Annotated in this window: 46 protein-coding genes; 24 read left to right on the top strand and 22 right to left on the bottom strand. The window is 48.5% G+C overall.

Features of this window, described 5'->3' with window-relative positions:
• Window positions 1-73: 73 nt before the first annotated feature.
• Window positions 74-718: a DsbA family protein gene (locus tag DYD62_RS15245; protein ID WP_115228154.1), complete on the bottom strand. Its 645-nt coding sequence runs from the start codon at window positions 716-718 to the stop codon at window positions 74-76.
• Window positions 715-1,116 carry a disulfide bond formation protein B gene (locus tag DYD62_RS15240; protein WP_115228153.1) on the bottom strand — a complete coding sequence of 134 codons (402 nt, stop codon included), beginning with the start codon at window positions 1,114-1,116 and terminating at the stop codon, window positions 715-717. The genes DYD62_RS15245 and DYD62_RS15240 overlap by 4 nt, the downstream gene beginning before the upstream one ends.
• Before the next feature lie 311 nt (window positions 1,117-1,427).
• Between DYD62_RS15240 and DYD62_RS15235 the strand changes: the two genes are divergently transcribed.
• From DYD62_RS15235 to DYD62_RS15220, 4 genes are all read left to right on the top strand, one after another.
• A complete protein-coding gene (locus DYD62_RS15235; protein WP_115228152.1) occupies window positions 1,428-2,234 on the top strand; it encodes an arylamine N-acetyltransferase family protein in 807 nt (268 codons plus the stop codon).
• Between the two features lie 72 nt (window positions 2,235-2,306).
• The gene (locus DYD62_RS15230; RefSeq protein WP_115228151.1) at window positions 2,307-2,648 is read left to right on the top strand and encodes a YciI family protein; all 342 of its coding nucleotides are present in this window, start codon (window positions 2,307-2,309) and stop codon (window positions 2,646-2,648) included.
• A 248-nt stretch (window positions 2,649-2,896) separates the two neighbouring features.
• The gene (locus tag DYD62_RS15225; RefSeq protein WP_207916799.1) at window positions 2,897-3,259 is read left to right on the top strand and encodes a GFA family protein; all 363 of its coding nucleotides are present in this window, start codon (window positions 2,897-2,899) and stop codon (window positions 3,257-3,259) included.
• A 385-nt stretch (window positions 3,260-3,644) separates the two neighbouring features.
• Window positions 3,645-4,205, top strand: a complete 561-nt coding sequence (locus tag DYD62_RS15220) for a hypothetical protein (protein ID WP_115228150.1) — start codon at window positions 3,645-3,647, stop codon at window positions 4,203-4,205.
• Between the two features lie 153 nt (window positions 4,206-4,358).
• On the opposite strand, the gene DYD62_RS23670 is transcribed toward DYD62_RS15220, so the two are convergent.
• Complete coding sequence (locus DYD62_RS23670; RefSeq protein ID WP_165928790.1) at window positions 4,359-4,520, bottom strand: hypothetical protein; 162 nt, start codon at window positions 4,518-4,520, stop codon at window positions 4,359-4,361.
• A gap of 453 nt (window positions 4,521-4,973) precedes the next feature.
• On the bottom strand, window positions 4,974-5,861 hold the full coding sequence (locus DYD62_RS15210; protein ID WP_115228148.1) for a LysR family transcriptional regulator: 888 nt from the start codon (window positions 5,859-5,861) through the stop codon (window positions 4,974-4,976).
• A 104-nt stretch (window positions 5,862-5,965) separates the two neighbouring features.
• Here DYD62_RS15210 and DYD62_RS15205 point away from each other — a divergent pair, with 104 nt between their 5' ends.
• Window positions 5,966-6,970, top strand: coding sequence for an NAD(P)H-binding protein (locus DYD62_RS15205; RefSeq protein ID WP_115228147.1), 1,005 nt, complete (start codon window positions 5,966-5,968; stop codon window positions 6,968-6,970).
• 86 nt (window positions 6,971-7,056) lie between these two features.
• Here DYD62_RS15205 and DYD62_RS15200 read toward each other — a convergent pair whose 3' ends face one another.
• From DYD62_RS15200 to DYD62_RS15185, 4 genes are all read right to left on the bottom strand, one after another.
• Window positions 7,057-7,509 carry an SRPBCC domain-containing protein gene (locus tag DYD62_RS15200; protein WP_115228146.1) on the bottom strand — a complete coding sequence of 151 codons (453 nt, stop codon included), beginning with the start codon at window positions 7,507-7,509 and terminating at the stop codon, window positions 7,057-7,059.
• 172 nt (window positions 7,510-7,681) lie between these two features.
• The gene (locus DYD62_RS15195) at window positions 7,682-7,933 is read right to left on the bottom strand and encodes a hypothetical protein (protein WP_115228145.1); all 252 of its coding nucleotides are present in this window, start codon (window positions 7,931-7,933) and stop codon (window positions 7,682-7,684) included.
• A gap of 237 nt (window positions 7,934-8,170) precedes the next feature.
• Window positions 8,171-8,725: a hypothetical protein gene (locus DYD62_RS15190; protein WP_115228144.1), complete on the bottom strand. Its 555-nt coding sequence runs from the start codon at window positions 8,723-8,725 to the stop codon at window positions 8,171-8,173.
• Between the two features lie 90 nt (window positions 8,726-8,815).
• Window positions 8,816-9,046, bottom strand: coding sequence for a hypothetical protein (locus DYD62_RS15185; protein WP_115228143.1), 231 nt, complete (start codon window positions 9,044-9,046; stop codon window positions 8,816-8,818).
• 652 nt (window positions 9,047-9,698) lie between these two features.
• Here DYD62_RS15185 and DYD62_RS15180 point away from each other — a divergent pair.
• On the top strand, window positions 9,699-11,402 hold the full coding sequence (locus tag DYD62_RS15180) for a TnsD family Tn7-like transposition protein (protein ID WP_115228142.1): 1,704 nt from the start codon (window positions 9,699-9,701) through the stop codon (window positions 11,400-11,402).
• A gap of 43 nt (window positions 11,403-11,445) precedes the next feature.
• Here the strand turns inward: DYD62_RS15180 and DYD62_RS15175 are convergent, their stop codons facing one another.
• Genes DYD62_RS15175 through DYD62_RS15160 form a run of 4 tightly spaced genes read right to left on the bottom strand, consistent with a single transcriptional unit; the run spans window position 11,446 to window position 17,842 of the window.
• Window positions 11,446-13,320, bottom strand: coding sequence for a TnsD family Tn7-like transposition protein (locus DYD62_RS15175; protein ID WP_115228141.1), 1,875 nt, complete (start codon window positions 13,318-13,320; stop codon window positions 11,446-11,448).
• Window positions 13,298-14,770 (bottom strand): ATP-binding protein, encoded by a 1,473-nt coding sequence (locus tag DYD62_RS15170; protein ID WP_115228140.1) that lies wholly within the window; start codon window positions 14,768-14,770, stop codon window positions 13,298-13,300. The genes DYD62_RS15175 and DYD62_RS15170 overlap by 23 nt, the downstream gene beginning before the upstream one ends.
• Window positions 14,771-14,781: 11 nt before the next feature.
• Window positions 14,782-16,959, bottom strand: a complete 2,178-nt coding sequence (locus DYD62_RS15165; RefSeq protein WP_115228139.1) for a TnsB C-terminal domain-containing protein — start codon at window positions 16,957-16,959, stop codon at window positions 14,782-14,784.
• Between the two features lies 1 nt (window position 16,960).
• Window positions 16,961-17,842 (bottom strand): TnsA endonuclease N-terminal domain-containing protein, encoded by an 882-nt coding sequence (locus DYD62_RS15160; protein WP_115228138.1) that lies wholly within the window; start codon window positions 17,840-17,842, stop codon window positions 16,961-16,963.
• 218 nt (window positions 17,843-18,060) lie between these two features.
• On the opposite strand from DYD62_RS15160, the gene DYD62_RS15155 reads away from it, so the two are divergent.
• From DYD62_RS15155 to DYD62_RS15125, 7 genes are all read left to right on the top strand, one after another.
• Window positions 18,061-18,300, top strand: a complete 240-nt coding sequence (locus tag DYD62_RS15155) for a helix-turn-helix domain-containing protein (RefSeq protein ID WP_115228137.1) — start codon at window positions 18,061-18,063, stop codon at window positions 18,298-18,300.
• 265 nt (window positions 18,301-18,565) lie between these two features.
• Window positions 18,566-18,961, top strand: coding sequence for a hypothetical protein (locus tag DYD62_RS15150; protein ID WP_115228136.1), 396 nt, complete (start codon window positions 18,566-18,568; stop codon window positions 18,959-18,961).
• Window positions 18,962-19,063: 102 nt separating this feature from the next.
• On the top strand, window positions 19,064-19,579 hold the full coding sequence (locus DYD62_RS15145; protein ID WP_115228135.1) for a TolC family protein: 516 nt from the start codon (window positions 19,064-19,066) through the stop codon (window positions 19,577-19,579).
• A gap of 77 nt (window positions 19,580-19,656) precedes the next feature.
• On the top strand, window positions 19,657-20,280 hold the full coding sequence (locus DYD62_RS15140; RefSeq protein ID WP_172476503.1) for a TolC family protein: 624 nt from the start codon (window positions 19,657-19,659) through the stop codon (window positions 20,278-20,280).
• Between the two features lie 2 nt (window positions 20,281-20,282).
• On the top strand, window positions 20,283-21,779 hold the full coding sequence (locus DYD62_RS15135) for an efflux RND transporter periplasmic adaptor subunit (RefSeq protein ID WP_115228133.1): 1,497 nt from the start codon (window positions 20,283-20,285) through the stop codon (window positions 21,777-21,779).
• Window positions 21,776-24,928 (top strand): efflux RND transporter permease subunit, encoded by a 3,153-nt coding sequence (locus DYD62_RS15130; RefSeq protein WP_115228132.1) that lies wholly within the window; start codon window positions 21,776-21,778, stop codon window positions 24,926-24,928. The genes DYD62_RS15135 and DYD62_RS15130 overlap by 4 nt, the downstream gene beginning before the upstream one ends.
• 13 nt (window positions 24,929-24,941) lie before the next feature.
• A complete protein-coding gene (locus tag DYD62_RS15125; RefSeq protein WP_207916801.1) occupies window positions 24,942-25,292 on the top strand; it encodes a copper-binding protein in 351 nt (116 codons plus the stop codon).
• Between the two features lie 57 nt (window positions 25,293-25,349).
• Here the strand turns inward: DYD62_RS15125 and DYD62_RS15120 are convergent, their stop codons facing one another.
• The 3 genes from DYD62_RS15120 to DYD62_RS15110 all read right to left on the bottom strand — a co-directional run bounded on the left by DYD62_RS15120 (window position 25,350) and on the right by DYD62_RS15110 (window position 28,260).
• Complete coding sequence (locus DYD62_RS15120; RefSeq protein ID WP_115228131.1) at window positions 25,350-26,714, bottom strand: heavy metal sensor histidine kinase; 1,365 nt, start codon at window positions 26,712-26,714, stop codon at window positions 25,350-25,352.
• Between the two features lie 40 nt (window positions 26,715-26,754).
• Complete coding sequence (locus DYD62_RS15115; RefSeq protein ID WP_115228130.1) at window positions 26,755-27,435, bottom strand: heavy metal response regulator transcription factor; 681 nt, start codon at window positions 27,433-27,435, stop codon at window positions 26,755-26,757.
• Between the two features lie 303 nt (window positions 27,436-27,738).
• On the bottom strand, window positions 27,739-28,260 hold the full coding sequence (locus DYD62_RS15110) for a hypothetical protein (RefSeq protein WP_115228129.1): 522 nt from the start codon (window positions 28,258-28,260) through the stop codon (window positions 27,739-27,741).
• A 584-nt stretch (window positions 28,261-28,844) separates the two neighbouring features.
• Between DYD62_RS15110 and DYD62_RS15100 the strand changes: the two genes are divergently transcribed.
• The 8 genes from DYD62_RS15100 to DYD62_RS15065 all read left to right on the top strand — a co-directional run bounded on the left by DYD62_RS15100 (window position 28,845) and on the right by DYD62_RS15065 (window position 35,400).
• Window positions 28,845-30,278 carry a TolC family protein gene (locus DYD62_RS15100; protein WP_115228128.1) on the top strand — a complete coding sequence of 478 codons (1,434 nt, stop codon included), beginning with the start codon at window positions 28,845-28,847 and terminating at the stop codon, window positions 30,276-30,278.
• 26 nt (window positions 30,279-30,304) lie between these two features.
• Window positions 30,305-31,708 (top strand): multicopper oxidase domain-containing protein, encoded by a 1,404-nt coding sequence (locus DYD62_RS15095; RefSeq protein ID WP_115228127.1) that lies wholly within the window; start codon window positions 30,305-30,307, stop codon window positions 31,706-31,708.
• 24 nt (window positions 31,709-31,732) lie between these two features.
• The gene (locus DYD62_RS15090) at window positions 31,733-32,203 is read left to right on the top strand and encodes a cupredoxin domain-containing protein (protein ID WP_115228126.1); all 471 of its coding nucleotides are present in this window, start codon (window positions 31,733-31,735) and stop codon (window positions 32,201-32,203) included.
• Between the two features lie 25 nt (window positions 32,204-32,228).
• The gene (locus DYD62_RS15085; RefSeq protein ID WP_115228125.1) at window positions 32,229-32,522 is read left to right on the top strand and encodes a copper-binding protein; all 294 of its coding nucleotides are present in this window, start codon (window positions 32,229-32,231) and stop codon (window positions 32,520-32,522) included.
• Window positions 32,523-32,705: 183 nt separating this feature from the next.
• A complete protein-coding gene (locus DYD62_RS15080) occupies window positions 32,706-32,975 on the top strand; it encodes a metal-sensing transcriptional repressor (RefSeq protein WP_115228124.1) in 270 nt (89 codons plus the stop codon).
• Window positions 32,976-32,984: 9 nt separating this feature from the next.
• A complete protein-coding gene (locus DYD62_RS15075; RefSeq protein WP_115228123.1) occupies window positions 32,985-34,091 on the top strand; it encodes a nickel/cobalt efflux protein RcnA in 1,107 nt (368 codons plus the stop codon).
• A 50-nt stretch (window positions 34,092-34,141) separates the two neighbouring features.
• Window positions 34,142-34,645 (top strand): YchJ family protein, encoded by a 504-nt coding sequence (locus tag DYD62_RS15070; RefSeq protein ID WP_115228122.1) that lies wholly within the window; start codon window positions 34,142-34,144, stop codon window positions 34,643-34,645.
• On the top strand, window positions 34,645-35,400 hold the full coding sequence (locus DYD62_RS15065; protein WP_115228121.1) for a YkgJ family cysteine cluster protein: 756 nt from the start codon (window positions 34,645-34,647) through the stop codon (window positions 35,398-35,400). The genes DYD62_RS15070 and DYD62_RS15065 overlap by 1 nt, the downstream gene beginning before the upstream one ends.
• Before the next feature lie 236 nt (window positions 35,401-35,636).
• On the opposite strand, the gene DYD62_RS23665 is transcribed toward DYD62_RS15065, so the two are convergent.
• Entirely contained in the window at window positions 35,637-35,810 is a 174-nt protein-coding gene (locus tag DYD62_RS23665) for a hypothetical protein (protein ID WP_165928791.1), read from the bottom strand.
• Between the two features lie 601 nt (window positions 35,811-36,411).
• Between DYD62_RS23665 and DYD62_RS15060 the strand changes: the two genes are divergently transcribed.
• Entirely contained in the window at window positions 36,412-36,759 is a 348-nt protein-coding gene (locus DYD62_RS15060) for a hypothetical protein (RefSeq protein WP_115228120.1), read from the top strand.
• Window positions 36,760-36,987: 228 nt separating this feature from the next.
• On the opposite strand, the gene DYD62_RS15055 is transcribed toward DYD62_RS15060, so the two are convergent.
• On the bottom strand, window positions 36,988-37,257 hold the full coding sequence (locus DYD62_RS15055) for a hypothetical protein (protein WP_115228119.1): 270 nt from the start codon (window positions 37,255-37,257) through the stop codon (window positions 36,988-36,990).
• A gap of 558 nt (window positions 37,258-37,815) precedes the next feature.
• Here DYD62_RS15055 and DYD62_RS15045 point away from each other — a divergent pair.
• Window positions 37,816-38,148, top strand: coding sequence for a hypothetical protein (locus tag DYD62_RS15045; RefSeq protein ID WP_115228117.1), 333 nt, complete (start codon window positions 37,816-37,818; stop codon window positions 38,146-38,148).
• A gap of 471 nt (window positions 38,149-38,619) precedes the next feature.
• Here the strand turns inward: DYD62_RS15045 and DYD62_RS15040 are convergent, their stop codons facing one another.
• From DYD62_RS15040 to tnpA, 4 genes are all read right to left on the bottom strand, one after another.
• Window positions 38,620-39,138: a protein-tyrosine phosphatase family protein gene (locus DYD62_RS15040; protein ID WP_165928792.1), complete on the bottom strand. Its 519-nt coding sequence runs from the start codon at window positions 39,136-39,138 to the stop codon at window positions 38,620-38,622.
• Window positions 39,139-39,572: 434 nt separating this feature from the next.
• Window positions 39,573-41,096, bottom strand: coding sequence for an IS66 family transposase (gene tnpC / locus DYD62_RS15035; RefSeq protein WP_115228115.1), 1,524 nt, complete (start codon window positions 41,094-41,096; stop codon window positions 39,573-39,575).
• A 59-nt stretch (window positions 41,097-41,155) separates the two neighbouring features.
• Window positions 41,156-41,548 (bottom strand): IS66 family insertion sequence element accessory protein TnpB, encoded by a 393-nt coding sequence (tnpB, locus tag DYD62_RS15030; protein WP_233702921.1) that lies wholly within the window; start codon window positions 41,546-41,548, stop codon window positions 41,156-41,158.
• Window positions 41,491-41,889: an IS66-like element accessory protein TnpA gene (gene tnpA, locus DYD62_RS24435; RefSeq protein ID WP_165928812.1), complete on the bottom strand. Its 399-nt coding sequence runs from the start codon at window positions 41,887-41,889 to the stop codon at window positions 41,491-41,493. Before tnpA ends, tnpB begins: the two co-directional genes overlap by 58 nt.
• A 109-nt stretch (window positions 41,890-41,998) precedes the next feature.
• On the opposite strand from tnpA, the gene DYD62_RS15020 reads away from it, so the two are divergent.
• Window positions 41,999-42,184, top strand: coding sequence for a hypothetical protein (locus tag DYD62_RS15020; RefSeq protein ID WP_207916791.1), 186 nt, complete (start codon window positions 41,999-42,001; stop codon window positions 42,182-42,184).
• Window positions 42,185-42,828: 644 nt separating this feature from the next.
• On the opposite strand, the gene glmS is transcribed toward DYD62_RS15020, so the two are convergent.
• The gene (gene glmS, locus DYD62_RS15015; protein ID WP_115228112.1) at window positions 42,829-44,646 is read right to left on the bottom strand and encodes a glutamine--fructose-6-phosphate transaminase (isomerizing); all 1,818 of its coding nucleotides are present in this window, start codon (window positions 44,644-44,646) and stop codon (window positions 42,829-42,831) included.
• Window positions 44,647-44,693: the final 47 nt, after the last annotated feature.

Here is a 44,693-nt window from a genome sequence, read left to right as displayed (position 1 = left end):
GTTTAGCGGCTCAAAAATGCATAAAAAATAGCCCCTGTGTAAGCATAGGGGCTATTTTTTTGTTGCGGTTTGTTTACTGATTTAGCGCTTCATTCACTAAATCACTCAATTGTTGATAACCAAAGCTTTGCAATGGCTTGCCATTTACAAAATAGCTTGGCGTTTTATTTACGCCCAGCGCTTGTGCGTCGGCCTTTTCTTGCTGGATCAGCATTTGAATGCTGTCTGACTGCATATCTGTTTGTAATTGCGCCATATCCAGCCCCAGCGGGGCGAGCAGCGGCAGAACGAGATTGGCATTGGCCTGGTGGTTTTGGGTCCATTTATCTTGCGTAGCAAGCACAATTTCTAGTGCTGGCCAGTATTTCCCTTGTTTACGCGCGGCTTCTAATACGGCAATGACCTGGTCTGCGCCCTGATGCAATGGGGCGTAACGCATTACAAGGCGAATTTGCTCTGGGTTTTTGGCCATCAGCTCTTTTACAAAAGGGTAAAACGCCGCACACGCTTCGCAAGCGGGATCAATAAATTCAACAATCGTTACCTTGGCATTTTGCGCGCCAATGATGGGCGAATGCATGCGCATTAAGGCTTCCTGATTGACTTGGATGTTGGATTGAGCGGCCGACTGCTGATTGTTTTTAAAGGCCAGCGTTCCAATAATAAATAGCGCTAATAAAATCAGCGCTGCGATGATAAAAATGATTTTTTGCTTCATTTCTTACCCTGAATTAATGTAGCGAATAAAGAAATACTGATCAGCGCAAAGGCGCAGACCGACATCAGTGGAATAGTCAGAAAGCCCAGCCATTCGGCTTCGATTTCAGAGCAGGATGAGCCTTGGGCGCAAGGGCTGGCAGAGGGCGAAATCAGGCCCAGCTGTAAATGCCAGTGGAAAACTGCAAATCCAAGGCCGATCAGCGCTAAAGGCAAGGCATAGCGGGCGACTTTAGTGTCTGTTGGAAACAGCGCCAGCGGCAGGAAGATGGCCAGCGGAAACATAAAAATTCGCTGATACCAGCACAGGGTGCAGGGGGGAAGTCCCATCACTTCGCCAAAAAATAAAGCACCGAGTGTGCCGCTGGCGGCAATCAGCCATGCAATAAAAATAAGCATCCAGCAGTCCGAATCGCTGGTGGGGACGGAGCTTGTGGGGTGGTCAGGCAAAGTATTCCTCTTGCGTGCGGCGTTTGGAAAAAGAAAATAGACCAGAATATTGGCTCAGGGTTCAAGACTATTGAGTGGCAGAAGTTACACCGCACGCTTGTGGGCCGGTGGCTTTGTGATGTGGCTGATTTTATTTAAGGCGGATATTTTTATTCATTTTCAGGCCGGGAGCATTCCTTAGCGCGGGTTAATCCATTTAATTACAAAGCACTAACTCATCAGTACAATCTTGGGTGTCTGCAGCCTGAAAAGATATTGTTATGACTTGGCTTGAGCACTATTTAAAACGCCTTTCGCTGATAAGCTGGCCAACGCTTGATCGGGCAGGGCTGGCTTTTTTACAAAGGCGGCATGTTGAATCCATTGCATTTGGCAATGTTGATCTCTTGCTGGGCAATCTCCCTGAGTTGAATCATGATGCATTAGTTGAAAAACTATTAATTCAAGGCCGCCCCGGATATTGCTACGAAATTAATACGCTGTTCGCATCACTATTAAATCACCTCGGTTTGAAAACAACTCTGCATATGGCGCGGGTATTACTGAATAAAGAGCGGGTGCAAGAGCGCCCCAGATCGCACTTAATTATGACGGTGGAGCAGGAAGGGCAAACGTGGCTATTAGATGCGGGCTTTGGCGGAGGAGGGATTTGTGAGCCTGTTCCATTGCAGGCAGGCGTGGTGTTTGATCAGGGCATTGATCAATATCGTTTATTGCCCGAGCAAACACCTGCAGGCTGGTATTTGCAGCGTGAAATAAAAGGCGAATGGAATAATTTATATTGGTTTGATTTAACCAGCGCTTATCCGCCGGATTGCCATGTTGGTAATTATTTTGCGGCAACCGCAAATGAATCAATTTTTTTGCGTGATCTGATGGTTACACGTATCGATGGCATGCAACGCCTAGTGTTGCATAACCGGCAATTGAGTCTTCGCAGTAAAATAGATAGCAGCGTTAAAATAATTCAGAGCGCGGATGAAATGCAAAACATTCTTGATCATTATTTCGGCTTTAGTGTGCAGCCTGATCAGGCGGAGCTGCTTTTTCAAAATGGTTTTGAGTAGGCGTTTGCGCCTGAGCAAAAATGACTGAGCTGAAACAATCAGCGTTTTTCTCAATCACCAGCAGGAAATCACATGGCAATGTATTGCTTATCTATCCACCGCCCCAGTGGCTACAATCCATCCATTTCAGAAGATCCGGCCATGGGTCTTGCCATCGACGCACTTAATGATGAAATGGTGGCTGCGGGTGTCCGCGTTTTTGTTGGTGGTCTGCATTCGGCAGCGCACGCAAAATCCATCAGCTTGCAGGCTAATGGCCAGCTGCAGGTCAGCGAAGGGCCATACCTGAATACCACCGAGCATGTCGGCGGCTTTTGGGTGTTGCAAGTGGCCAATCTGGAAGAAGCCATAGCATGGGGCCGCAAAGCCGCCGTGGCCTGCCGTGCGCCGGTAGAAGTGCGTCAGTTTCATTGATTTTTTAATCCAGTTTGCGCTGCCCTAAAGCAAGCTGGTTTAGGTCGGGCTGGCTTACCGCGCATTCAGGCCATGTCTGCACAGGTGTGTTTTACAGCTGTGCTCTGGCTCCCTCTTTGCAAAAGGAGGGGGCTGCAAACTGATGCAAAGACTTATACATTCTGCTCTATCCGCATCACTGGCTTTCTGCAATACTCGATCCATATTCAGTCTGTTGTCATCATGTAGCCATTTACTGCGGAGAATCTATGTCGGCCCGTCCAATGCAAAAATACGCTGGCAGCTGCCATTGTGGTGCTGTTCGTTTTGAGATTGAAACCGATTTCCCCGAGCTGACCATGTGCGATTGCTCTATCTGCAGCAAGAAAAACGCGCTCATGGTAAAGGTGCATGAAAGCCAGTTCCGTTTGATTGCAGGGGAAGAGGCGCTGACCGAATATCAATTTCATACCAAAACTGCGCGCCATTTCTTTTGTAAGGTCTGTGGCATCTACCCCTTCCACCGCAAACGTGTTACCCCAGACAACTTGGGCATTAATGTTCATTGCCTTGAAGGCTTTGATCCAGCGGGGATACCGGTGCGGCAAGCGGTTGGCGCGGCGATGACGTAAGGCAGGGGTAACGCAAAAGCTAAGCGTTGCAAGGGGCTTTTGTTGAGGAAAAAAATTACGATGTACTGATGCACGCTGGCAGGCCCCGCTGTCTGCCGCTTTAAACAATATCCCCAATCATTACTGAAAGAGCCTTTCGCTGACTAGCGTTGCAAACGCTTGATCAGGCAGGCTTGTCACTTTTACAACGGTGACTTGTTGAATTAGTCGTAATTTCTTAGTAAGAATGTAAAATGCAGCATTTTTGTTGAAATGTGAGAGTCTGCTTTATATCTCCCGCGAAGTTTGAAACTTGGGCAAGCAACACTGCGCTATTAGGGACGTATTGAGGCTGGCTGCGCATCTCGTTTAATGAATGTTCGCATTTCATCCTTGGTAAATTGCCATGAGCCAAACCATTTCGATTGATTTTTCCCCTTTCAAAGCCTGGATACTTTGCGTAGTTACGCTCCTGCTTACTGTTGCTCTGAATTTCGCTGTTCAGCGGGGGTTGGGATATGACATCTTTTCCATTACGCTTTGGTTTATTGTTCCTGTGGGGGCGGTTCTCCTGGCATTTTGCGCTGTAAGTGGCTTTGCCGTTGCGTCGCTTCAATCTGGGAGAAGGGCAAACTTCCTGGACCTCATATTTCTTATGTGTGTGTGCTTTGCTCTTCAGATTCTGGTCGTGGCGGCCGACTACATTAGCCTGCGCCTGTCCGGGCTAATACCCCCGGGAGTAGACATTACGTTTTATGGTTATTTCTTTCAAAATATCACCGCTGCTGAGTATGTTTCACACTCGTCCCGGTTCGGGACATCCGCAGCATCTCCTGTTGGCGATTTTGGCTGGTTTCTTCTTGTGCCGCGTGTGGCCAGTCTGTTGGCAATTGCAAAGGTTACTCACAAGAAGTTTGCAGCCAGCAATGGGTATGAGTTAGCGCAGTCATATGAAAATTACCGCTGAGCAGCCTAATCAGCCCTGCATGTGGGATTAGCCCCTGATTCGGGCGGTAATCTAGTTTGTGCTGCGTTGCTGGCAATATCATGAATCTTGTTTATCGCCCAAATATCAAAGCCCACGAAAGTGGGCTTTGATATTTATGTTATGGCTTAGTCCTTAAGAACCAAACCAAATCACGCCTGGATAATTGGGATTAATGCCAACATTTCCAGTAAAGCCTTTAGATCTCAAGAATTCAATGACCTGCTCTGTTGTTGCGGGGGACGATACAGTGACTTCGTAATCTGCTGACGAGCTTTCTATTGCGGTATCACTCATAAAAATCTCCTTGTCACATCCTACTCGTAAGGCTTTTCGGTTACGCCCCGTTTTTTAAAGTGGTATCTGGACTCCACTCATTCATCAATACCTGATATTTACTGTAACTTGCAGCTTAGGATAGGTACGATAGTCCTGCTGATTTAATTTCTCTGTGATGAATAAAATAGTCAGTATGAGATTAAATTTGTCTTTATCGGCTAGGCGATTATTTAGCATTGCAGGATTTAAGCTTGTTTTTGCCCCTGTTGCTTCAGGGCAAGGTGCCATATGTTTTTGATAAAGTTACAGTATTTTAACTTTTGCCATGGATGGTGCTGACTTGATAATGAATGGATATTTCTATCATTGGGTTTGATCGTTACTTAGCTTCTGTGTCAGCACTTTGTTCGCCACTACCCTGCAAAGCTTTGCACTCTGATTAACACCCTTGCACCGTGCTATGAACATCGCTTAGTTCACATGGTTTGCCAGCCCTTTGACCAGTGCGTCAAAGGTCTCTTTGCAGCGCGGGCTATGGCGAAGATCTTCGTGCATGACAACCCAGGTTTCTAATTTGAGTTCAAATAGCTGAGGCAGTACCCTGATCAGCAAAGGGTTACGCTGAGCGAGTGCCTCCTGGCACACGCCAATGCCACAGCCCGAGCGGATGAGTGCCAGCTGGCCGATATCACTATCGGTGCGCAAAGAAAACGCCTGGCGCTTCCATTCGGGGTGCTGCCTGCGGGCGGCACGTATAAAGGGCGTTTCCTCATCAAAGCCAATGAGTAAGTGATCTGTTAAATCAGGAAGCGCCTGAGGGAAACCACGCTGTTCCAGATAGTTTTTGTGCGCGTACAAACCAAGCGTTACGGTGCCAACTTGCCGTGCAATCAGCGAGTCTTGTTGTGGGGCCGTCATTCGGATCGCAATATCGGCCTCACGGTGCAGCAAATCTTGCAAACGATTGGTCAGAACCAGCTCTACCTTCAGCTGGGTGTGCCGCTGCTGCAGATCCGCAATGATTGCGGGCAGCACCTCAACGCCGATCACTTCGCTGGCCGATACACGTACCGTTCCTTTTACGCCGTCACCCTGGTTTTCGGCGGCGCGTTGGAATGCTGCGGCGGCACTCTTCATTAACTCGGCATGGCTGCGGGTTGCAAGTGCCGCCTCAGTGGGGATTAAGCCCGTTTGTGAGCGCGTAAAAAGAGCAACACCCAGAGATTTCTCAAGGGTTGCAATATGTCTGCCGACCGTGGGCTGGGTGATGCCCAAGGAGCGTGCTGCCCCAGAGAGCGAACCCTCTTGCAGCACGGCCAGAAAAGAGCGGCAGAGTTCCCAAGCAATATCATTGTCCATGCATAAATGTATAGCAGCTACATTAAGTTCGGCAATTTCTTTTTTACCTCATCCGCTCCAGAATCTCTCCATCACAACTTTGTTCAAACAGATGGAGAACGATCATGGTAAACACAAATAAAGTGGCATTAGTACTCGGTGCAACAGGTGGAATTGGCGGAGAAGTCGCATGTCAGCTACGTGATGCAGGCTGGGAGGTGCGGGCACTTAAGCGCGGGATGACGGTGCAGGCGGAATTAAAGGATGGCATTCGCTGGCTTTGCGGTGATGCGCTAAATAGGGACGATGTGCTTGAGGCAGCACGTGGTTGTTCTGCCATTGTGCATGCGGTGAATCCCCCCGGCTATCGTAACTGGGGGGAGCTTGTGCTGCCCATGCTTGATAACACGATCGCTGCGGCCATCTCCGAACACGCGACCATCGTATTGCCGGGTACGATCTACAATTACGGCCTTGATGCATTCCCCTTGCTGGCTGAAGATGCGCCGCAGCATCCGCCAACGCGCAAAGGCGAAATACGTGTTGAGATGGAGCGGCGCTTGCAGGCCGCCACGCATCAGGGGGCGCGGGTCATTATTGTGCGAGCCGGCGATTTTTTTGGCCCCAAGGTGGGTAATAATTGGTTCTCACAAGGGCTGATCAAGCCGGGAAAGGCGGTGGTGGCGATCGCACAGCCAAACGATCGTGGCATCGGCCATCAATGGTCTTATCTGCCAGACGTGGCGCGTACCATGGTCGGGCTGCTGGCGTGCAGGGATAAACTCCCCCCTTTTGCTTCCTTTCATATGGCAGGGCATTGGGATGCCGATGGTACGCAAATGTCGGCAGCCATTTGCCGTGTTATCGAGGCGGATGGCGGCCTTCGGCCCAGGCTTCGTCGCTTTCCGTGGTGGCTGATACGCTTGATGTCACCATTTGTTGAAACGCTGCGTGAGCTGCTTGAGATGCGCTATCTTTGGCGTTACCCCGTGCGCATGAATAACGCATACTTAATGGCAACCTTGGGCGGGGAGCCGCATACCCCGCTCGATGAAGCAGTGAAAGCAACCTTGATTGGCCTTGGATGCTTGGGGCAGGGGGCTGCTGAGCGGCTGCAAACTCATGATTAGTCATGGCAGGCTGGGCGGTTATCGAGTGGGAGTTGTGCTTGCTATCACCGCTCAGCACGGGGCGATCAATTTAAGCCGCGCAGGGCTTAGCTTACATTACCTTGTGAGCGCAACACCGCTGCGGCCAGCCGCTGCAAATTCTGCTCATTGGCCGTAGCAATAAATTGGGCGATTGGCTTGTAATGCTCAACAGTATCAAAGGTTTGCAGCCAATGGATTTGAGTACCACCCTCAATGGGCCTGAGTTCAATTCTCAGAATGAAGTGATGGCCAGACAGGTGCTCTATCTCGACTAGCCCGTCTGGCTCGATGCGGGTGAAGCGGCTTTCGTTTGGGTAAGCCTCGCCCTGTGGCCCGTGCATAGTGAGCCGCCATGTGCCGCCCGGCTGGAAATCAAACTGCTGAATCGTATTCCTAAAGCCATCCGGCCCCCACCAAAGGGCAAGCTGGGCAGGATCGCTTATCGCGGCAAAGACCTTAGCCGGGGCGGCCGCTACAAAGAGACTTCTTGAATCAGATCGCTTGTCGATGGCTTGCATAGTGCTATTCCCTGCAGGATGGAGTAAGCCGCCCAAAGAGTAATTTTAAGGCTCCAGCCGGTGTAGGCAAATCAGGCTTTTTTTACTACTGGCCTGACCCGCTACCAATACCTTGCCGTTCGCGGATAAAATCTTTTTCATCCTGAAGCAGATGTTCCCAATAGCGATGCTGCTAAATCGTGCTGCATTGCTTGTTTGCGCGGCGCTGTGTTTGCCATCCTGCTCGAAAATATGTTGCGCCAATTGCACGCGTCACCGCAGATTTAATCAAACGCCAGCGCGTTGCAACATCGGCATCGCCAGCCGGTAAAGTCCAGACCGTGTGTAAATGATCGGGTAACAGTGCCCATGCATCAATTTGGAATGGCCTGTCCCGCCGTACCATTGATAATGGCTTTTCGTAGTGCCATGCTGACGCAATCATCAGTCAAAATTCTTTGTCGTCATTCCGTTACTACTGTAAAAAAAATACGACCCACCCGCCACATTTGATCGTCGATAAAAAGACATACGAAAACTCAGTAAAAGAACATTTATCAGCGTAGGGCGGCTTAGCCGCAGGCGTAACCCGCGTGTCAGGCATGGCAAGCTGAGTGGTAATTGAGTGGGTGGTTTGTGGTTGGTGGCATTGTTCAGCGCGGGTTGGTAAAGCTAACTTGCCCTACATGGCTATGACTGTGAAGCCAACATAGACGAGGTAACAAACGGTGACCACTCCCACAATAAACAATGCAATCGCAGTGCGGTTGAACCAGCGTGGAAACTGGCGCTGTAAAAGCACTGTGATTTGATTAGCAAAACCTTGGTCACATTTCACCCCCGCATTTACCTGACCAGCAGTTACGGGAGGAAAATACAAGTAAGAAACAGTAATTTCCTCTCCCGGAACAAGAGTGGGGATGAGGATATCTTGCGAACCATCAGGCAAGGTTTCAATGTTGTGGACTATAACTGGCCAGATGTTGAACTCAGGCAAAATAGAATGATGCAATCGAACATTCGTTGCGCTTTTGCGCCCTGCATTGCGCAAGACCACAGAATGCGTATGTACCTGAAGTGGTTGCCCACCAGATGGTGTGTGGCGAAATGCGGAAACGTGGCTGAAGTAGGAAATAAGTACTGAGCGGCTCTCGAATAGCCTATCCACCCAAACGCCGACAAACAGAGCGATCACCGGTGAGGCAATAGTTGCTACGGCATTCCAGTCAATTGCCATTACTACTCCTTGATGCCCAACGCGTAGTTGAGGCGCCTGCGCGGCTATTTGCTTAGGTCGCCTCGAACGTTGGGTTGGCCGTCTTTTCTGTCAAGATTTGGAAGACCACCCATCTCGAACGTCGGGGTTGGTAATGATGTACGCATTTAATCCATCTCCGGAATTGGCGAGGCGTTTCATTGTTGAAATATGTGCGGAACCGATTTTCGATGCTCTGTATTCATAAATACCACCATGCTTGAACTGCACTTTGATCCAATCGTCTCCATACTCATATGCCGAGACACCGGAATCGCTGTTGATGTCTTGATATGCCTTCATTTCTAGCTCTCTTCGTGGATAGGGACTGCTGACGGATTAAGACGGTTAACAAGATGTAGCCATCCTTAAACTGCAAAAAAACCACCGTCTCATGGTGCATAAAAACGCCATGTTCAGAGGCAACAACATAAGGGCGTGGCGAAAATAACGTGATGTTGCAAAACAAAACCTATTGAGCGAAGGGTTCCAATTTATTTGCGCAGCCTCAATTCGGCCAAATTATTTTCACAGTGTAGTGTCGGCATTGGGTAAGTGATACGTGAAAATTCTTACATTAAAATTCTATTTAATCGTCGATTATTGTCGTCAAACCTTGGGGTAAAGCGCTTTCCACCTAACTTTGTATCTAGATAAATGTTTTGGCAGATAAAACCTGCCCAATCTATCGTGCTACTTAATATAAAAAAGCCGCTAGCAAATTGCTTAGCGGCCTTCTTCTTTATATCTATCAAATTAATCAAATGTCGACGCATAAAAAAGTTTGACACAACTGGCCTATATAAATCAATGGCATACGTTAAAACGTGCTCATGCGTCTAGTTGCAATAGTTTGACACAAGTATGCTAAAACTAAAACTATGGTGAAATCTTGCAATAAAAAAGTTTGACACAATATTTTCCATATTAGCACCGGCATGGGCGACGTTCGATAATGCAAGACAAGCTTCTATTTTTCCCTCCTTCTCTACCTGATGAATCTTTAATATCACGCGTCTCTCGATACCATCTTATCTCGGGCAATAGGACTGAACAATCAACGTTCGGCGAGCTTTGCTCTCGGGTTAGATTAAACTTAGGGAGCGTCGTTCCTGCCTACATAGAGGTGTTAGCTGCCCGCTTGCCTGGTGACGCCGATGCTAATCTAGCTAAAATTCTACAAGATAACACTCTGCTCCCCGCATTCCGGCCATTTCTGGGGCGACCCAATGCACCGCTGCCCTCTGCCGGCGAGACTGATGTGAACGCAAAGATTACGCACTTCCCGAGGCACGTTGTTGGGATGGTGGGCAATGCAAAGTTGTGCATTAGCTGTGTTGTCGACGATGAGCAGATACATGGTGTTGGCTATTGGCACAGGTCTCATCAAATGCCAGGCGTGACCGTTTGCTGGAAGCACAAGGAGCTACTTATCAGTAGCTGCCAAAATTGCCGTTTTCCTTTTCTACGCCCCCAAAAGCTATTGTCTGTTCCTTGGGGGGCCTGTCCCGTATGTTCGATTCATTTGGAAAAAAAGAAGCAAGATGAAGTGGCCAATCCATTTGAAATCGCTTATGGGCTCTTTGCCCGGGAATTGTTAGCTGAAAATATACCTCCGTATCATCCTGAAATATTGATGAATGCCTATCGAGAGAAAATTAGGCAGCGAGGTTACTCTCGCGGCTCAATGCCTGCATTACAGGATTTTCAGGCGTCGATGATTGACGAACTCGGTTGTGAATTTATAAGCAAAGTTGATCCCGCATTTTCGATGAAGCGTGCGAGTTGGTGGTTACGTTTAAGCTATATTGAATCGGCGTTAGATATGCCGATTACTCGTCATATTATTTTGGGGATGTATTTGTTTGGGACTGCGCACAATTTCCATAATCATTTGCAAGTGTTGGCGAATGAGGATGATGCTATTGCGCGTAAAAAGGGGAAAAAATCGGATTCTTCTCAGAACTCAATACGTGACGAATTTAGAAGAAAAATTGCATCGGCGCTGAAGAAGGTGCCATCCCTATCAATGGAGCAACTATGGAAGAAGCAATTTCGTACAGTTGCTTGGCTGTATGACAATGACAAAGAGTGGCTGAACAATACGGTACTAGGCGGCGATGCAAAGACGGATGATTTCGCTGTAGGTGCCAAATCTAAATCTGATGATGTATTAGACCGTGAATATGCTTTGCTGGCTGAGGACTATTCGCGCAAATTATTTGAGGAGGAGGGAAAGCCACAGCGTATTGGAATGGCAAAAATTCTCGCAGGTGTAACAAAGAATATAAAATCTACAAAAGCAAACCGTGAGCGTTTTCCCATCTTATTTGCCACGATTGATTTGTGCAAAGAAACTGCTTGGTGTTTTAGTGCCAGACGAATATTGTGGGCACTAGGGGAGTTAAATCGTCTAGACGAGAAAATTATTATCTCAAATATTGCTTTGACATCAGTGGTTATATTTTCCGCAGTCGAGAGTATTCTTCGATTTGCTGACTGGGATGCTAAAAAAATAAGCAGTACCAAGATAAATACTCAGGCGCTGCTGGCTAAAGCAGGGATAACTCGGACGTGGCGTGGCCCATCGGAATCTAAGTTGGGAGAATTTGGTGGTAGGGGCTATGTCAGAAAAAACGTGGTCATCACCTGTATTTGAATCTATGCCGTGCGCTAATTTGAGGGAACATGATGTTAGTTTCTTAAATGACGTCCGCGTGGGCTTCATTGATAAGCTTATCCAATACCTTAGACACCTTTCCAGTCCCGACATATTTTAGTCCGGCAATGCGGAGCAACATCCATGGTAGTGGGGCTGGATGAAGCTGTTTTACTTGCAGGGCGGCCCACTGCAAACGCCGACATTGGAAGTCTTCTATTGATTCGATATTTGTAGCCAAGGCTTGAGCGGTGAGTGGTAATCTTAATAAGTATTTTTCCAATATCGATCGCTTACGCATCGACCGGCCTATCGACGCTTTAGTCACCCATACAGGTTTCTGAATGGCATAGAGTTGTCGGCTGTGCTTCATCACTGCTTCTGCAAATTCACGATCTCTCATTCCCCAGTCAATTCGAGTAGCAGAAACTGTTTTTTTCTTTGGGGTGGTCGCGATCGTTTCGCTTAACCACTGTCGGTCATGTTTGTACAGCCAGGCATAATCAGGAAGCCCACGGGCAAGCGTTTTTTGACATCCTAGAGAGAATCTTTTTCTTCTAATTTTTTGTTCCAGTGCACGGATCAATTTGTCTCTAGCAATTGCGACATCAGGGTACATTCGCAAAATCCGATACAACGACACCACAGATGTTTCATGGCGTTGTGCCAAGGTATTTAGTGGTGTTGTCGACGCGAGTACTGTGCGAAGCTCCGCAAGTTTGGGCGGATTCAATGTTTTTGGGCGTGAGGGAACTTGGAGCCCCAGTCTTGTCGCTTCTACTCGTAATGTAGTCACCGACTGACCCAGCAATTGAGCGCAGTGCCGCAGTGATTTTTTGTCCTCGACAAGCATGGATCTTAATTGCTCGCTTAGTACACAAGATGGCTTTGGTAGCGACGATGTTGATTGAATACTTGTTTGTGGCAATGGCTTTTTGTTTTTATGCGAGCTGGTCATGACAGTAGCCCAATTCCCATTGAGACAGTGCATCAGTAGGAGATGCTTTAGCGGGTGCGTCGATTTACGTGCTTTGCGCAATAGGCCGAGCGCCCATTCGGGCTTCCCAGAGTTCTCTGCTTTGGTAAATTGGAATGTGCCAGTTGTTGGTAAATCAGCGATTTTTTGTAGGATCCAGGTAGAGAATTTTGGTACACGCAATCTGCCGCTAGCATGCGTTAGCTTCAAATCTGAGGCTAAGTCACGATAAATGCCTCTCAATTGAGTTGGGGATATAGCCCCAAGCTCAGCATCTAATACTTGCTTGCTGCAGATGGATAAGCTGTGCATCCAAGTTGACAAGCTCTTTTCAATTGCAATTTGAGTTGCAAAATTGATTACGTCTGGTGTCGTTGGCAGAAACAGGCTATGTCGGTGTCGATCCACCCAACTGGCATCAATCGCGTACAACGCAGTGCCATGTTCATGGCAAATGTGGACAGCGGGGAGTTGATGGGCGCGGTGCCAGTAAGGTTGACCATAAAGATGTTTATCCTGCTCTGCACATTGTGCGCAAAAGCGATAGGGGTTACCCCCGCCAACCTGGCTTGCAACGAGGCCCATCATAGTCTTGAGACCAATGGCGGAATCGCTTTTCATGGCAGCCACGCCCAAGGAGATTTGTCGTTCAGTTAGAAACGGCCGATAGTAGGGGAAGATGGTGTGCCTGTTGATGATGTCTTGTGCATCGATAGGCATACCACTTGGAAGTATCCCGACTAAGTTATCGATTGAACTTGGAAGGTGCGAAGTGACGACAATGGTATGTTTCCCAAACAGCTCACGAAGCGTATCACGATCATCGGCGTTGCCAGACAGCTGGTGGTATCTTGCAATTAAGCTAAATACTGATTCATCAGGTAGGCTAGTAGGAAAGAAGCAAAGCTTGGTTCCTCGTTCAAGCGCTTTTACGATAGGCATCTGAAAACTCGAGCGGATCGACTTGCAGCCAGCAAGCCTTGCGTAAAATATCAATAGGATCAACTGCTTGTGCGATGGTTGTGGAGATCGCGGCACTAGGAAGCGCGACCTTAGCAACTAGTGTTTGCGGAGCTTGTGCCGTGGTATCAGGCCCCACAATGGGAACGCTGTTTTTTTTTGCTTGACGTATGACTGACAAACGATTTTCTGTAGATGAGACTCCAGCATCTTCCATCATTGCGTTGAGCTGATCATCGGTTGGCATCAGGTCTTCAAACAGGCGCATTTTTTTCGGGTCACGGCTTCTCAGTACCGCAACCAATGGTTTGAGCAGTTTCATTTTAGTATTGGCGACGTGCTTAAAAACCTCTTCTGTCAGAGTCTCAATATTGGACTGTATCGCATAGCGTTGCCCGAGAATCATGAGCTTGGCGAGGAAATCGGTTACTCCCTGAGTTAAGTCGTACAGTGTGGCTCTGATGGCAGGCGTCAAAGGGGCGATAGAGTTGACCCATTGGTATTCCCAGATGGCCTCCACCAATAGATCCCATGCCGGGTCGTGTTCATTGGGCTGTTTGAAGTCATAGGTGCCTAAGCCACACGCACGTCGGGCATTCCTTAACACATCAGCAAATAGTTCCACCATGGGATTGGTGCCAATGAAGACGACGGGAATGCCAATTGCGTTGACCAGATTGACGAAGAAATTCAGCATATTATCTTTGCCGCCGGTTTTAGCTGCGTTCAAATGCTGAAGTTCGTCGATGAAGATCGCACCTACAAAGTAGGTGGTGGCGATTTGCTCCATACGTTGAATCATTTCTGGAATGCCGCCTTTAGATTGATATCGCTTGGCGTATTTATCCACTCCTAATGCTTGATCGACGGCTCTAAAGAAATTTCGGCATAGACCTGACAAGGACCCATCGAATGGGCATTCGACTTTCAACCAGACGATTTGCGTATGGACAAACTCCTTACTCTTGTAGCTCTTGTGGAGAATAGTTTGGGGATAAAGCCGCAATATGGATTCAAGCGCCGTTGTTTTTCCGATACCGCTTAGTCCTACTAAACTGAATGTGGAGGCGGAGGAGTGGAAGCTCGTCAGCGCGCGCTGATCGGTGGATAAGGTATGCAAATGACGCCAAGTAGCAGGATCCATCGGACTACGGTTCACATACCCGCTGCGAATCAACGAAGAAATAGCACTTTCTAGCTCGAGGTGAATTGGCAATGGTTGTACGATATTTCTGAGGCGATTAATGCAATGTAGGCGAATTTCTTTAGGTAATGAATGCTCATGCTCTTCACGCGTTGGAAAATGCGCAATCAAAGTTGCTGCATCTTGCTCAGACCAAATCGGCGGTAGTGCTTCGATTAAGGCATTATTCTGATATTCAGGAACGAGCGATGAGGTGTAAGTGGCATAGATCGGTGTTGTATTGTTCATGATGTGGATCGCTATTTTTTACGCAGTCGACTCAGTAAGTCGATGACCTCACCACCGCGTTGACCGTAGGTCTCAGAAATGTTGGCGACAGGCTGTACTGTAGGCGTTGTGTTGATTGTTGGTGTAGTGACAACGGGGTTGGTGTGAGCTGCACGTTCGGCCGCGCGTTCAATGGTACGATTGGCTCGAATACCGGCAACCTGCTGTGCTGAGGAGATATCTTCCTGGCTTAGTTTCTTTTCTGCGGTAGCTTGATTGATAATGCTTTGCACTTGGTCATCTAGCTGTACCTTGCTGACTAGTTCAGTATATTGGTCGTCAGGTGATGATTGCTTGATGATCTCCAGCATATCCATGATTTCTTCTAGCCGGTGTCCTCGGTATCTGATTTCGGACGCACGCAGATGATAGGTGGTGAACGACTTGTCCTCGTTGCGTATCCATATGTGCTCAGGTTTAGTTGAGTCATACCAGACATCAATGGGTTCGCGGCCCTTGGCGCGTGCACGGGCGAACTTCATTCCATCTCCGTCGGATGCAGACGTGTAAAACATGCCTTCAAAGTAGATGCCGCCGGCTTGCACGCTAGCTTTTGCTTTCGGGAGCAGGTGCAGGTAGACCAACTCGGGAGAATGGATATTGGGTGCACCAAATCCATGTTCTATACCCCAGTTCCAGAGGCTGATTGGCGTAGAGTCAATTTCTTGGGCGATCATGTCTTTGTTCAGCCAGTCAGGTTGTCGACTATGCCGGTTGTAGTGCAACACACTGGCAACCATGATCTTGGTGAATTCGTGCAAATCAAGTGTCGCGTCGAGGCGGTAATCCCGTTCGCCACGTTCCTTGATGCGTTGTGCAACACCGCCTGGCGCCCATTGAATCTGCGTCAGTCGGTTGAGTACCCGAAACCGGCTTTCTACAATTGCTTTCCAGTCTGGGCGATATGGTGGCGCGATGGCTAGGTCGATTCCCAAGCCTGTGGCCAGATTCTCCGCCGCAATCCCTAGCATCTCACCTCGATCAGCGCAGATTTCTTGTGGTAAATGATGACATGGCCAATCACTGGGGTTGATCTGAATGTCAAACTGGCGGCAAAAGTCGACCTTATTGCTAAATGCATTCCACAATGCCTGTCGTGCGCCGTTCCAGCTTGGCCCCTCCAGTCCGATATAGATGCCGACGATCATTCGCGAAAATACGTCGACTACAACATATACCACTGGCCGACCAATGATCCAGTTGCGATTGAAGCGGCTGACTAGGTAGACGTCGGCAATCGTTGCGTCGATTTCAAATCGATGGCACGGTCCAAACAGTCCTTGATTGGCCCTGCCGATTAAGGCGCGATGGTCTTTTTCCCACTTACGCTCTCCTTTCCGGCTACGAAGGACAGTAATGGCATCGAAGGCCTTCTTGCCCCAATATTGAAATTGGGTCAGTTTGGGTAATTCGTGTGCTGGTTTTAAGTTGAAGTCATCGTCGGAGTACCCAGGGACGGAATGCTCTGCGCGGTAAAATTTATTTAAGGTTCTGTTGTAGGCATCTGTTACACATTCCACCACATTGTTTTTGTATAGGGCATAGCCAATCTTGATTGCAGCTTTGTCCTCTTCGGTGAGTATTTTTGCCTTGGTTTCCGTCACTAACCCCAAGTATTTGGGTGGGCGACCATTAATTTTTCCTTTAGCAAAGGTCTTCGCCTTACCCGCACCACCTGAGCGGACATAGTTCGGTAACAGAGCATTCTTGGTTCCACCAAACAGCCAATAGCGATACAGTAGGCGATATAAGGTTTTACGTGGCAAATTAATGGCTTTAGCATGCGCCGCGATCATGGTGCCCATTGCCTGAGGGACGAAAATTTCACCGAGGTATTTTGTTTCTAATAGCGGTTGTATTCTCTCCCAACTAGTTTCTCGAATGTGCTTGGCTTTTGTGTCGATCTCATCCTCCAGTGCAAGCATAAAGGCCGGCACTTTGATGACTGTGTGGCGTATTTTCTTTTCCTGTAACAGTGAATCCAATTCCGTTAATGATATTGACCAAGGCTGTTTGGGCGGATCTTCGATGGTGATTAAAACCGCTGAATCGTTTTCTTTATCGATCCACAGAATTCTGGCGGGATGCAGGAACTGTGGTTCTTGAGTGATAGATTCAAAGGCGCTGTTCACATTGATGAATTTGGTCATATTATGCGGCCTTTAATACCTTGGATACGGGCATATTACTTGCTGTCAACAATGGACAAAACCCGGTCAGCTTCAATTCTTGTTTAGTGATGTCAAAGCAGATATTCTTATTCAACACCAAATACTTAAAAAGGAGGATGCCGTCGGTGTAAGGGATATGGGTTGATGTTGCAGAAGCACGGATGACCGACGCCAATGTGCGCTCTTTATTGGCATAGAATTCTAACGCATGTATGAATTGTGAGTGCGTGTCCGGTTTGAGAAGGTGGCGCTCCAGAGTTTTTCCTTTGCGTAACCAGATCAGATTCTCTATAAGTGTGGCCCCCATGGTCTTTTCCGTGACGAGTTTCCAGTCATGCACACCTTGCACTTGCAACAGCGCTTTCTCTAGTTCTAATTTTTCGATTGTGCGTTTTAATTCACTGGAGGGTAATAGATCGCCCTCGGTTTTGACCGAACGCGCGGCAAGATAGCGTGTGCCGTCGGTAGCTTGTAACGTGATCAAGAAATCTGTGGTCATGACAAAATGCAGTTGTGTGCCACGGTAGAGCGGGTAGCGGATTCCGAGTTGATTGGCGATGTCAATCGCTTGCTCTGTGGGAAATAGCGGAAATTGCTCCCTGATGTCGATGACTTGTTCGGAGAACTCTAAGGTAAGAAAGCAGGCAAACTCTACATCGGAAAGTAGATGGTGAAGACGATCTACCTTTGTTCCCTGTACTTTGCGTGATCTCCCTTTTGAGGGAACATCTTGTACTCGGAGCCAAGGCAGGTATTGAGGCCCTTCTCCCTGACCGTATCCTTGGCTAATATAACGGTCTATATCCGCTTGTGTTTTAAATCGTCGACCCCGCACTATTTCAACCTTTGTAAATAAAATCAATCATAAGTATAACCGCGATAGATAGGCTCTCGCCTATCTACCTGAGTATTGAAACACTTCAATTAGATCAGTAAAACGGTGCGTCATCAAAGCTGCAGCTTGTTTTAATGACCTACGTGCGACTCTTTTTGCGATATCAAGCTTGCGATGCATGAAGGATCATGCTTCAGTATATCGAGCGCGTCGTGCTCTGATACTGCACGCTTGGATGGGGTGGCATGCGCAATCCCAATAATGCTAGCGCACGCATGAACCAATACGAACGTGGGGAGCACACACCCGACTTCGATACGCTTAAACGTATTGCGAACGTGCTTGATGTGCCAGTTGCTTATTTTTACTGTGAGAATGAATTGACGGCCTCTATTCTTCAGGCTGCTGAAGTACTAAATGAAGAACAGAAATTAGCTTTGCTTGTGTCTATTCGTGAGATGGTCATTACTGAAAAAGAAAAATAAAGGTCAAAGAAGCCAATCGCTGGGACATTGACCTGCAAAAGACTAGCCCTAAGAACTGAGTAGAAGTAATTAAAAAAATAAATATTTTATGAAAGCATAATAAACAGGGAATATTGTTTGCGACATGACTTGCTCCCAAGCCGCACCTTTAAAGGAGTTGTTGGTATGCCGCTTTAAGCGATAACAACGTCCAATCTTAAGCATTATCAAAAAGTTTGTGCCACACTACTGTAAGCTCACACTGCACCCACTAATAGCTAGGCTCATGAAACATCGCTTTTTAGCTCATCCGCTCGCAGTCCTGTTTATGATGATCTTGCTGACATTCAGCCAGTTCGTTGTAGCTGCTTATGCCTGCGCGGATGCTCTAGCAAGCTTGCCTACTACGCCTGTTATGATGCAAATGGCCGACATGAGTGATTGTGTCGAAATGAAGGCCAATCAACAGCCTTTAGTGTGTAAAGCACACTGCCAAAAAGATTCGCAATCAGAAGCACATAAAACACCTGATCTGCCTGCCCCACAGCTATTTACCCTGTTTTATCTTGCGCCTTTATTCGATAGCTATTTGCCGATGGCTAATCAGCAATTAACAGCGCCACCTACACTGCTCGCATCCTCCCCGCCCTTACGTATCCAATATCAAGTCTTTCGCAACTAGCCTATTTCTCTGATCCATTTGAACATCACTAGGACTGCGGCGTGTCTTCGCTCGCCTTCATGTCTTGGTGTTTCGTATTCAGTATGATCTGGAGAAACACTCATGTTTCCTTATGCACTTCGCAGCATTGTGCTCTTACTCTGCGTGGCCAGCGCACAGGCACTGACCTTAGATGAGGCCCTCGTTGCGGCTCAAAATTACGCCCCTGATCTCATTGTCAGTCGATCAGGCGCTGCTGCAGCTCAATCTTTAACGCTATCTGCTGGTGCTTTACCTGACCCTAAGCTCTCTTTTGCCATTGATAACCTTCCGCTAGAGGGAGAAGACCAATACCGTATTGGCAAATCAATGCGCAGCATTGGCCTGATGCAGGAGTTTCCTAATGCGGGCAAGCGGGCAGCGGAGCGCCAAATCGCCACGGCAGCGTGGCAAGCCAGTAGCGCCCAGTATCGCTTTGCACAGCTTAATGTACAACGCGCCACCACACTCGCTTGGCTAAGCCTCTATTACACGCAAGAAAAAGATCAGATTCTTGATGCGCAAGTCATCGAAAATCAAAACAGCTTAAACCTCAGTCGCGCAGCTATAGCAGGGGGGGCACAGTCGACAGTGCCTTAGCCGCACAGCTAGAAACCCAGCAATTAGCCGACGCGCGCGATGACTTAAACAGTGAGATTCAACAGGCACGCGCGCTATTGGCACGCTGGATTGGGCCAGATCGCGCCGCCGAGCCCATCAGTGGCTCACTCCCTGTATGGCAACGCGAGCCAACTTCCAACGATCAATCTGACCAATTTAGCCAGCAGCCCGATCTGCACGCGGCCAGCTCGCAAATTAGCGCCGCCCGTGCCGAATTGGCTCTGATGGAAGCAGGCAAGCGGCCCGACTGGGGCTTGGAGCTGGCGCTGCAGCGCAGCGATATGGGGCAAAACCAAGCGATGGTGAAGGTTTCTTTTGACCTGCCGTTTTTTACCGCCTCACGGCAAGACCCCAAAATCGCTGCCGCTACCGCCAACTTGCAACGAGCCGAAGCAGAAAAAACCGCTCGTAGTGCGGGCTATCGTCAGCAATATGCCGAGTTAAATGCGCAAGGTAATGCACTCAATAGCCAGTTGCAAAGGCTAAAGCAACAAACACTGCCCTTAATTCAAAAGCAAACTGAGCTGGCCTTAGCAGGCCTGCAATCTGGCAAAGCGAATAGCAATGCAGTACTTGAAGCGCGCAAAACGAAAAGAGTAGCCCAATTACGCGCACTTGATCTGACCTCCCGCCTTGCTGCCATTCAGGCACAAATCTTCTTCCTGACTGGAGGCCATTAATCATGACTCGCAACAGTACCATCGCCTTAGCCATCGCCGCCCTTTTTATTGGAACTGCCGCAGGTTGGTGGCTAAAGCCAACGCCAAACCACGCCACCGCCAGTGCTCCCGTCGAAGCCCGCAAAGCCCTTTATTGGTACGACCCGATGAAGCCAGAACAGCATTTCGATCAGCCAGGTAAATCTCCCTTTATGGACATGGAGCTGGTGCCTCGCTATGCCGATACCGCTGATTCATCTTCATCCACGGCAAATGCCAGTATTAAGATCAATCCGAGCCTCACACAAAACACCGGTCTTAAGTTGGCCACCGCTCAGCGCGGCACGATATCGCAGGGAATAGAAGTGCCCGGTAGCGTGGTGTTTAACGATCGAGACGTGGCCATTGTGCAAGCACGTAGCAATGGCATTGTGGAGCGGGTATATCCACTGGCAAGCGGCGATATCATTCAAGCCGGAACACCGATTGCCGAGGTACGCGTGCCCGAATGGCTGGCAGCACAAAATGAATATCTAGCACTACGCCATGATGCCGAGCTAGCAGGTGCTATGCTCTCTCGCCTGCAGCAGCTTGGCATGAGCACGACACAGATTACCCGCCTAAAACAAAGTGGCCAGCCGCAAGCCACCATTACTATCACCGCGCCCCGCAGCGGCATGATTGCCGAGCTATCCGTACGGCAAGGCATGGTACTGAGCCTTGGTGCGCCTCTGGCGCGGATTAATGGATTGTCCAGCGTGTGGATCGAGGCCGAAGTGCCTGAGGCCCAAGCTGCCACGCTCAAAATCGGAGCACCAATTCACGCCCTTTTTACGGCCCAGCCCAATGCGCCGATCAGCGGCAAAGTCACCGCTCTCGTGCCTGAGCTGAATAAGGAAACACGTAGCCTAAGAGTACGGGCCGAGGTTCCTAACCCCAAGGGGCTGCTGCGCCCCGGCATGTTTGCACGCATTGCTCTGGACAACCCTGATAGCAGCTCGGCATTGCTTGTCCCTAGCGAAAGCATTATCGCCACCGGCAAACGCAGCGTGGTGATTATGAGCGACGGCCAAGGGCGCTTTACACCCAGTGACGTCAAAACAGGCCGCGAGCATCAAGGGCAAACTGAAATTATTTCCGGTTTAAAAGAAGGTGAGCAGATTGTGGTGTCTGGGCAATTTATGATTGATTCAGAGGCCAGCTTGCGTGGGGTATTGGCAAGGATGAACCCTGCGGCTTCTGCCGCCACCTCAGCCCATTCCGACCACGCTACCACCGCCCCTGTTCAAGCAACACACCAAGGCCAAGGCATCGTTAAAGCTATCGACAGCAAGCAAATTACGCTAGAGCACGGTGCGATTGCTTCCCTCAACTGGCCCGCCATGACAATGCCTTTTCCCTTGGCCACCCCCAATCTAGCCAAGGGAATTCGCGTCGGCCAGCAGGTGAATTTCTCCTTTATTGAGCAGGGCAGCGTGGTGCAAAACATTAAGGTCGTTGCCACGGGAGGTCAGCCATGATTGCCAAAGTCATTTACTGGTCGATTCGTAACCGTTTTTTAGTCTTGCTCGCTACCGTTATGCTGGTGGCTTGGGGCGTTTGGGCGGTTAAAAATGCACCTATTGACGCCTTGCCGGATTTATCCGATGTGCAGGTAATTATTCGCACGCCTTATGCGGGGCAAGCGCCGAGGATTGTGGAGGATCAAGTCACGTATCCGCTCACCACCACCATGCTGTCTGTGCCAGGCGTTAAAACCGTCAGGGGATTTTCTTTTTTTGGTGATTCTTATGTCTACGTTTTGTTTGATGACAACACCGACCTCTATTGGGCGCGTTCTCGCGTTTTAGAATACTTAAATCAAGTGCAAGCTAAATTACCCGCCGCAGCTCGCCCCGCCTTGGGGCCAGATGCCACAGGGGTGGGCTGGATTTATGAATATGCGCTGGTCGATAAAAGCGGCAAGCATAGCTTGGCCGATTTGCGCAGTTTGCAAGATTGGTTTCTTAAATACGAGCTTAAAACCCTGCCCAATGTGGCCGAAGTGGCGTCGATTGGCGGCATGGTCAAGCAATATCAGGTGGTGCTTGATCCACTGAAGTTAGCCAGCTATGCCATCAGCCATGATGCGGTCATCGATGCAATGGCAAAAGCCAATCAAGAAACCGGTGGCGCGGTGATTGAGCTGGCTGAAAGCGAATATATGGTACGTGCCAGCGGCTATTTAAAAACGCTGGATGATTTTAGAACCATTCCCCTTAAAACATCGGCCAATGGCGTGGCGGTGCAGTTAGGGGATGTGGCGCGCATCCAGATTGGGCCAGAAATGCGCCGTGGCATTGCCGAGTTAAATGGCGAAGGTGAAGTGGCCGGTGGCGTGGTGATTTTACGCTCAGGCAAAAACGCCCGCGCTACAATTAGCGCGGTGCACACCAAGCTAGAGCAGCTAAAGAAAAGCCTGCCAGCTGGAGTAGAGATCGTCACCACCTATGATCGCAGCCAGTTAATCGACCATGCGGTGGAGAATCTCAGCCATAAACTGCTCGAGGAATTTATCGTCGTCGCCCTCGTCTGTGCCGTGTTTCTATGGCATCTACGCTCGGCGCTGGTGGCGATTATTTCCCTGCCGCTGGGCGTATTAGCAGCGTTTATCGTGATGCATTATCAGGGGGTAAACGCGAATATTATGTCGCTAGGCGGCATTGCCATTGCCATCGGGGCCATGGTCGACGCCGCCGTGGTGATGATAGAAAACGCGCATAAAAAGCTCGAAGAATGGGCCCATGCTCATCCTGGTGAAAAACTAGTGGGTGCCGAGCATTGGCAAGTCATCGGCCACGCCGCCGCCGAAGTGGGGCCTGCTCTATTTTTTAGCCTGTTGATTATCACCCTGTCTTTTATTCCGATTTTTACTTTAGAAGCGCAAGAAGGCCGACTCTTTGGCCCGCTCGCCTTTACCAAAACCTACGCCATGGCAGCGGCAGCGGGGATATCCATTACGCTAGTGCCGATTTTGATGGGCTATTGGATACGCGGCGCTATTCCCGATGAAAACCGTAATCCCTTGAATCGCTTTTTGGTCAAGGTGTATTCCCCGATGCTAGAAGCGGTGCTCAAACGCCCTAAAACCACCTTAATCGTGGCGGTCTTGGTGTTTATCACCGCGCTCTGGCCAGCGAGCCAATTAGGCGGCGAGTTTCTGCCGCAAATGAATGAGGGCGATTTACTGTATATGCCCAGCGCCTTGCCTGGCCTTTCCGCCGCCAAAGCCGCCGAGTTACTGCAGCAAAGCGATCGCCTCATCAAGACCATCCCCGAAGTCGCCACCGTCTTTGGTAAAGCAGGCCGAGCAGAAACCGCCACCGATAACTCGCCTATGGAGATGTTTGAAACCACCATCCACTTTAAGCCGCAAGATCAATGGCGGCCCGGCATGACACCAAAAAAACTGGTGGAAGAACTCGATCGCACAGTGCAAATCCCCGGCCTTGCTAATCTATGGGTACCGCCAATTCGCAACCGTATCGACATGTTAGCCACCGGTATTAAAAGCCCCATCGGCATTAAGGTGGCAGGCACCGACATCGCCAGCATCGATGCCACCGCAATTGCCATCGAAAAAGTCGCCAAAACTGTCAACGGCGTTTCATCGGCCTTGGCCGAGCGGCTCAGTGGTGGACGCTATATCGATGTGGATATCAAGCGCGCAGCCGCCGCTCGCTACGGCCTGAATGTGGCCGATGTGCAATCGGTGGTCGCCCGCTTGATTGGCGGTGAAAACGTCGGTGAAACAGTAGAAGGTACGGCCCGCTACCCGATCAATGTGCGCTATCCGCGTGAGCTAAGAGATTCCCCCGAGGCGCTGCGTAATTTGCCGATTGTGACGGCGAACGGCCAGCAAATTACCTTGGGATCGGTCGCCAAAATCAGCATCACCGATGGCCCGCCCATGCTTAAAAGCGAAAACGGCCGCCTTGCCTCGTGGATTTATATTGATGTAAGGGATAGCGATCTAGTCAGCGTGGTGCAGCGTCTGCAAACCGCCATTGATAGCCAAGTCACCCTCAGTCCCGGCGTAAGCGTGGCCTACTCAGGGCAGTTTGAGTTTTTAGAACGCGCCAATGCCAAGCTCAAGTTAGTGATCCCAGCCACGCTGATGATTATCTTTGTGCTGCTTTACCTCACCTTTAGGCGTATCGATGAAGCGCTACTGATTTTGGCCACGCTGCCCTTCGCGCTGGTGGGCGGTATGTGGTTTCTGTATATGCTGGGCTATCACCTATCCATCACCACCGGAGTCGGCTTTATTGCGCTGGCTGGGGTATCGGCTGAATTTGGCGTGATCATGCTGCTGTATCTCAAGCAGGCATTAGAGAAGCGGCAAGTAGGCGATGGGCCACTAGAGCTGGCCGTAATCTTGGATGCAATTCGTGAAGGCGCGGTGCTCAGAGTGCGCCCCAAAGCCATGACCGTTTCAGTCATCTTGGCTGGTCTGTTGCCGATTCTATGGGGCAGCGGTGCAGGCTCAGAAGTTATGAGCCGAATCGCCGCCCCCATGGTTGGCGGCATGATCACTGCACCGCTGCTCTCCATGTTTGTGATTCCTGCGGCGTATTACTTAATGCGTCGCCGCCGTGGCTCCAGCCTTTTAAGTACAACTTCACTGTAAAAAGGATTTTTTCATGCAAAAATCACTTTCCATTACTATTTTGCTGCTCATCAGTTTGATGCTTGCTTCTCCTAGTAATGCAACATCAATGGAAAATATGGATCACAGTACAATGCCCAAATTGGTGGTACAAACAATAAAAGGCTCTGGGATCATTAAAGGGATTAAAGAAAAAGAAGGAATCATTATCTTGGCCCATCAACCCATTAAAGAACTCAACTGGCCCGCGATGACCATGGGTTTCAAAGTGGCTCACCGTTCACTATTAAAAGGATTAGAGATCGGTCATCAAGTGGCTTTCGAATTGCAAGCCGAAGGAACAAGCATGCCCACAACCGTGAGTGCAATAAAACCTGTTCGCTAATTAGATAAGGCGGCTTTGGCCGCCTTATCTAATTTAGCTTATGCACCTTGCCCATTCTTATCTTGGTGTATCTTTAAAGCGAAGTCGAAACGTCGTGGTATTTGAACTGCTTCTTACCTCGACATCACCATGATGTAGTTTCATGATTGAGGAAATAATGGCGAGGCCCAATCCTGAGCCTCCATCGTTGCGGCTGCGGGCAGGATCTACTCGATAGAAACGCTCAAATAAGTGTGCATGATGTTCAGGAGGAATTATCTCTCCACGATTTGTAATAGCAATATCCAGTGCCTGCTGATCTTGCTCTATAGCCACGGTAATGATGCTGGCAAGATCAGCGTGCCGGATTGCATTTGAGAGTAGATTGCTTAGGGCTCGTTGCAGCATGGATTTATCGGCCAAGAGCTGCCCGCTGCCGCTCAGTATGAGTTGAATGTTTTTGCTTTCGGCAAGCGCATCAAAAAAATCAAATAACATTTCAATTAGCGGTTTTAAGTCTATTTCTTCTAGATTCAAAGCCTGTTCGGCTTGCTCCGCATTGGCTAGAAACAAAAGATCATTAATTAAACGATTTAGCCGTAGTAGCTCTTCTTCGGCCGAGGCCAATACGCGCTGATAATCCGCCACCTCGCGAGTTTTACTCAGATTGACCTGAATGTCGCCCAATACATTACTCAATGGCGTACGCATTTCATGCGCTAGGTCGGCAGAGAATTGTGATAATCGTTCAACGCTATTCTCTAAGCGCTGCAACATGCCGTTAAAGCTGATTGCTAGTTCTTGTAATTCGCTTGGTACTGCTTCAATACCTAATCGGGCATGTAATGATGCTGCGGTCACAGAGCTCACCAAGGCATTAAAGGTTTGCAAGGGCTGCAAAGCGCGCTTAGCAACCAGCCATGAGCCTAGCGCAATAAATAACACCGCAAATGGTAGCGCTAAAGCCTGTGATTGACGAAATAGAAGTAGTAGTTTTTGATCACTTTCCCTTTCTAAAAAAACCAGTAACCATTGTGCTTGTGTAGGGTGCGCTTGAATGCCTAGTAAGATAGGATCACCTAGGTTGTTTTTTCTAGTGAATACACCGGCGGCCCATTTAAATTGGGCAAGGGCTTGGGCAAGGGCTTGCTCTCTGGCAAAAGGGTCCGAACTTTTTAAAACGGTTGAGTCTGAAACGAGGGCCCAGTGTAAATAAGGATGGCCGACTAATTGTGCGGAGAGCTTGGATTCATCAGCGCTCGTATTGGCATTGAGCACTTGCTGCAAAACTTCCATTTTGCCGATCAGTTCCGTTTTGGCCCGTTTATCTAAAGCCAAACGTAATAAGTGATCTGTTCCAATCGCAATTAAAAAAACCAAGATGGCACAGAATATCCCCACCATGCCGCCTACCCGCCAAGCTAAAGATTTTGGCACTTTCATGCTTGATATCTCGCCTGAGAAAGCTCACTGAGCACGGCGATCATTCTTCATTCCTTACTTCAAAAACATAGCCCACACCACGCACGGTGTGAATGAGCTTGGGGCTAAAGCCATCGTCTACTTTGCCTCTTAAACGGCGAATGGCTACATCCACAATATTGGTGTCGGTATCAAAATTAACGTCCCAAACATTGGAAGCAATCAGCGTGCGGGTCAGCACTTCGCCATGGCGGCGCATCAGCAAATGCAGCAGGGCAAACTCGCGGGCAGTCAGGTCGATCTGGTGTTGATTACGGTAGGCTTTATGTTTAACAGGATCTAGCTCTAGCCCTGCCAGTTGCAAAGTCTCGATGGGGCTCACTTTATTATTTCTTTTAAGCAGTACTTTAATGCGAGCTAACAGCTCAGGAAAGGCAAAGGGCTTAGGGAGGTAATCATCCGCACCCGATTCTAGCCCGCGCACCCGATCATCAATCCGGCTACGTGCAGTGAGCATGAGGACTGGAGTTTGCTTGCTGCGCCGCAGGCCATCAAGCACACCCCAACCATCGAGTAGAGGCAGCATCACATCCAAAACAATTAAATCAAACTCTTCTTCTAGCGCTTTATGTAAGCCATCAATGCCATTGCTGGCGATATCAATGGCATAGCCGCTCTCACTTAAGCCCTGTTTTAAATACGCGGCCGTTTTGCTTTCATCTTCGACAATCAGAATGCGCACGTTTATTTTCCATTTATTGCTTAAATAATATTTCAAATATTGGCCTAATTTTAATTAAGCGTAAATTTTTAGTAGTTCAAAAATATGAAGAGTAAGCCAAAGAGGTTTTCCGTAAAGCTTGATTTGTAAAATATTTATGTGTTTTTTCCTTTAAGTCATGACATTTTTTAACTTAGCATTTGACGAGCGTAGTCAACCAAATAGTTGACTACGCGTTGTTTTTTTATATTTGCATGTGATTATATTACTTTTAAAAACTGAGCACCCTCGAGCACTGAGCACCCTCAAGTAAGGCCAAGCTGGCTATTTATTAAGTTCAGGCTCTATACGAATATCAACCATTCCCCCTACGATTGCCCCATCACGCTGTACATAGGCAACATGAACCTTACTTATCGCATAGGTACTAAACTTCCAGCCAAAAAACTGATTTTTGCCTGGATAAACTTGCACAGCATGGAAGTCATTTATAGCAACTTCCGAGTTAGCTGCATATAGGCGTGAGAACTCATAAATACTAGCTTCATCCCCAACAACAAAAGCGACGGTGTCTTGTAAGCCATTTACAAGCTCAAATCTGACGCTGTCGTGTGCAAATACATTGTAATTTTTATTATCTAAAGAGCCATCAGCACGGAGCTCTATCCGAATCCGCTTATCGGTATATGTGATATCCGCAGGGTTGCCAAAACTAACATCACTATTATTACGTGCCTGTTGGCTTCCTGAATGGGAGTGCTTGTACCGATGATCTTCCGCTTGAACAATGCCAGAACTAAGAGCGCAGACAAGGATAGTAAGCATAAATATTGGTTTCCGTTTCATAATCAATTCCTTTGCTAGTACTGTGAGCACTAACAAAAGCAGCAACTCTGCCCTGTTCGCTCTCTGCTATTTTGCTTGATAGAAATGGTCAAAAAGCTGACTGGCACGTTACATTTTTGTCATCATTTAAAAAACTTACATAAAATATAATTTTTAACTTCACAAGGAAATATGGGTGGATCACTGAAGTAAGCTAATTCTATTTATTTTTTAAAATGACAAATTTGTAATGTTTGGGTCATCTTTGCAATGGGTATGGCGTGCCTATACTTCTGGCTTAGTCAGTTTAACCAACCATTGGGTCGAGGCAGCCATGAAACCATGCATATCCCTGTTTTTTATTAGTGTGCTTTTGACGACTGCAGCGGCCCAATCGGATGAAACCAGCCCCCCAGCCCCTCTCACTCGCTTGGAGTATCACTCGGTGCTTACTCAATATCAGCCATATCGAGAACAGGTGCTTATTCCCTGGCGTGAATCAAATGATATGGTCGCCAAAATAGGTGGTTGGCGCATGTATGCCAAAGAGGCAAGGCAAGCTTCTGCGCCTCAGGCTCAACCCGAGGCAAGTCATGGAGCTGCTCATGAGTGAACTATTTCGGGGGTCGAGAATGAGGCTTATCGTCCTTAGCCTGTCTGTTCTGGGATTAACAGCGTGTGCCAGTGTCGATTTTGATCGCTCGCTCGCACAAAGTAATCAAACGGCCGTCTCTTTTACCCAAGGCAAGCTGGCGCTGGCGACGACGACAGCACAGCGCACTGAAATGGACAAAGCGGCGACGGATTTATTGCAAAAGCCATTAGACCAAAATAGTGCTGTTCATTTGGCCTTGCTCAATAGCCCCAACGTACAAGCGATGTTGGCGCAAAACTGGGCCGATGCTGCAAGCGCCGCGCAATCTGGACGTATCACTAATCCGCTATTCACTTTTGAGCGAGTCACCCTAGGCAGCGAGCTTGAACTGGGCCGTTTATTGTCTTTTGGCTTACTGGATTTGCTCACCTTGCCACAGCGCTACGATATAGCGCAGCGTCGTATCGGGCAGGCTCAGCTGCAACTGAGCTTAGATACGATTGAGCAAGTGACTCAGATACGTCAAGTGTGGGTAAAGGCGGTTGCAGCGCAGCAGAGCTTGGCATATGCCAAGCAAGTTTTTGATACAGCAGAAGCCAGTGCCGAACTCGCCCGGCGATTATTAGCAGTAGGTAATTACAGTCGTTTAGCCCATGCAAAACAGCAAATTTTTTATGCTGAGTCTGCTACGCAATGGGCTGCTGCACAACATTCAGCCCTTGCTAGCCGTGAAGAGTTAGTTCGGGTGCTTGGTTTAAATGATGCCCAAGCGGCTCAACTCCAATTGCCCAATAAATTACCCGACCTCCCTAAGAGCCCTCGTAGTGCAGAAGAAATTAGTCAGCTGGCCAGTAAAGAACGGCTAGATATCAAACTAGCCAAGGCCACATTTGATGCTTCAGCAAAGGCGCAGGGGCTGAATGGACTGACCAGCTTAATTGATATCGAGTTAGGCGTACGCCATGACACTGTCTTTGATAATGCAGAAGGGACAAAAAAGAATCGCAAGGGATATGAAATTGCGCTGCGTTTACCGCTATTTGACTGGGGCGGTGGCCAACGCGATGCCATGAATGCCCAAACATTAGTGGCGGCCAATCGCTTGGAAGCCACTGTGCGGGCAGCGGGTTCAAATTTACGCAGCAGTTATTCCGCCTATCGAACGGCCTACGATATGAGCCGTCACTACCGGGATGAAGTGCTGCCTTTACGAAAAGTCATCGCAGAAGAAAATACCCTGCGTTACAACGGCATGCTGATCAGTGTCTTTGAGTTATTAGCAGATTCTCGTGAGCAAATTAGCAGTGTTATTTCAGCCATCACGGCAGAGCAGCAGTTCTGGCTTAGTGATGCGGCTTTACAAGCTGAACTGATGGGCAAGCCCAGTGCATCAATGATCAGCTCAGTGACAGCGGGAAGTGCCAGTGCAGATGCAGGGCATTAAGCTCATTCATTAAAAAGGCAGCAGTGATGAATTCAAGACGAGATTTTTTAAGAACGGCCGGTATGGCCGGTGCAGTGATTGCCGCCAGTGTGAGTAAAGTGGCGATGGCGGCCTTGCCGGAGCCGGTTAGCCAAACTTTGCCGGACACCATGCCGCCCTTAGTTCCAGAAAACGGCCGCCCTTATAACCCGGTAGTTACTTTAAATGGCTGGACCCTGCCTTGGCGTATGAATCAGGGCGTGAAAGAGTTTCACCTAGTTGCCGAGCCGGTCGTTAGGGAAATGGCCCCCGGTTTTAAGGCGCATCTATGGGGATACAACGGCCAATCGCCCGGCCCAACTATTGAAGTGGTTGAGGGTGATCGGGTGCGTATTTTTGTAACCAATAAGCTCCCCGAGCACACCAGCGTGCACTGGCACGGCCAACGCCTGCCTAATGGCATGGATGGCGTTTCGGGCTTGAATCAGAAAGCGATTCAGCCTGGAAAAACCTTTGTTTATGAATTTGTGGCACGAAGGCCTGGCACATTTATGTATCACCCCCATGCCGACGAAATGACGCAAATGGCGATGGGCATGATGGGCTTTTGGATTACCCACCCTAAAACCAAGCATCCACTCATTGCAGAAGTCGATCGGGATTTCGTGTTTTTGCTGAATGCCTACGATATCGACCCCGGCAGCTACACGCCAAAAATCATGACCATGAATGATTTTAATTTGTGGTCTTGGAATAGCCGCATTTTCCCAGGCATTGATTCTTTAAATGTGCGCTTAAACGACAAGGTACGCATCCGTATCGGCAACTTAACCATGACTAATCACCCCATTCATCTGCATGGGCACGAGTTTATGGTGACCGGTACCGATGGCGGCCCCACGCCCAAAAGCACGCGCTGGCCGGAAGTCACCACCGATGTGGCGGTAGGGCAAATGCGGCAGATCGAGTTTTTGGCTGATGAAGAAGGCGATTGGGCCTTTCATTGCCATAAGAGCCATCACACCATGAACGCCATGGGCCACGATTTGCCGACCATGATCGGCGTAGAGCACCGAGGACTCGCCAAGAAAATCACCGAGCTGATTCCCGACTATATGGTGATGGGCGAGCGCGGCATGGCCGATATGACCGAAATGGAAATGCCGATACCTGACAACACCGTGCCCATGATGACCGGCGAAGGACCTTTTGGCTCGGTTGAAATGGGCGGCATGTTTAGCATGCTGAAAGTCAGGCGTGATCAAAAAGCGGGCGATTACAAAAACCCTGGCTGGTACAAGCATCCTGCAGGCACGGTGGCTTATGAATATCAAGGCCCGCTCGCCGAGCCAGCCCGCTTTAAAGCCGAGGGCAACGCCAGCATGCCACGTAAGCAGAAAACCGCAGTAGAAGTACAAGTCCGTAAACCTAAAGGCCAATCTGGCCATTAATGATAAATAGCCCCTGGAGATACCATGAAAACTATTCCTTTACTCGCAATCACGACCCTGTTTCTTTCTTCTTTGACCTTTGCCAGCGGCGATCATGCCGGTGGCCACGGTGACAATATTGGTAAGCCCGGTGTTGCCAGTAAAGTCACACGCACGATCACCGTTGAAATGGCCGATACCATGCGTTTTAGCCCAGAGAATATTGAAGTTAAACAAGGGGAAACAGTCCGTTTTGCTGTAAAAAATACGGGCAAAGTGAAACATGAATTTATTCTTAATTCTGAGAAAGAAATCAAAGAGCATCTCTTAGAGATGAAAAAGCACCCAGAAATGGAGCATGACGAACCGAATATGCTGTCTTTAGCAGCAGGTAAAAGTGGTGAAGTGATTTGGCAATTCACTCAGCTTGGCAAAATCAACTTTTCTTGCCTGAGCCCTGGCCATTATGAGGCGGGTATGAAAGGCTTTGTTACCGTAAAAACAGCCACAAAATAAACGATTCAATACTGGAGTTTAGATCATGAAAAGCACACGATTAATCGCCCTCCTAGCAATGGCTTTTGCTTTAAATACATCTTTTGCGAATAGCGATGACCTTAGCGATGGCGAAATCAAGAAAATCGACAAATCTTCCGGAAAAATCACGCTCAAGCATGGAGAACTTAAAAATCTGGATATGCCTGGCATGACCATGGTTTTCACTGCCAAAAACCTGACTCAGCTGGAGCCTTTGCAAGCAGGTGATAAGGTGAAATTTAAAGCGGTTAGTGAGAATGGCAAGTTGCTTGTTACAGAGATTCAAGTGGCTAAATAATCAGCCTACTGTTGCAAAAGTATTTAGAGAACAATCACAGCGTAAGTTGAATGACTTTCTTCTTGGGAAATGGGGTTCAATTTACGCTGGCTACCTATGCCTCATAAGTGGCCGGTTAAAAATAGATTGCCGTCTTTTCGCTTCCCCTTTATCCTACCCTGCAGGATAGGATAAGGTAAAAACATGAGCATTCACGCATCACACCCCGACATCATCAAGCGTCTCAAACGCGCCCACGGCCACCTTGCCAGCGTGATTACCATGCTTGAGCAAGAGCGAAGCTGCTTAGATGTTGCCCAACAACTCCAAGCTGTCGAAAGCGCCGTAGGCAATGCAAAAAAGATACTTGTGCATGATCACATCGACCATTGCCTTGAGCATGTTGTACGCGATGGCATACAGAGTATGGACGACACTATTCGTGAATTTAAAGCCATTACCAAGTATTTATAAGGACGCATCATGCTAGATTTTTCAACCTTGCTGCAGCAAGGCAACGCTTGGCTCTTTATTCCCAGTGCTATTTTACTGGGCGCTTTACATGGGCTGGAACCGGGCCACTCCAAAACCATGATGGCGGCTTTTATCGTGGCCGTGCGCGGCACACTCACACAAGCTGTTCTGCTGGGCTTGGCCGCTACGCTATCTCATACCGCTGTAGTCTGGGCGATTGCGATGGGGGGAATGTACTTTGGCCAGCGCTGGAGTGCCGAGACCAGCGAGCCTTATTTGCAACTGGCTTCAGCGGTGCTGATTATTGCGACGGCACTGTGGATGATGTGGCGAACCTGGCAGCAACAGCGTGCAGCACATGAGTACGACGACCATGATCACCAGCATGACGAAGTAAAACATATCGATACTGGCCATTGTGTAGTGCGCTTGGAAGTGTTTGAAGAGGGTGTGCCACCGCGCTTTCGCCTGTATCGCCATAGCCCGAACGGCCAAAACTGGCATGCTGGTCAAGTGAATATCGAGACCGAACGCCCAGATGGCAGTAAGCAAGCTTTTAGTTTTGTGCAACGTGATGGCTTTGTTGAATCAGAGCAAGAAATCCCTGAACCACATCAATTTGTAGCTCGCTTACGTTTAGGTCATGAACATCATAGCCATGATTATGATGTAGAGTTTACTGAGCATCATCACCATGCGATCCCAGATTACGAGCAACTGGATGTGTCCGCTCCGGGCTATCAAGACCCGCATGAACTGGCTCATGCCAACGATATCCGTCGCCGCTTTGCAAATCGTGAAGTCACAACGGGGCAAATCGTCATGTTTGGCCTAACAGGAGGATTGATCCCTTGCCCCGCTTCGGTCACTGTGCTTTTACTCTGCCTGCAACTTAAGAAAATTGCACTTGGTGCAACGCTGGTTTTAGGCTTTAGTATTGGCCTTGCCTTAACCTTGGTGCTCTCAGGTGTAGTTGCCGCCTTAAGCGTGAAACATGTTTCAAAACGCTGGAGCGGATTTGGTGAGTTTGCCCGTAAAGCGCCGTATTTTTCTGGTGGGCTGATTCTGCTTGTCGGCTTATATGTTGGCTACCATGGCTGGGTTGGATTACATTAAGCAATTATTTTTCTTTTATTACTCGTAATATTTTTGAAAAGAGATTCTCTATGACCCAGTGTCCTTGTGGCTCCAAACAAAACTTCTCTGAATGTTGTGGTCCCATTATTGCAGGTACACCGGCAGTGACGGCCGAGGCTTTAATGCGATCACGGTATACGGCGTTTGTTCAAGGCTCGCTGGATCATATTGAGCGTACTCATGCGCCTGAGGTACGGGCCGATTTCAATCGTGCAGAAGCAGAAAGGCTATCTGAAGAATGTGAGTGGCGGCGTTTAGATATTCGTCGGGCGATAGAAACAGGAGATACAGCACAAGTTGAGTTTGTTATTCGCTTTAAACGAGATCAGCAAGAGATGATTCAGGCTGAGTTGGCCAGCTTTCGCCGCGAAGATGGCCAATGGTTCTATATCAGTGGAGAGCTTAATCCTAAAGAGCCACAGCGCCATGTGACTAAAGTGGGCCGTAATGATCCATGTCATTGTGGATCAGGTAAAAAAGCCAAAAAGTGCTGCGGAACGACGACCGTCATCGATATAGATGAGCAGGACTGATGGCTAAAAATTTCCTATGCACAGCATGTGGCAAGTGCTGCTATGGGCAATTACCTTTAACGATCGCGGATGCTTTTCTGCATGCAGACCGCTTTCCTTTAGCGATGATCTGGACGCCTTTGCGAGAAGGAAGCAAGGATTACCCGATGGTCTCCCGCTTAGGCACCACCATTAAGCTGGCTAATCGCAAAGAGTTAGCTGTGCTGATTGTCCCAAGCTCCTACATCCCTTCCTCTTTTGCATGCCCGGCTTTGGGACAAGACAATCTCTGCAGTATTCATGCGAACAAACCATCTCGCTGTCGCACTATGCCGTTTTACCCTTACCGTGAAGAACAATATCAAGCTGAGCTATTAACACCTCGACCTGGCTGGGAATGCGATACATCAGAAGCAGCCCCCGTGGTCTTTCATGAAAAGAAAATCATCATGCGTGAAGATTTTGATCAGGAGCGACAAGTCTTGTTGCAACAAGCTCCTTTAATACGCGTCTATGCTGATTATATTTTAAAATATATGCCCTTGATTGTTGATAGCTTGGTTCAAGCCTCCGCTAAAGCGAAAGCTGGCCAAGTCGTAACCAGCTTATCTTCATTTTTAACGGCGACCAGAAATACTGAAGCCAAGCAGATTGCTCGGCAACAACTGCCAATATTAAATTATTTTGTGATAAAAACGGCAGGGCAAAAAGACCTAGCTGAGTACCACAAGAATTATGTGGCTTGGGCAAAAGAAATGACTTACTTGTCAAAGTGAATCGACGTATTGCTGGTCTTTGAATTAAGTAGCGACTGAGCCTCTTGCAAAACTGTATAAAATTTAAGCGCCAGATCTACATGTAGTTAATTTTACAAAATAAAGCACACTATATTGTGTTGCAACTGGCAAAAAAAATACTTTTGCAAGAGCCTCGACTGTAAAAAAATTCCTCTAATGCCATATAAAAAAACCGGCAAACAGATATTTTGCCGGTTTAAGCTGGATGCTGAATGTTAGGCATAAGTATCAATTGTATTCCCTTTACCCACTTCTTTAGGTTGTTCACGAGCTCCTTCCGTACGCTCCACTGTAGAGATAGGGTTGAGTGCTGTTGTAGGCTCTAGCCTAGGGGCTGGCTTCGCTGCCGTTTGTAATAATGAGAAATGCTCAATATTTCTGATGTCCATTATCTTTGCCCTGTTCTTTAAAAGCGCTCACGAAGCGGCTTCAACCTTAGCATTTTCTATCTCAAGATAAGGCCATAACATCAGCATTGAGCAGGCGGTTTTGTGCAACCACGATGCTGATCAGAGGCATTGTGGCCGGGGCTTGCCATCACACTTCCTGTAAAGGCTAATGCCATGATTAATACGATAACTTTCAGCATGATATGTATTCCTTTCATAATTAAAGTGAATTGCTACACATATTAACTATGTGTGCCATATGGAGTGTAGAAGATCTTCATTAACAATTAGATTGCCATTGAATGACAAATTTGAAATCTTATTCTTAATAAGAATTACGTGCTTTATTTTAAAATAGTAAAGGGTGAGTTCGTATCTTGATATTTATATTAAAAAATACTATCAAATGACAAAATTGTAACGTGGCGGCAACGCTACAGTTGGGATCACTTTTATAGACTAGAGGTAAGCATTTGATTGATGTGATGCGGCATTGATCGATAAGTGCTGGTCATGGTGAGCGAGATTGCAAACGCCCAAAAACGCGCTCTCTCACAAGGCTATTTTTGCATATCTCTTTCTACATAAAGGAATTTTGATTATGAAAACCAATTTTGTGCTTGCTTTGATGATTGCAGCGGTGATGTCTGCTTCTGCTTCTGCTAAAGATGGCAACCGGGGTGAAGGGGCTTCCTTAACAAGCGCCGCTACCGAACAAAAAACCACGTCCATGGTTACTGAAGAGAAGCAGAGTTCCTCGCCGTCTTCACATCACGCGATGAGCGAAGCAACACCTTTTGGTGGTTGGAATGAACACCATAAACAGCAGGCTAGTAATGATGTAAATAAAATGGAAAACACCAGCACGAGTTACGAAGCTTCGCCCGTTCATCATGCTCGCAGCCAAAATATCCCTTTTGGTGGTTGGGCTAAACATCATCAGCAATAAATAGGTGTGGTTATCATTACGGTGGGGGCTTAAAAATTACAGAGATTTAAAAGGTCACCTTAGTGTGTTTATCCGTTTCTATGCTCGCACCAAGGTGCTACTGGCTTTATTAATATGAGCGGAACAATGATAGGTTTGCCTGCTGAGGTTAGAATCTCGCCGCGTGGTAAGAACGATCGTGATGATGCAAAGATAAGGGGGAATAACATTGTATTCCCCCTTAAATAATTAGACGTTAATCGTATGCGTCCAGTGAGGACGCCAACTCTTTGCTAAGTATGAAACTAGATTTTTATCACCAACAAACTGTAGTCTTCCACTTGATTGAAATGCCAAAGCAGATTGATCAACTTTTAGCCCAGACTGACGAGCCGAGTTTGTTAGCTGGGCTAAAAGCGCACTATTATTTCCAGTCGTTGATTTTGCATCAAACACGGCAAAATCAATCCAACCACCATTTGTTGCTTGCACTCTTAAATGGGCCAAATTGATATTCATTTTTTACCTCCACGTGCTTGCGCAAGTGCACTTGCTGCGGCTGATTTTGAGGTTGCGCTGGTTCGACCATCTCTTAAAACTTTGGATGCAGCAGTTGCGGCTGCTGCGGATGTCTGTTTCTGTGGTGTGTGCGCTTGAGAAAGTGCACTTGCTGCGGCTGTACGCGAATTTGCGCCTGTAGAACCGTTATTCAACGTTTTAGAAGCTGCCGTTGCAGCTTTACTTCCGGTTGTCTTTAAATTAGACATTGTTAGATCTCATCGTTGATGTGGGTATACACGCCTTTCATCACCGCCTATTGAGAATGATCCTTATCAGAGGTATGCTTGCAGTCCCCACTGAAGCGATCTAATTCAGATTGTTCTCAAGCAGTTTAAGAAACTCCCGAGGCCGACGTCATGTCGGCCTTTGGTTTTTGCGTGGTTTCTAAACAAAAACACAAGATGTAGTGTTTTTTATTAGCTAACGACACTAATGCTAGCAGGTTGCTTGATGTTTGTTAACAGCTGAATTAAACACCCGCTACAATGGTGCCAAATTTGGCCTATTTCAAAAAAAATGACTCCTGAACAAGAATCTCAGCACTTAAAACAAGCCTCTAATGAGGAGTTGTGTGCATATTTAGCTGCAAAAATTCGGCGGAGTCGTAAATTACGCAAAGAGTCACAAGTACAATTTGCTGCACGAGCTGGCATTGCATTAAGAACCTATAAACGGCTTGAAACATACGGCCAAGGGCATCTAGAAACATTTCTGAAAGCTCTCAGCGCTTTAGATCGCTGTCACTATTTAAATCTTCTATTCCCATTTGATCAGCCAAAACCACGAATTTTGTCACTTGAAGAGCGCTTAGAAGCGATGAGAAAACGGAGCAGTGAATCCAATAATTAAGGACATCACCTGTCGGTAGTTTCTAATTGCAGTACAAAGCCCTCCTAACGACGTCCTATATCTGGGGCGTTTCAGAAAGCCTGAGTCACACCGAAATAGTAGTGATCATATTTGGAGAATCTTTACCAGTAAGCTAACGAAGCTGAAGACGTGCAATGATGTCACCACTACGCATATTCAAGTAGCAGAGCAGGAAGGGACGACGCTTGAATATGCATAAGCGTTGTAGGGGGCGCATGTGTCTGCTGTGGATCCAAATAACTTAATAAGACAATAAGTGGCAGAAGTGAACATCTATTTCTGAGTACTTCCGTGGATTAAAATACCCGACCAAAGTGCGGGATTATTCTAACCGGTGCACTGGCTCACCCTGCCCGGAGCATGGTAGCAATTCATCAGGCTCTACTCATAACAATCGCGGCTTGGGCCATATATGTGATTACTGTGGCCTAGTAAAGCAGTTGAGACGCACTAATTGCTAGCCCAATCTAAAATCCATTGGCGTTGCTCTTGTGTTTCAGGAGCGATTGGATGACGATGTATTTTATCGACTGACGACCATAGTTGCTGTAAATGAATGAGCGCTTCTTGCCCTGACATCCCCCTTTCAATTAAGTAGCAGCCCACTACGGTGCCTGTTCGCCCAACTCCACCCCAGCAATGAACATAAACACAATGTCCTTGCCCGATTGCATGATGAATCGAATCCAGAATATTTTGCATCAGCAGTTTGTTGCCAGGAACTGATTTATCCGGAATTGCAAAGCGTATATATCCAATGGGCAGTCCATTTAAGGCGAGCTCAGGCAGCAAATTATCGTACCGAGAAAGCTCTCCTTCTTGCGTTAAATCCACAAAAAAACTCACTCCAGCATTTAGATATTTTTGCAATTTTTGCTGGGATGTTTTGAGGTCTTGATCACGTGGATATTCACCCGCTAGCAATTGTCCTGCTGCTACCCAATAACAATTTTGATTAGGGCATTCCATTTCAAACTCCTGACTCAAACAGTTTAAGGAATGATCAAGTATCGAGAGATGATCTGTGAACATGACATTTGCCATGCCCAATGCGTGATTAATCTAAATCCACACGGTTGCTAAGGCATCATCTCCGGCAGAACAGCTCCACGCAGCCATGACAAAATAGTAACCATCTCACTTGATCAAAAACACAAGGCAAGTCCATTGTACTACCGCTCCACCATCACAAGAATTGATGGGTAGCGCTACGTTTCTACAGCAAAAGGTACATAATTTGTTCTTACATTTAATTTAGAAACCTATTTTTTGCGTAAAGATAAAATGGCATGGCTGCCATTTAGAATATTAATTAAAGTACTCACCTTGATAAGAAGTTGCCCTGAAGTGGCATTTTCAGTATGCGTCCAGCGTGTCCACCTAGTCGATCGCGTCGATTTGGATTAGCCGCGCAGCGGCAGTAATTCATCAATTCGGCTATTGGGCCAGGTGGGCAGTTTTTCCAAGGTAGCCTTCAGCCATTGCGATGGCTCTATCCCGTTGAGCTTGGCTGTGGCAAACAAACTTTGGATCGCTGCTGCGCGTTTGCCTGCACGTTCGCTACCGGCAAATAACCAATTCTTCTTGCCAATCGCAATGGGGCGGATGGCGTTCTCGATGGGATTGTTGTCAATCGGCAGATCGCCCGTTTCGGCATAATGAATCAAAGCAGGCCAACGGCGTAGCGTGTAGTCAATGGCTTTGGCCAAGCCGCCACCATTGGCCACATTAGGGCGCAGTTTCAGTAGCCAATCATGCAAAGATTGCAGTTCGGACTGACTGTTTAGGGCGCGGCTTTGTGCGCGTTGGTCTGCGGTTTGATCTTTGGCCTGTTCTTCGATGGCGTACAGGCGCGCAATACGTTGCAAGGCTTCTGCCGCCACCGGATGTCCGCCCGCAGCATGCAGCTCGAAGAATTTACGTCGAGCGTGTGCCCAGCAGCCGAGTTCTCGCACGCCATTGGCGAACAAAGCTTTGTAGCCACTGTAATCATCAACCATTAGCGTGCCGCGCCAATGCTGCAAATAATGGGCGGCGTGTTGCCCACTACGGCTGATTTGATAGTCAAACACCACCATCGGTGGGCTGCCGCTCAAATCATTGCTGCGATACGCCCATAAATAGGCGCGTTTGGTTTTGCCTTTACCGGGATCCAGCTGCTGCACCGGGGTTTCGTCCGCATGCAGGCTGGTTTGCTGGCGCAGTTTCTCACTCAGGCGGTCTGCGAGTGGTTGCAACGCCACTCCAATCCGGCCGATCCATTCACTCAAGGTGCTACGCGCCAGAATGACTTGTTGGCGCGCAGCAATTTGTTCGACGCGATACAGTGGTAAGTGATCGAGGTATTTGCTCACCGCCACCCAGGCTAATAAGCCCGGCGTCGCCATTCCACCGTCAATCACCGCGGGTGGAACTGGTGCTGCAGTGATGGTTTCGCACTGGCGGCAGGCATATTGCGGGCGGATGTGGCGCACCACAAAGAAACGGGCTGGTTCGATGTCCAGCTGTTCGCTCACGTCTTCGCCGATCTTAACCAATTTGGCTTGGCATTGCCCGCAAGTGCATTGCTCGGGTTCGTGCCGAACCTCGACGCGCTCCAGATGTTCGGGCAGTGGCTGACGACCCGCTCGTGGGCGTGGTTTTAGGCGGGAAACGGGGGCATCGTTGCTGGCTGGCGTTTCATCCAGCTCAGCGGTGATGGCGGCCAGATCCTGATCCGCATCATCTTCAAACAGTTGCTTTTGCTCGACCGACAGGGCTTCGCTCTTGGTGCCAAAGCGGATGCGCTTTAAATGCGCCAGTTCTATGACCAGCTTCTGGTTCTTTAGCTCCAGAGATTGAATGTGCTGATCACGAGTTGCAAGTTGCGCCTGCAGCTGCGCCACCAAAGCCTGAGCCTCCGCCAGCGAGGGCGAATTTGTAGCCATAGAGGGATGATTGGGCGCGAGTGTCATACCCTTATTTTACTGGGCTCGAGCGATACCAGCTAGACCTGCCAATGACTTGGCGGCGTAGCGCACAAACGTTGCCAATCCACACCGCTGACGAGCCAATGCCATTGTTCTCTGGGCATTGTAAAAGTAGCCTCACCCAAAGTCGGCCAGTGGAAACGCCCAGAGTGTAAACGGCGCTGGCAGAGCCAGACGCCATTGCCATCCCAGATTAATAACTTCAGTCGCGAATGGGATCGATTGGTAAACCCATAGGCAGTGCCATCACAGGGTGAGCGCCCCAGCGTTTGTTGCACCAGCAATGACAGACGTTCGATACTCCAGCGCATATCGATGGGCGTGATCAGCAAGAAGACCTGTTCGGGGTGAATCATCGCAACAAAGCCTGAATTAAAGCCAGACAGGCTTGCGCCTGATCGGCGGGCCATTCAACGCTTAAATCGCGTTGACCTTGGCGAAGGTGCAAACGAATTGGTGCAGATGCTGGAGTTGGCGTATCAGCGATTTGGATCGGTATGAAGGTCAATGCTGGTGAGGCTGGAGATACGTCACGAGAATTCGTTAACGACGAAGACTCTGGATCTGTACTGCGGCGCGCATCGGCCAACCATTTATGCACGATGTTATCGTTGAGGTCATATTGGCGCGCGATGGCTGCGACTGAAACACCGGGTTGGTGACAAGCCGCCAGCACAGCGGACTTAAACTCGGGGCTGTGCTTGCGACGAGACCTGCGGGGTGTTGATTGAAGTGGGAGTATAGCGTCCATGTGTCCACCTAAGTTTATCGTGGACACGATCATCCCAAGGAACGATAACGCTATTCAACGTGGGTCGGCTGGATGCTTACCATTTTCATTTGGAGTAAGGACAATGGTAATGGCTAAAAGGTGGTGCACTACAATTCAAGACGCTGGTGATGGTAGCGGCGATGGCATATTGCTCTTTCCTGATGGCTTATTGGAAGAAATGGGGTGGGTAGAGGGAGATGTTCTCGATTGCCAATTTCAGGACGATGGTTCAGTGCAATTGCAAGAAATAGTGCCACCTTGCTCAAAAAAATAAAGGCACCTTTATTTGGCAACCTACTTCAACTGGACCAAGGGATAATTTTTAAAACATCTGCTCTAATATCCGTGCCATTCAGAAACCTCATCCTTTTTCTGTGCCTTGCTGTGGGGGCTTTTAATCTGTCTTTAAAAGCTACATTGCGGACACCAATGCCCACTAAGAATCATGCTCGTAATAGCATCCCAGATCTGTCCACGATGGCATTGCCAAGTGAGTTTCATATGCATTCACATAGTGATCAGCTAGGCAGTGTCCCACACGTGCTTTTGCCACCTTATGCATCGTTTCCATAAGGCTGGGAATTGGAACATGGCGTCAATTCCATCAGCGCCTACAAAAAATGTTGCATCACGAAGTCCACCTTGTAATTGCTTTTGCGATTTGTGCTGTAGGTAAGGGTATACGGCTTGAGAGGAGAATGAAAATGTAAAATAACAAAAAGCCCTCACTTCCTTTTTGGGAAGGATAAGGGCTTTCCCTAGGCAAAGGAGAGCGGTATAGGACCAAAAACTATTGAAGATAAATAGTCATTGTCGTATTAAAGTTGTGTCAAACTTTTTTAGTTTGTGTCAAACTTTTTTATATTGTGTCAAACTTTTTTATTTGTCGACATCAAAAAAATTAACTAACTATCCCCCTCACTCCACCGTAACGCTCTTAGCCAAATTCCTCGGCTTATCTACATCCGTGCCGCGTGCCAGTGCGGTGTGGTAGGCCAGTAGTTGTAAGGGTACGGTGTGCAGGATGGGGGAGAGCAGGCCGTAGTGTTCGGGCAGGCGGATGACGTGCACGCCTTCGCTGGCGGTGATGCGTGAATCGGCGTCGGCAAATACATACAACTCGCCACCACGGGCGCGTACTTCCTGCATATTGGATTTGAGCTTTTCGATCAGGGTGTCGTTGGGGGCCACGGTAACGACAGGCATTTCTTTGGTCACCAGCGCCAGTGGGCCGTGTTTCAGCTCGCCAGCGGGGTAGGCTTCGGCGTGGATATAGGATATTTCTTTGAGCTTAAGCGCGCCTTCCATGGCGATCGGGTAGTGCAGGCCGCGGCCTAGGAAGAGGGCGTTTTCTTTGGCTGCAAATTGCTCGGCCCATGCAATGATTTGCGGCTCCAGCGCCAGCACAGCGCTGATGGCAACGGGCAGGTGACGCATGGCTTTGATGTGCTCGGCTTCTTGCGCGTCGCTCAATCTGCCCTTGATTTGCGCTAAAGACAGCGCCAGTAAGAATAGCGCCGCCAGTTGGGTGGTAAAGGCTTTGGTGGAGGCCACGCCGACTTCTACCCCGGCATGGGTGATATAGGCCAGCTCGCATTCGCGCACCATGGCGCTGGTGGCCACATTGCACACAGTAAGGGTGTGAAACATGCCCTGATTGCGGGCGTGTTTGAGCGCGGCCAGGGTGTCGGCGGTTTCGCCGCTCTGGCTAATGGTTACCACTAGGCTTTTAGGATTAGGTACGCTATCGCGATAGCGGTATTCGCTGGCGATTTCTACATTCACCGTAATTTTGGCGATGGATTCTATCCAGTATTTTGCGGTGAGACCGGCGTAATAGCTGGTGCCGCAGGCCAGAATCAGTACGGAATCAATTTCTTTAAAAATGCCATAGGCTTTATCGCCAAACAGCTCGGGCATGATATTGGCAACACCCTCTAGCGTGTCGGCAATGGCGCGTGGCTGCTCAAAAATCTCTTTTTGCATGTAATGGCGGTAAGGGCCCAGCTCGGCCGCGCCGCTGTGGGCGTGTACGGTACGCACTTTTCGCTGTGCTGGTTTGCCTTGGCTGTCCACAATCCAGCATTTTTGTAATTGCAGATCAACTACATCGCCTTCTTCCAGATAAATAATCTGGTCGGTGATCCCTGCCAGCGCCATGGCATCTGAGGCAATAAAGTTTTCACCCTGGCCTACGCCCACAATCAGGGGGGAACCTAGACGTGCGCCGACCACGCGGTGCGGCTCGTCGCGGCAAAATACGGCAATGGCAAAAGCGCCAGTTAAGCGTTTCACTGCTTGCTGCACGCTTTCAAATAAATCGCCATGGTAAAGATGATCAATCAGATGGGCGATCACCTCGGTATCGGTCTGGCTTTCAAATGCATAGCCAGCGGAGGTCAGCTCGGCGCGCAGCTCTTCGTGGTTTTCGATAATGCCGTTGTGCACCAGCGCAATGCGTTCTTTAGAAAAATGCGGGTGAGCATTGGCCGATGAAGGCACGCCGTGGGTGGCCCAGCGGGTGTGGGCAATGCCAGTAAAGCCTGCTAAGCCGGTTTGATCGATTTGCGCTTGCAGCTCGGTGACGCGGGATGTGCTGCGCGAGCGTTGCAGCTTGCCATCCACATGCAAGGCCACGCCGCAGGAATCGTAGCCACGGTATTCAAGCCGCTTAAGCCCTTCCAGCAAAATAGGGGTGATATTACGCTGAGCAACTGCACCGACAATACCGCACATAGCAACCTCGGAAGGAATATTTATTGGAATATAGCCATGCTAAAGGG

It is taken from the genome of Iodobacter fluviatilis (assembly GCF_900451195.1).
Classification (GTDB): domain Bacteria; phylum Pseudomonadota; class Gammaproteobacteria; order Burkholderiales; family Chitinibacteraceae; genus Iodobacter; species Iodobacter fluviatilis.
This window is presented reverse-complemented; position numbering and strand designations above follow the sequence as displayed.

What these genes read in the sequence shown, in the direction of transcription:
- DYD62_RS15245 (WP_115228154.1), bottom strand. Translation starts at nt 718, where the DNA reads ATGAAGCAAAAAATCATTTTTATCATCGCAGCGCTGATTTTATTAGCG.
- DYD62_RS15240 (WP_115228153.1), bottom strand. Translation starts at nt 1,116, where the DNA reads ATGCTTATTTTTATTGCATGGCTGATTGCCGCCAGCGGCACACTCGGT.
- DYD62_RS15235 (WP_115228152.1), top strand. Translation starts at nt 1,428, where the DNA reads ATGACTTGGCTTGAGCACTATTTAAAACGCCTTTCGCTGATAAGCTGG.
- DYD62_RS15230 (WP_115228151.1), top strand. Translation starts at nt 2,307, where the DNA reads ATGGCAATGTATTGCTTATCTATCCACCGCCCCAGTGGCTACAATCCA.
- DYD62_RS15225 (WP_207916799.1), top strand. Translation starts at nt 2,897, where the DNA reads ATGTCGGCCCGTCCAATGCAAAAATACGCTGGCAGCTGCCATTGTGGT.
- DYD62_RS15220 (WP_115228150.1), top strand. Translation starts at nt 3,645, where the DNA reads ATGAGCCAAACCATTTCGATTGATTTTTCCCCTTTCAAAGCCTGGATA.
- DYD62_RS23670 (WP_165928790.1), bottom strand. Translation starts at nt 4,520, where the DNA reads ATGAGTGATACCGCAATAGAAAGCTCGTCAGCAGATTACGAAGTCACT.
- DYD62_RS15210 (WP_115228148.1), bottom strand. Translation starts at nt 5,861, where the DNA reads ATGGACAATGATATTGCTTGGGAACTCTGCCGCTCTTTTCTGGCCGTG.
- DYD62_RS15205 (WP_115228147.1), top strand. Translation starts at nt 5,966, where the DNA reads ATGGTAAACACAAATAAAGTGGCATTAGTACTCGGTGCAACAGGTGGA.
- DYD62_RS15200 (WP_115228146.1), bottom strand. Translation starts at nt 7,509, where the DNA reads ATGCAAGCCATCGACAAGCGATCTGATTCAAGAAGTCTCTTTGTAGCG.
- DYD62_RS15195 (WP_115228145.1), bottom strand. Translation starts at nt 7,933, where the DNA reads ATGATTGCGTCAGCATGGCACTACGAAAAGCCATTATCAATGGTACGG.
- DYD62_RS15190 (WP_115228144.1), bottom strand. Translation starts at nt 8,725, where the DNA reads ATGGCAATTGACTGGAATGCCGTAGCAACTATTGCCTCACCGGTGATC.
- DYD62_RS15185 (WP_115228143.1), bottom strand. Translation starts at nt 9,046, where the DNA reads ATGAAGGCATATCAAGACATCAACAGCGATTCCGGTGTCTCGGCATAT.
- DYD62_RS15180 (WP_115228142.1), top strand. Translation starts at nt 9,699, where the DNA reads ATGCAAGACAAGCTTCTATTTTTCCCTCCTTCTCTACCTGATGAATCT.
- DYD62_RS15175 (WP_115228141.1), bottom strand. Translation starts at nt 13,320, where the DNA reads ATGCCTATCGTAAAAGCGCTTGAACGAGGAACCAAGCTTTGCTTCTTT.
- DYD62_RS15170 (WP_115228140.1), bottom strand. Translation starts at nt 14,770, where the DNA reads ATGAACAATACAACACCGATCTATGCCACTTACACCTCATCGCTCGTT.
- DYD62_RS15165 (WP_115228139.1), bottom strand. Translation starts at nt 16,959, where the DNA reads ATGACCAAATTCATCAATGTGAACAGCGCCTTTGAATCTATCACTCAA.
- DYD62_RS15155 (WP_115228137.1), top strand. Translation starts at nt 18,061, where the DNA reads ATGCGCAATCCCAATAATGCTAGCGCACGCATGAACCAATACGAACGT.
- DYD62_RS15150 (WP_115228136.1), top strand. Translation starts at nt 18,566, where the DNA reads ATGAAACATCGCTTTTTAGCTCATCCGCTCGCAGTCCTGTTTATGATG.
- DYD62_RS15145 (WP_115228135.1), top strand. Translation starts at nt 19,064, where the DNA reads ATGTTTCCTTATGCACTTCGCAGCATTGTGCTCTTACTCTGCGTGGCC.
- DYD62_RS15135 (WP_115228133.1), top strand. Translation starts at nt 20,283, where the DNA reads ATGACTCGCAACAGTACCATCGCCTTAGCCATCGCCGCCCTTTTTATT.
- DYD62_RS15130 (WP_115228132.1), top strand. Translation starts at nt 21,776, where the DNA reads ATGATTGCCAAAGTCATTTACTGGTCGATTCGTAACCGTTTTTTAGTC.
- DYD62_RS15125 (WP_207916801.1), top strand. Translation starts at nt 24,942, where the DNA reads ATGCAAAAATCACTTTCCATTACTATTTTGCTGCTCATCAGTTTGATG.
- DYD62_RS15120 (WP_115228131.1), bottom strand. Translation starts at nt 26,714, where the DNA reads ATGAAAGTGCCAAAATCTTTAGCTTGGCGGGTAGGCGGCATGGTGGGG.
- DYD62_RS15110 (WP_115228129.1), bottom strand. Translation starts at nt 28,260, where the DNA reads ATGAAACGGAAACCAATATTTATGCTTACTATCCTTGTCTGCGCTCTT.
- DYD62_RS15100 (WP_115228128.1), top strand. Translation starts at nt 28,845, where the DNA reads ATGAGTGAACTATTTCGGGGGTCGAGAATGAGGCTTATCGTCCTTAGC.
- DYD62_RS15095 (WP_115228127.1), top strand. Translation starts at nt 30,305, where the DNA reads ATGAATTCAAGACGAGATTTTTTAAGAACGGCCGGTATGGCCGGTGCA.
- DYD62_RS15090 (WP_115228126.1), top strand. Translation starts at nt 31,733, where the DNA reads ATGAAAACTATTCCTTTACTCGCAATCACGACCCTGTTTCTTTCTTCT.
- DYD62_RS15085 (WP_115228125.1), top strand. Translation starts at nt 32,229, where the DNA reads ATGAAAAGCACACGATTAATCGCCCTCCTAGCAATGGCTTTTGCTTTA.
- DYD62_RS15080 (WP_115228124.1), top strand. Translation starts at nt 32,706, where the DNA reads ATGAGCATTCACGCATCACACCCCGACATCATCAAGCGTCTCAAACGC.
- DYD62_RS15075 (WP_115228123.1), top strand. Translation starts at nt 32,985, where the DNA reads ATGCTAGATTTTTCAACCTTGCTGCAGCAAGGCAACGCTTGGCTCTTT.
- DYD62_RS15070 (WP_115228122.1), top strand. Translation starts at nt 34,142, where the DNA reads ATGACCCAGTGTCCTTGTGGCTCCAAACAAAACTTCTCTGAATGTTGT.
- DYD62_RS15065 (WP_115228121.1), top strand. Translation starts at nt 34,645, where the DNA reads ATGGCTAAAAATTTCCTATGCACAGCATGTGGCAAGTGCTGCTATGGG.
- DYD62_RS23665 (WP_165928791.1), bottom strand. Translation starts at nt 35,810, where the DNA reads ATGGACATCAGAAATATTGAGCATTTCTCATTATTACAAACGGCAGCG.
- DYD62_RS15060 (WP_115228120.1), top strand. Translation starts at nt 36,412, where the DNA reads ATGAAAACCAATTTTGTGCTTGCTTTGATGATTGCAGCGGTGATGTCT.
- DYD62_RS15055 (WP_115228119.1), bottom strand. Translation starts at nt 37,257, where the DNA reads ATGAATATCAATTTGGCCCATTTAAGAGTGCAAGCAACAAATGGTGGT.
- DYD62_RS15045 (WP_115228117.1), top strand. Translation starts at nt 37,816, where the DNA reads ATGACTCCTGAACAAGAATCTCAGCACTTAAAACAAGCCTCTAATGAG.
- DYD62_RS15040 (WP_165928792.1), bottom strand. Translation starts at nt 39,138, where the DNA reads ATGGAATGCCCTAATCAAAATTGTTATTGGGTAGCAGCAGGACAATTG.
- tnpC (WP_115228115.1), bottom strand. Translation starts at nt 41,096, where the DNA reads ATGGCTACAAATTCGCCCTCGCTGGCGGAGGCTCAGGCTTTGGTGGCG.
- tnpB (WP_233702921.1), bottom strand. Translation starts at nt 41,548, where the DNA reads ATGGCCCGCCGATCAGGCGCAAGCCTGTCTGGCTTTAATTCAGGCTTT.
- tnpA (WP_165928812.1), bottom strand. Translation starts at nt 41,889, where the DNA reads ATGGACGCTATACTCCCACTTCAATCAACACCCCGCAGGTCTCGTCGC.
- DYD62_RS15020 (WP_207916791.1), top strand. Translation starts at nt 41,999, where the DNA reads ATGGCTAAAAGGTGGTGCACTACAATTCAAGACGCTGGTGATGGTAGC.
- glmS (WP_115228112.1), bottom strand. Translation starts at nt 44,646, where the DNA reads ATGTGCGGTATTGTCGGTGCAGTTGCTCAGCGTAATATCACCCCTATT.